Annotated in this window: 65 protein-coding genes (1 of these 65 running past the window's edge); 12 read left to right on the top strand and 53 right to left on the bottom strand. The window is 28.4% G+C overall.

The window, feature by feature from the left end:
• The 3 genes from AVBRAN12637_RS01195 to AVBRAN12637_RS01205 all read left to right on the top strand — a co-directional run.
• Positions 1–232: hypothetical protein (locus AVBRAN12637_RS01195; protein WP_336615189.1), on the top strand; the 232-nt coding region annotated here is incomplete at its 5' end.
• Positions 233–284: 52 nt separating this feature from the next.
• Positions 285–485 (top strand): hypothetical protein, encoded by a 201-nt coding sequence (locus AVBRAN12637_RS01200; RefSeq protein WP_336608277.1) that lies wholly within the window; start codon positions 285–287, stop codon positions 483–485.
• Complete coding sequence (locus tag AVBRAN12637_RS01205; protein WP_336615190.1) at positions 482–1,507, top strand: BspA family leucine-rich repeat surface protein; 1,026 nt, start codon at positions 482–484, stop codon at positions 1,505–1,507. Before AVBRAN12637_RS01200 ends, AVBRAN12637_RS01205 begins: the two co-directional genes overlap by 4 nt.
• 94 nt (positions 1,508–1,601) lie before the next feature.
• Here AVBRAN12637_RS01205 and AVBRAN12637_RS01210 read toward each other — a convergent pair whose 3' ends face one another.
• The 11 genes from AVBRAN12637_RS01210 to pyrF all read right to left on the bottom strand — a co-directional run bounded on the left by AVBRAN12637_RS01210 (position 1,602) and on the right by pyrF (position 9,493).
• Entirely contained in the window at positions 1,602–2,084 is a 483-nt protein-coding gene (locus AVBRAN12637_RS01210) for a hypothetical protein (RefSeq protein ID WP_336615191.1), read from the bottom strand.
• Positions 2,085–2,198: 114 nt separating this feature from the next.
• On the bottom strand, positions 2,199–3,110 hold the full coding sequence (gene glsA / locus AVBRAN12637_RS01215) for a glutaminase A (protein WP_336615192.1): 912 nt from the start codon (positions 3,108–3,110) through the stop codon (positions 2,199–2,201).
• Between the two features lie 2 nt (positions 3,111–3,112).
• Positions 3,113–4,333, bottom strand: coding sequence for an Nramp family divalent metal transporter (locus AVBRAN12637_RS01220; protein ID WP_336606681.1), 1,221 nt, complete (start codon positions 4,331–4,333; stop codon positions 3,113–3,115).
• Between the two features lie 24 nt (positions 4,334–4,357).
• Positions 4,358–5,338, bottom strand: a complete 981-nt coding sequence (locus AVBRAN12637_RS01225) for an agmatinase family protein (RefSeq protein ID WP_239803038.1) — start codon at positions 5,336–5,338, stop codon at positions 4,358–4,360.
• A gap of 172 nt (positions 5,339–5,510) precedes the next feature.
• The gene (locus AVBRAN12637_RS01230) at positions 5,511–6,254 is read right to left on the bottom strand and encodes a hypothetical protein (protein WP_336615193.1); all 744 of its coding nucleotides are present in this window, start codon (positions 6,252–6,254) and stop codon (positions 5,511–5,513) included.
• Positions 6,255–6,734, bottom strand: coding sequence for a hypothetical protein (locus AVBRAN12637_RS01235; RefSeq protein WP_336615194.1), 480 nt, complete (start codon positions 6,732–6,734; stop codon positions 6,255–6,257).
• 26 nt (positions 6,735–6,760) lie between these two features.
• Positions 6,761–7,024, bottom strand: coding sequence for a hypothetical protein (locus AVBRAN12637_RS01240; protein ID WP_336615195.1), 264 nt, complete (start codon positions 7,022–7,024; stop codon positions 6,761–6,763).
• A 15-nt stretch (positions 7,025–7,039) separates the two neighbouring features.
• On the bottom strand, positions 7,040–7,510 hold the full coding sequence (locus AVBRAN12637_RS01245) for a hypothetical protein (RefSeq protein WP_336615196.1): 471 nt from the start codon (positions 7,508–7,510) through the stop codon (positions 7,040–7,042).
• Positions 7,511–7,587: 77 nt separating this feature from the next.
• Positions 7,588–8,055 carry a hypothetical protein gene (locus tag AVBRAN12637_RS01250; RefSeq protein WP_239803042.1) on the bottom strand — a complete coding sequence of 156 codons (468 nt, stop codon included), beginning with the start codon at positions 8,053–8,055 and terminating at the stop codon, positions 7,588–7,590.
• A 114-nt stretch (positions 8,056–8,169) separates the two neighbouring features.
• The gene (gene pyrE, locus AVBRAN12637_RS01255; RefSeq protein WP_214116805.1) at positions 8,170–8,775 is read right to left on the bottom strand and encodes an orotate phosphoribosyltransferase; all 606 of its coding nucleotides are present in this window, start codon (positions 8,773–8,775) and stop codon (positions 8,170–8,172) included.
• On the bottom strand, positions 8,768–9,493 hold the full coding sequence (gene pyrF / locus AVBRAN12637_RS01260) for an orotidine-5'-phosphate decarboxylase (protein ID WP_214116806.1): 726 nt from the start codon (positions 9,491–9,493) through the stop codon (positions 8,768–8,770). Before pyrF ends, pyrE begins: the two co-directional genes overlap by 8 nt.
• Positions 9,494–9,650: 157 nt before the next feature.
• On the opposite strand from pyrF, the gene AVBRAN12637_RS01265 reads away from it, so the two are divergent.
• Positions 9,651–9,812 carry a hypothetical protein gene (locus AVBRAN12637_RS01265; RefSeq protein WP_214116808.1) on the top strand — a complete coding sequence of 54 codons (162 nt, stop codon included), beginning with the start codon at positions 9,651–9,653 and terminating at the stop codon, positions 9,810–9,812.
• 23 nt (positions 9,813–9,835) lie between these two features.
• Here the strand turns inward: AVBRAN12637_RS01265 and AVBRAN12637_RS01270 are convergent, their stop codons facing one another.
• Positions 9,836–10,762, bottom strand: coding sequence for a homoserine O-succinyltransferase (locus AVBRAN12637_RS01270; protein ID WP_214149860.1), 927 nt, complete (start codon positions 10,760–10,762; stop codon positions 9,836–9,838).
• A gap of 90 nt (positions 10,763–10,852) precedes the next feature.
• Between AVBRAN12637_RS01270 and AVBRAN12637_RS01275 the strand changes: the two genes are divergently transcribed.
• On the top strand, positions 10,853–12,133 hold the full coding sequence (locus tag AVBRAN12637_RS01275) for an O-acetylhomoserine aminocarboxypropyltransferase/cysteine synthase family protein (RefSeq protein WP_336615197.1): 1,281 nt from the start codon (positions 10,853–10,855) through the stop codon (positions 12,131–12,133).
• A 49-nt stretch (positions 12,134–12,182) separates the two neighbouring features.
• On the opposite strand, the gene flgG is transcribed toward AVBRAN12637_RS01275, so the two are convergent.
• The 8 genes from flgG to typA form a co-directional block, all read right to left on the bottom strand.
• Complete coding sequence (gene flgG / locus AVBRAN12637_RS01280) at positions 12,183–12,971, bottom strand: flagellar basal-body rod protein FlgG (RefSeq protein WP_214116814.1); 789 nt, start codon at positions 12,969–12,971, stop codon at positions 12,183–12,185.
• An 8-nt stretch (positions 12,972–12,979) separates the two neighbouring features.
• A complete protein-coding gene (locus AVBRAN12637_RS01285; protein WP_214116815.1) occupies positions 12,980–13,789 on the bottom strand; it encodes a flagellar hook-basal body protein in 810 nt (269 codons plus the stop codon).
• 100 nt (positions 13,790–13,889) lie between these two features.
• Positions 13,890–15,158 (bottom strand): MFS transporter, encoded by a 1,269-nt coding sequence (locus AVBRAN12637_RS01290; protein ID WP_336615198.1) that lies wholly within the window; start codon positions 15,156–15,158, stop codon positions 13,890–13,892.
• Positions 15,159–15,252: 94 nt separating this feature from the next.
• On the bottom strand, positions 15,253–15,669 hold the full coding sequence (locus AVBRAN12637_RS01295; protein ID WP_336615199.1) for a ribosome maturation factor: 417 nt from the start codon (positions 15,667–15,669) through the stop codon (positions 15,253–15,255).
• On the bottom strand, positions 15,670–16,029 hold the full coding sequence (gene rbfA, locus AVBRAN12637_RS01300; protein ID WP_214116821.1) for a 30S ribosome-binding factor RbfA: 360 nt from the start codon (positions 16,027–16,029) through the stop codon (positions 15,670–15,672).
• The gene (infB, locus tag AVBRAN12637_RS01305) at positions 16,029–18,704 is read right to left on the bottom strand and encodes a translation initiation factor IF-2 (protein ID WP_214119782.1); all 2,676 of its coding nucleotides are present in this window, start codon (positions 18,702–18,704) and stop codon (positions 16,029–16,031) included. The genes rbfA and infB overlap by 1 nt, the downstream gene beginning before the upstream one ends.
• Entirely contained in the window at positions 18,685–18,951 is a 267-nt protein-coding gene (locus AVBRAN12637_RS01310; RefSeq protein ID WP_214116825.1) for a DUF448 domain-containing protein, read from the bottom strand. Before AVBRAN12637_RS01310 ends, infB begins: the two co-directional genes overlap by 20 nt.
• Positions 18,952–19,065: 114 nt before the next feature.
• Positions 19,066–20,871 carry a translational GTPase TypA gene (gene typA, locus AVBRAN12637_RS01315; RefSeq protein WP_214116827.1) on the bottom strand — a complete coding sequence of 602 codons (1,806 nt, stop codon included), beginning with the start codon at positions 20,869–20,871 and terminating at the stop codon, positions 19,066–19,068.
• Positions 20,872–20,991: 120 nt separating this feature from the next.
• Here typA and fliK point away from each other — a divergent pair, with 120 nt between their 5' ends.
• Entirely contained in the window at positions 20,992–22,629 is a 1,638-nt protein-coding gene (fliK, locus tag AVBRAN12637_RS01320) for a flagellar hook-length control protein FliK (RefSeq protein WP_214119784.1), read from the top strand.
• Between the two features lie 141 nt (positions 22,630–22,770).
• Here fliK and AVBRAN12637_RS01325 read toward each other — a convergent pair whose 3' ends face one another.
• The 16 genes from AVBRAN12637_RS01325 to AVBRAN12637_RS01400 all read right to left on the bottom strand — a co-directional run bounded on the left by AVBRAN12637_RS01325 (position 22,771) and on the right by AVBRAN12637_RS01400 (position 37,118).
• A complete protein-coding gene (locus AVBRAN12637_RS01325) occupies positions 22,771–23,094 on the bottom strand; it encodes a hypothetical protein (RefSeq protein ID WP_214116831.1) in 324 nt (107 codons plus the stop codon).
• Positions 23,091–24,395, bottom strand: coding sequence for a UDP-N-acetylmuramate--L-alanine ligase (gene murC, locus AVBRAN12637_RS01330; protein ID WP_214116833.1), 1,305 nt, complete (start codon positions 24,393–24,395; stop codon positions 23,091–23,093). Before murC ends, AVBRAN12637_RS01325 begins: the two co-directional genes overlap by 4 nt.
• Before the next feature lie 9 nt (positions 24,396–24,404).
• Entirely contained in the window at positions 24,405–25,244 is an 840-nt protein-coding gene (locus AVBRAN12637_RS01335; RefSeq protein ID WP_336614211.1) for a DMT family transporter, read from the bottom strand.
• Positions 25,241–25,894 (bottom strand): HesA/MoeB/ThiF family protein, encoded by a 654-nt coding sequence (locus AVBRAN12637_RS01340; RefSeq protein ID WP_214116838.1) that lies wholly within the window; start codon positions 25,892–25,894, stop codon positions 25,241–25,243. The genes AVBRAN12637_RS01335 and AVBRAN12637_RS01340 overlap by 4 nt, the downstream gene beginning before the upstream one ends.
• The gene (locus AVBRAN12637_RS01345) at positions 25,869–26,657 is read right to left on the bottom strand and encodes a carbon-nitrogen hydrolase family protein (RefSeq protein ID WP_250325112.1); all 789 of its coding nucleotides are present in this window, start codon (positions 26,655–26,657) and stop codon (positions 25,869–25,871) included. The genes AVBRAN12637_RS01340 and AVBRAN12637_RS01345 overlap by 26 nt, the downstream gene beginning before the upstream one ends.
• The gene (locus tag AVBRAN12637_RS01350) at positions 26,654–26,881 is read right to left on the bottom strand and encodes an exodeoxyribonuclease VII small subunit (RefSeq protein ID WP_214116840.1); all 228 of its coding nucleotides are present in this window, start codon (positions 26,879–26,881) and stop codon (positions 26,654–26,656) included. The genes AVBRAN12637_RS01345 and AVBRAN12637_RS01350 overlap by 4 nt, the downstream gene beginning before the upstream one ends.
• A complete protein-coding gene (gene guaB, locus AVBRAN12637_RS01355) occupies positions 26,878–28,329 on the bottom strand; it encodes an IMP dehydrogenase (protein WP_214119788.1) in 1,452 nt (483 codons plus the stop codon). The genes AVBRAN12637_RS01350 and guaB overlap by 4 nt, the downstream gene beginning before the upstream one ends.
• A 43-nt stretch (positions 28,330–28,372) precedes the next feature.
• On the bottom strand, positions 28,373–30,037 hold the full coding sequence (locus AVBRAN12637_RS01360; RefSeq protein ID WP_214116843.1) for an AAA family ATPase: 1,665 nt from the start codon (positions 30,035–30,037) through the stop codon (positions 28,373–28,375).
• Entirely contained in the window at positions 30,024–31,541 is a 1,518-nt protein-coding gene (locus AVBRAN12637_RS01365) for a long-chain-fatty-acid--CoA ligase (protein WP_239803049.1), read from the bottom strand. Before AVBRAN12637_RS01365 ends, AVBRAN12637_RS01360 begins: the two co-directional genes overlap by 14 nt.
• Before the next feature lie 13 nt (positions 31,542–31,554).
• Entirely contained in the window at positions 31,555–33,225 is a 1,671-nt protein-coding gene (locus tag AVBRAN12637_RS01370) for an OmpP1/FadL family transporter (RefSeq protein ID WP_336608375.1), read from the bottom strand.
• Positions 33,226–33,399: 174 nt separating this feature from the next.
• Complete coding sequence (locus AVBRAN12637_RS01375) at positions 33,400–34,035, bottom strand: protein-L-isoaspartate(D-aspartate) O-methyltransferase (RefSeq protein WP_214116849.1); 636 nt, start codon at positions 34,033–34,035, stop codon at positions 33,400–33,402.
• Positions 34,025–35,047 carry a ribonucleotide-diphosphate reductase subunit beta gene (locus AVBRAN12637_RS01380; protein ID WP_214117055.1) on the bottom strand — a complete coding sequence of 341 codons (1,023 nt, stop codon included), beginning with the start codon at positions 35,045–35,047 and terminating at the stop codon, positions 34,025–34,027. The genes AVBRAN12637_RS01375 and AVBRAN12637_RS01380 overlap by 11 nt, the downstream gene beginning before the upstream one ends.
• A complete protein-coding gene (locus tag AVBRAN12637_RS01385) occupies positions 35,047–35,463 on the bottom strand; it encodes an RDD family protein (RefSeq protein WP_214116851.1) in 417 nt (138 codons plus the stop codon). The genes AVBRAN12637_RS01380 and AVBRAN12637_RS01385 overlap by 1 nt, the downstream gene beginning before the upstream one ends.
• Before the next feature lie 2 nt (positions 35,464–35,465).
• Positions 35,466–36,023, bottom strand: coding sequence for a ribosome recycling factor (gene frr / locus AVBRAN12637_RS01390; protein WP_214116854.1), 558 nt, complete (start codon positions 36,021–36,023; stop codon positions 35,466–35,468).
• An 11-nt stretch (positions 36,024–36,034) separates the two neighbouring features.
• Positions 36,035–36,352: a preprotein translocase subunit SecG gene (secG, locus tag AVBRAN12637_RS01395; RefSeq protein WP_214116856.1), complete on the bottom strand. Its 318-nt coding sequence runs from the start codon at positions 36,350–36,352 to the stop codon at positions 36,035–36,037.
• An 88-nt stretch (positions 36,353–36,440) separates the two neighbouring features.
• Complete coding sequence (locus AVBRAN12637_RS01400; protein WP_239803051.1) at positions 36,441–37,118, bottom strand: Bax inhibitor-1/YccA family protein; 678 nt, start codon at positions 37,116–37,118, stop codon at positions 36,441–36,443.
• 103 nt (positions 37,119–37,221) lie between these two features.
• Between AVBRAN12637_RS01400 and AVBRAN12637_RS01405 the strand changes: the two genes are divergently transcribed.
• From AVBRAN12637_RS01405 to nhaA, 3 genes are all read left to right on the top strand, one after another.
• The gene (locus AVBRAN12637_RS01405; RefSeq protein ID WP_214116860.1) at positions 37,222–37,860 is read left to right on the top strand and encodes a carbonic anhydrase; all 639 of its coding nucleotides are present in this window, start codon (positions 37,222–37,224) and stop codon (positions 37,858–37,860) included.
• Complete coding sequence (locus AVBRAN12637_RS01410) at positions 37,857–39,569, top strand: mechanosensitive ion channel family protein (RefSeq protein ID WP_239803052.1); 1,713 nt, start codon at positions 37,857–37,859, stop codon at positions 39,567–39,569. Before AVBRAN12637_RS01405 ends, AVBRAN12637_RS01410 begins: the two co-directional genes overlap by 4 nt.
• A 215-nt stretch (positions 39,570–39,784) precedes the next feature.
• The gene (nhaA, locus tag AVBRAN12637_RS01415; protein WP_214116864.1) at positions 39,785–40,912 is read left to right on the top strand and encodes a Na+/H+ antiporter NhaA; all 1,128 of its coding nucleotides are present in this window, start codon (positions 39,785–39,787) and stop codon (positions 40,910–40,912) included.
• A 26-nt stretch (positions 40,913–40,938) separates the two neighbouring features.
• Here the strand turns inward: nhaA and AVBRAN12637_RS01420 are convergent, their stop codons facing one another.
• Positions 40,939–42,141 (bottom strand): sugar MFS transporter, encoded by a 1,203-nt coding sequence (locus AVBRAN12637_RS01420; RefSeq protein ID WP_214149894.1) that lies wholly within the window; start codon positions 42,139–42,141, stop codon positions 40,939–40,941.
• A 209-nt stretch (positions 42,142–42,350) separates the two neighbouring features.
• Here AVBRAN12637_RS01420 and AVBRAN12637_RS01425 point away from each other — a divergent pair, with 209 nt between their 5' ends.
• Positions 42,351–43,076, top strand: a complete 726-nt coding sequence (locus AVBRAN12637_RS01425; RefSeq protein ID WP_336615200.1) for a tetratricopeptide repeat protein — start codon at positions 42,351–42,353, stop codon at positions 43,074–43,076.
• 23 nt (positions 43,077–43,099) lie between these two features.
• Here the strand turns inward: AVBRAN12637_RS01425 and AVBRAN12637_RS01430 are convergent, their stop codons facing one another.
• From AVBRAN12637_RS01430 to AVBRAN12637_RS01440, 3 genes are read right to left on the bottom strand one after another with little or no spacing between them, the layout of a single operon-like run.
• A complete protein-coding gene (locus AVBRAN12637_RS01430; protein ID WP_214116876.1) occupies positions 43,100–44,935 on the bottom strand; it encodes an aryl-sulfate sulfotransferase in 1,836 nt (611 codons plus the stop codon).
• A gap of 28 nt (positions 44,936–44,963) precedes the next feature.
• Complete coding sequence (gene dsbI / locus AVBRAN12637_RS01435) at positions 44,964–45,722, bottom strand: protein-disulfide oxidoreductase DsbI (protein ID WP_336608369.1); 759 nt, start codon at positions 45,720–45,722, stop codon at positions 44,964–44,966.
• Between the two features lie 11 nt (positions 45,723–45,733).
• The gene (locus tag AVBRAN12637_RS01440; RefSeq protein ID WP_214116882.1) at positions 45,734–46,396 is read right to left on the bottom strand and encodes a thiol:disulfide interchange protein DsbA/DsbL; all 663 of its coding nucleotides are present in this window, start codon (positions 46,394–46,396) and stop codon (positions 45,734–45,736) included.
• A 215-nt stretch (positions 46,397–46,611) separates the two neighbouring features.
• On the opposite strand from AVBRAN12637_RS01440, the gene AVBRAN12637_RS01445 reads away from it, so the two are divergent.
• Both AVBRAN12637_RS01445 and AVBRAN12637_RS01450 read left to right on the top strand, forming a co-directional pair.
• Positions 46,612–47,502: a DMT family transporter gene (locus AVBRAN12637_RS01445; RefSeq protein ID WP_336614621.1), complete on the top strand. Its 891-nt coding sequence runs from the start codon at positions 46,612–46,614 to the stop codon at positions 47,500–47,502.
• On the top strand, positions 47,499–48,002 hold the full coding sequence (locus tag AVBRAN12637_RS01450; RefSeq protein WP_214116887.1) for a magnesium transporter MgtE N-terminal domain-containing protein: 504 nt from the start codon (positions 47,499–47,501) through the stop codon (positions 48,000–48,002). Before AVBRAN12637_RS01445 ends, AVBRAN12637_RS01450 begins: the two co-directional genes overlap by 4 nt.
• A 463-nt stretch (positions 48,003–48,465) precedes the next feature.
• Here AVBRAN12637_RS01450 and AVBRAN12637_RS01455 read toward each other — a convergent pair whose 3' ends face one another.
• From AVBRAN12637_RS01455 to AVBRAN12637_RS01515, 13 genes are all read right to left on the bottom strand, one after another.
• Entirely contained in the window at positions 48,466–49,434 is a 969-nt protein-coding gene (locus AVBRAN12637_RS01455; protein ID WP_214116889.1) for an iron-sulfur cluster assembly scaffold protein, read from the bottom strand.
• A complete protein-coding gene (locus tag AVBRAN12637_RS01460) occupies positions 49,434–50,630 on the bottom strand; it encodes a NifS family cysteine desulfurase (RefSeq protein WP_214116891.1) in 1,197 nt (398 codons plus the stop codon). The genes AVBRAN12637_RS01455 and AVBRAN12637_RS01460 overlap by 1 nt, the downstream gene beginning before the upstream one ends.
• Positions 50,631–50,724: 94 nt before the next feature.
• Positions 50,725–51,969, bottom strand: a complete 1,245-nt coding sequence (locus AVBRAN12637_RS01465) for a homoserine dehydrogenase (protein ID WP_214116893.1) — start codon at positions 51,967–51,969, stop codon at positions 50,725–50,727.
• Positions 51,969–52,763: a hypothetical protein gene (locus AVBRAN12637_RS01470; RefSeq protein ID WP_214116895.1), complete on the bottom strand. Its 795-nt coding sequence runs from the start codon at positions 52,761–52,763 to the stop codon at positions 51,969–51,971. Before AVBRAN12637_RS01470 ends, AVBRAN12637_RS01465 begins: the two co-directional genes overlap by 1 nt.
• Complete coding sequence (locus AVBRAN12637_RS01475) at positions 52,763–53,788, bottom strand: hypothetical protein (RefSeq protein ID WP_214119802.1); 1,026 nt, start codon at positions 53,786–53,788, stop codon at positions 52,763–52,765. The genes AVBRAN12637_RS01470 and AVBRAN12637_RS01475 overlap by 1 nt, the downstream gene beginning before the upstream one ends.
• Complete coding sequence (locus AVBRAN12637_RS01480; RefSeq protein ID WP_336615201.1) at positions 53,781–54,467, bottom strand: TrmH family RNA methyltransferase; 687 nt, start codon at positions 54,465–54,467, stop codon at positions 53,781–53,783. Before AVBRAN12637_RS01480 ends, AVBRAN12637_RS01475 begins: the two co-directional genes overlap by 8 nt.
• Positions 54,464–55,276, bottom strand: a complete 813-nt coding sequence (gene rsmI / locus AVBRAN12637_RS01485; RefSeq protein WP_336615202.1) for a 16S rRNA (cytidine(1402)-2'-O)-methyltransferase — start codon at positions 55,274–55,276, stop codon at positions 54,464–54,466. Before rsmI ends, AVBRAN12637_RS01480 begins: the two co-directional genes overlap by 4 nt.
• Positions 55,276–55,476: a 50S ribosomal protein L31 gene (gene rpmE, locus AVBRAN12637_RS01490; RefSeq protein ID WP_214116903.1), complete on the bottom strand. Its 201-nt coding sequence runs from the start codon at positions 55,474–55,476 to the stop codon at positions 55,276–55,278. Before rpmE ends, rsmI begins: the two co-directional genes overlap by 1 nt.
• A gap of 57 nt (positions 55,477–55,533) precedes the next feature.
• A complete protein-coding gene (locus AVBRAN12637_RS01495; RefSeq protein ID WP_214116905.1) occupies positions 55,534–56,193 on the bottom strand; it encodes a 16S rRNA (uracil(1498)-N(3))-methyltransferase in 660 nt (219 codons plus the stop codon).
• Positions 56,177–56,566 carry a hypothetical protein gene (locus AVBRAN12637_RS01500; RefSeq protein ID WP_214116907.1) on the bottom strand — a complete coding sequence of 130 codons (390 nt, stop codon included), beginning with the start codon at positions 56,564–56,566 and terminating at the stop codon, positions 56,177–56,179. The genes AVBRAN12637_RS01495 and AVBRAN12637_RS01500 overlap by 17 nt, the downstream gene beginning before the upstream one ends.
• Positions 56,567–56,578: 12 nt before the next feature.
• Positions 56,579–56,965 carry a hypothetical protein gene (locus AVBRAN12637_RS01505; protein WP_336606707.1) on the bottom strand — a complete coding sequence of 129 codons (387 nt, stop codon included), beginning with the start codon at positions 56,963–56,965 and terminating at the stop codon, positions 56,579–56,581.
• On the bottom strand, positions 56,965–57,543 hold the full coding sequence (locus AVBRAN12637_RS01510) for a 6-pyruvoyl trahydropterin synthase family protein (protein ID WP_214116911.1): 579 nt from the start codon (positions 57,541–57,543) through the stop codon (positions 56,965–56,967). Before AVBRAN12637_RS01510 ends, AVBRAN12637_RS01505 begins: the two co-directional genes overlap by 1 nt.
• Positions 57,540–57,671, bottom strand: the 3' end of a protein-coding gene (locus AVBRAN12637_RS01515; RefSeq protein WP_336615203.1) for a 7-carboxy-7-deazaguanine synthase QueE. It continues 600 nt past the right edge of the window; 132 of the gene's 732 nt are visible here — the last part of the coding sequence; its start codon lies off the right edge, out of view — the gene reads right to left on this strand; the stop codon is at positions 57,540–57,542. Before AVBRAN12637_RS01515 ends, AVBRAN12637_RS01510 begins: the two co-directional genes overlap by 4 nt.

Raw genomic sequence — 57,671 nt, forward strand, 5'->3', positions numbered from 1 at the left:
CAACGAAAAAGTAAAGCCTAATACAAATAATTTTAATTCATCAAACAATCAATCAACAAGCACCACAAAAGATTACAAAGCTTTAGCTGATGAAAAGATAGAAAAAAGCTTATGGGATAACTTATGCGATAATGTTGAAAAAGCAGTTGATTTTGTTGTTGAAAACAAAGAGAAGATTATGGCAGTAGGTGGATTTTTATTAAGTGCTGTAAATAAAATTTTTAAAAAATAAAAAAACAAAAAGAATTTGAAATATGACTTTCAAATTCTTTAAAGGAGTATAAATGCCAATAGCACCAAAGCCAAGCAAGTTTATTTGTCAAGATTGTGGGTATTCAGTGGTGATAATTCATAAAAGCGATTGCCTAAGTGCAAATGATTTACCACCATCTAAATGCCCTAAATGTAAAAATAGTGTTTGTTATGATAGAAAAAGAGCTAATACATTTGATATAGCTTTAGCAAAATTAAAGGAGATTTTATGAAAAAATATAAGCCTACCACAAAAGAAGAATTACAAGAGTTAGTAAGAGATACGAGAATTTATCTAGGTGATATTGATACAAGTTTAATTACTGATATGAGTAAATTGTTTTATAAAAGTTATAGAGGGGATTTTAGTGGGATAAACGAATGGGATACAAGTAATGTAACTAATATGAGTGGTATGTTTGCAGGTCGTATTGGTCTCGATCAACCATTAAACTTTGATACTTCAAATGTAACTGATATGAGTTATATGTTTTCACATTGTCTTTTCTTCAATCAACCATTAAACTTTGATACTTCAAATGTTACAAATATGAGTGGTATGTTTTTTGAGTGTGGTCGGTTTAATCAACCTTTAAATTTTAATACTTCCAATGTAGCTAATATGAGCAAGATGTTTTCAGGTTGTTATCACTTCAATCAACCATTAAACTTTGATACTTCAAAGGTTAATACTATGAGTCATATGTTTAATGGTTGTAGAAATTTTAAACAACCATTAAACTTTAATACTTCAAAGGTTAAATATATGAGCCATATGTTTGAAAATTGTGAGCGATTGAATCAATCTTTAAACTTTGACACTTCAAAGGTTATAAATATGAGTTATATGTTTTCAGGTTGTTATTACTTCAATCAACCATTAAACTTTGATACTTCAAAGGTTACAAATATGAGCTATATGTTTAATGGTTGTAGAAATTTTAAACAACCATTAAACTTTAATACTTCAAGAGTTACAAATATGTTTGGTATGTTTCTTTGGTGTAGTCTGTTTAATCAACCATTAAACTTTAATACTTCAAGAGTTACAAATATGAACAGTATGTTTATGGGATGTTATAACTTTAATCAATTACTAAACTTTGACACTTCAAAAGTAATTGATATGAGCTATATGTTTGCTAATTGTAAAAACTTCAATCAACCATTAAACTTTGATACTTCAAAAGTTAATTACATAGATAATATGTTTCAAGATTGCGATAGTTTAGAGCAATTGCCTAATTGGTATTGATATGTTAAAAAACATAAAAAGATTTAAGAATTTGAAATAAGAATTTCAAATTCTTATTTTTTAATTATCCTTGTAATATCATTACTATTATTATTTAATATGATTTTCTTTTCTTAATCGTATAATTTATATAAAAATAAATTAAAATCGTAGATATTAAAGCAATAGCAAGAGTTAAAGTGCTATTGTGAATATCTCCTAATTTTAAAAAGCAAAATTTAAAAAACGCATTTAGAATACTAAATAAGGTAAAATAAAATAAAAAGCCTAAATCTTTCTTACCTTTATAAAAATTAATAATATTTTTACAATAGATTTTAGTCGCAGATATACTAAAATAACTCCATATCATAAGCAACAACAAGCCTAACAAAAAACCTCGAGCATAAGCATCATCGTCATCTATAAAAAACCATGGCAATAAGTATCTTAATGGTATTAAAGTAAGTATAAAAGTATCAATATATAACATTAAAAAAGACCAAGAAATTACATATAATAAAACAATAAATATTAAAACTTTAAAACAAGTTGCAACAAAAACTTTTATTAATTTATTATATATCCATTCTATCACATTAGCCCTTATAAAATATGCAAATTAATATAGTGAAATTATAAGAATTTTAATCTTAAAACTCAAAATATAAAGCACAAAATTACTAGATACTTTTAATTATTTTAGATTAATTTAAAAAATTGATAAATCTAAAGCTTTAGATAAACCCTCTAATATCCTAACACCACCTATTGAATTACCCTTGCTATCAAGTGCTGGTCCATAAACCCCTATCCCAAATTCTCTAGGGACAAGCGATACCATACCACCGCCCACACCACTTTTACATGGAAGTCCTACCCTTACAGCTATTTCTCCCGATAAATCGTAAGTTCCGCAAGTTAGCATTAAACTCTTAATCGTTCTAGCTATTTTTTTACTAACTATTTGCTTACCATCTTTAAGCCCATCATTAGCTAAAAATAATCCTAATTTAGCTAGGCTTTTTGTGTTAGCTAGTATTGAACATTGTTTAAAATAAACTTCTAAAGCCACCTCAACATCACCACTAATAATCCCATCATTTTTCATAAAATACGCTAAGGCTCTATTTTTATTGCCTGTTTTATTTTCGCTTTCGTATATTTTGGTACTTAATGACGCTTCATTATCATCAGTAATCAAACGAAAAAACTCAAGCGCTCTATTAAATCTCTCTTCAGCATTTTTGCCTTTAATCATAGAAGCAACAGCAATAGCACCTGCGTTTATCATTGGATTAAATGGCTTTTTATTGTTTGATGTTTCAAGTTTCATAATTGAATTAAAGGCATCTCCTGTAGGCTCAACACCTACTTTTGAAAATACATACTCATAGTCATTATCTAATAAAGCTAACATTAAAGTAACTATTTTAGAAACACTTTGAATACTAAACCTTAGCTCACTATCACCCGAGCAAAAAACATTATAATCCTTATCAATCACGCAAACTCCCAAAGCGTCTAATTTAGCCTTGCTAAGCTCTGGGATATAATTTGCCAATCTTCCTAATTTTGTATATTTAATATTATCTTTTACTAATCTATCTAACAACTCTTGCATATTTAAATTATATTTCCTATCGCACTAATTAAACTACTTCCGCCTAAAATCACAGAAATTAAAGCGATGATAATACCTAAAAATATTTTAATATTGTTATTTTTATGATTTTTTAAAACTTTACTGCTTGATGTAATATACACCAAATAAACAACAATTACAGGTAGTATTATACCATTTAGAATTTGAGCTGTAAATATTAAAGTTATAGGATTAAATCCAGTTGAAGAAACGATTACTCCAATTAATAATATTGCAGAACAGGTTAATTTAAAACGAATATCGTTATGCTTATAATCCCAACCTAAAAAAGCACTCATAACATAAGCAGCTCCCATAGGAGAACTGATAGAACAAGCAAGTCCAGCAGCAAATATACCAACACCCAAAACTATTTCAGCATAATTACCTAATAATGGTCTAAGTTGTATAGCCATATCAGAAGCATTTTTTACTTCCATTCCTATCATTGCAACACCAGCTGTAATCACAACAGCTGCTGTAATAATTCCACCTGTGGTTATAGAAAAATATATATCCCATTTTGATAATTCCAACTCATTAGCATCTTTCCAAGTTCGTTTAGCAGTTGCTGAATGTATAAAAAAATTATAAGGCACAATAGTTGTCCCTATAATTGCAATGATAGTAAATAAACTACCATCAGGAAAAGTAGGTAATAATCCTTGAAAAACTAAAGAAAAATCTGGCTTAACAACAAACATTGTTAAGATAAAAATCAAAGCCATTATAATAACCAATAGCATAAAAATTTTTTTGATAATATCAAAACTACCCATCCATAATAATACAAATACAAACAAGCCCATATAAGGAGTAAGCGAACTTATATTTATTCCTGTTATTGTTGATAGACCTAGTGCAGCACCAGTTAAATCTCCTGCATTATAAGCAGCACAACCCAAAACTACAGAACCGCCCACTAAAATTCCACTTAATATTTTTCCAATCTTACTTTTAAAAGTGTTTAATATAGCTTCGCCTAATCCCTTTTGAGTAATTATTCCAAGCCTTGCTGACATTTCTTGCAATACAATGGTAGCTATTATTGAAAATAAAACAGCCCAAAGTAAAGCAAAGCCAAATCCAGCTCCAGCCTTAGTGCAAGTTGTAATTGTTCCAGGGCCAACAAAAGAGCCAGTAACTACAGCTCCTGGCCCTATTGCTTTAATTTTATCCTTCCAAGTATATTTATTTTGCATAATTCCCCTTTATGTTTTTATATGTTATTTAATATTAAATCTATACTTAGTAAGACCTGTTAAAAAATATATACTCATCCACACCGCTACATGCCCTGAAGTATTTTGCGGGTCTTTTCCTGGATATAATTCAACAAAATCAAACGCACTAGCACCTGCTTTTCCACATTCGTGCAACATCATAGCAAGTTCATATGTGCTAAGACCACAAGGATCAGGTGGGCCTGCTGGATTAAATGCTATATCTAAAACATCAGAGCATATAGTTACATAAATAGCTTCTGTGCCATTACTTGCAATTTTAATTGCTTCGCTTATAGCAGCTTTCCAACCCATTTCTTTTACTTGCATTCCAGTAATTACATGAGCTCCAAATTTTTTTGCTTCTTTTAAACCATTTGGATTGTTTCTAGGTCCTCTTATACCAAAATGCACCATTTTTGTAGGGTCTATATAAGGGTCTTCGTATAATCTATGAAAAGGAGAACATCTAGCTAATTTTTCTTCGCCAAATTTATCCATATTATCCATATGTGCGTCAAAATGAATAATGCCTATATTTCCATTATGTGCCTTAGCAAACTCACTAATTAACGGAAATGATATTGAGTGATCGCCACCAAATACTACAGAGATTTTTTTGGCTTTCATTATTTTAGAATACTTATCTTTTATGCTATTAAAAGAAAAATCATAATTACCATTTTCTATAGCACAATCACCAAAATCTCCACCAGTAAAATAATCAAATACATCTAAATCAAATTCTGGTAAATATCCACCATATCTAACAGAAGCAGCTCTAATATTTTTTGTAGATAACTCACAACCTGAATAATTACCATAAGTGCAAACCCCTTCCCAAGGTACACCCATTACTACAATATCATAATTGTTTAGTTCTTCATCATTATGAATCTTAGGCAACCCTAGAAATGATGGAACACCACTAAAAACTTCGCCAATTCTTCTACTAGGAACATAACAAATTGGTTTATCGTTCATAATCACTCCTTTTTTTAATATAGACTTTTATTATGGAATGAAATTATGTTTTTTATAATTTTTTTGATTAAATTTGATAAAAATCAATATTTTGTGTTACTTTTTGTAATTTTATTGCATAAGCTAAGATATTTTATAGAATAAAAAGTATTTAAAATCAGCTCTAATGCTTTTAACCCCATAATGATTTTCTTTGTTTATTTTCATTTTTATTGATTAATTTTTCTAATTTTTCTAAATCGCTTTTATTAAATTTATTAAAGGAAAGCTCATAAGAAATATAAAAAATCTTAAATCTTTTTTGCTTTAAAAAAATTCTTATAGTATTTTTAAAATTTGTTTTAAAAAAATAATATTCCTTAATATCATCATATTTTATTTTGCTAACTCCTAAGCCTTTTACAAACACCAAGCAATCTTCATAGCAAATCACTCTTTTAACACCACAAAATATAATTAAAGTGCATAATATAATTACTACGCCGATTATTTTATAAATAATTAATTCATCTTTTAAAAAGCTTACAATACTAATAAATGAAAGCAGCATTAAAAATCCAAAAGTTATATGAACTAAATCAAATCTTTTTGGATTAATCACATAAATCGCATTACTTGTATCAACTTCTCTTAATATATAAATTACAAGGATATAAATAGCGATAAAAATCATAAAATATAGCCAATTTTCTACTACAAAAATAAGTGAAATTAAACTAAATAAAACAATGGCAAAAAGTTTTGATTTATCATAAAAATACTTCATTGATAAAACAAAATAATGAACAAACATATAAACAAACATTAAAAACAAATAATTTTCAACAAAACAAGATTTAATTGCAAGATATATAAAAACAGCATTTATAGGAGTTAAAGTAAATATAATTATAAATTTTAAAATTTCTTTAATCATTTAATATTTTTTATCTAATAATGTGTATTTTACTTGTTTATCTTGATTATAAATATCTAAGATTTCTTTTAATAAATAAACCACTTCTTCTTCGCTAAGTAAATTATTACCCGCAATATCTATGATTACAAATATAGCAGTATCAGTTGATAAACGCTTTTTATGCACAAGAAGTATTTTAATAATATCTGTTTTATATTTTAAAATCCAAAATATTCTATTTGAATTTAAATCACAATCAATAAAAAAGCAATCAAGCTCTTTATTAAGTAGTATTGTTTTTGTGTTGAATATGGTATCTTGTATATTATATTTAGCAAGTGCTTCATTTATTTTATATTTTTCATAAATTTCGTTATCAATTTGTATAGTTTTAAAATCTAATTTAAACTGCGTATTGCCTATAAAACTTGATTTACTTTTAAAGAATTTCTTATATAACATTACTAATAAATAATAATACATAAATGGCAAAATCAAAGCTATTATTCCGCCTATTGATAAGGTCAAATAGGAATATAAGAAAAACAAAACATAATAGATAAAAATATTAAACATAACTCTTTTGATATCTTGCTATATATTATATGAGTTAAAAAACATAAAGGTATAATAAATATTGAGCCTAATAAACTTCCATAAGGTGCTTGTGTAATTGATAAAAACATATAAAAAGTATCATATACAAAAAAAATTATCGTAAATAAAAAACAACAAATAGACAATATTACAATTGACATCACAATTTTTACAATACTTTTTTCTATCATAAAATCTCCTTTTGTTTATATGTATTCTCCTAGCACTTCATCTATTATATATGCTTTAAATTCTTTATCATTATTTAAGCTTCCGTCCCATTTATAAACAACTAATATTTCTTTCAATAAAGCTATTATTTCTTTTTCATTTAATGTTTTATTATCTCTTATAGAAAGGATTTTATAAACTCTATTATAAACTACATTATCAATCTCTTGTTTGATATCATAATCTAAAATTATCCTTATATGTTCGCCTTTATAATATAAAATCCACAAAGATTTATTAAGTTTTGCATGGTCTAGTTCTGGGTCATCAAAATACATACAATTCATAAACCAGCAGTCTAATTCTTCATCTATTACAATGCGTTCTTCAAAAGGAAATTTATGATGTTGTTTGAGATACCAATCATTAGTATGCTTAATACAAATATCTACAAAAGAATATTTCTTCTCTAATCTATCATCAATAATTGCGTTTTTAAAAGCCATTTGCTTACCTTTTTTAAACCAAATTCCTACTTAAAATTCCACAATTTTTAAAGAATTTGAATTAGGATTTAAAATATTTATTCTTTTATTATTTCATCTCTTAAATAAACTTTATAATCTTCTTCAATTTCGCCCCAGGCACCAGCCACATTATAAACATCTAATATTTCTTTAAGAAGATTTATAACTTCTTTTTCGCTTAATAATTCATTGTTTTTAATATCAAAAATACTCCAAACTTTATCGTATAAAACACCATCTATTGTTATATCAAAATCATAATCAAGTATAACTTCAATCAAATTACCTTTATAATATAAAACCCACAAGCCTTTACTAAGTCTTGCACGCTCTAATTCAGGGTCTAAAAAATTATAAGCTTGTATTATAAAACAATCTAATTCTTCATCTATTACTATTCTTTTCTCATCAGGCAACATACGATTTTGTTTATAGTATAAGCTATCTGTATAATTGCAAAAAATATCTGTCATTTTGTATTTTTCATCAAGTTCTTTTGTAACTACTGCGTTCTTAAAAGCCATTATTTCTCCTTAATTTTAATTATTAAGTAAATATTATAAAAATTATTTTTTGTAAAGTAAAGAAGGTCTGAAGATATTCAAATTCCAAAATCGGAATTTGAAATTAAAATTATTTTATTCTTGAGCGTCACGCCATTCGTTTAGAACTTTTACTTCTTCATCGCTTAAAAATCCACTAAATGCAGAAAATCCACTAAGCGAATAAGCAGGACAATCAATACTCTCATAATTTTTCTTAGCTTGATTTAATTCATAGCTAAATATTGAAAACACACCTTTTACATCTAATCCGTGAGACCTAGCAGCACCAACAGCAGCAATACTTGAACCGCCACTTGAGATTAAATCTTCTAGCACAACGCAAGTGCTTCCATGCTTAAAGCTTCCTTCAATCATCTTTGCTCTTCCGTGGGTTTTGTTTTTTGATAATATATATACTAATGGTTTGTTTAATATATCAGCCACCCAAGCTCCGTGAGCAATAGCTCCAGTAGCAGTTGCTGCTATGTAATCAACATCTCCTGCTTTTTCTTTAATCAAATTCGCTAAATGATTTGCTATGATTTTACGCTCTTTTGGATAGCTAATTAACACACGATTATCACAATATATAGGGCTTTTAATACCACTTGAATATGTGAAAAATTCTTTAGTATTAATAAATATTGCTTCACAATCTTTTAATATTTTTACAACTTCACTTGCAACTTCTTTATTCATTTTCTTCTCCTTTTATACATTGAAAATAAGCTCTAATAGGATTAGAACTCTTTGTAATCATTCTACCAGCTACAATATAATCAATATTGTTTTCTATAGCAAATTTTGGCGTAGCAACCCTTGCTTGGTCATTTGCATCATTGCCTAAAAATCTAATGCCAGGCGTAAGAGCCTTAAGTCCTAAATCTTTAGCAAATTTTGCTTCATAAGCACTACTTACTATGCCATCAAGACCTGCTTTTTTGCTGATTAAACAGCGTTGTTTTACGCAATCATTAATACTTCCATTAAAGCCTAAATCATTTTTAAATTCTTCTTCTTCAAACGAAGTTAATACAGAAATTCCAAATAATTCACACTTGCTACCTAATTCATTTTTAGCATTAACAGCAGCCTTTAAAGCTTGCTCGCCTGCAAAAGAATGAAGGCTTAAAATATCAATATCATTTTTTAAAAGTGTCTTAGTAGCATTATAAATAGTATTTGGAATATCAATTAATTTTAAATCTAAAAATATATTAAAACCTAAGTCTTTTAGCTCTTTTAAAAAGTCATTTCCAGCTGTGTAGTATTGCCACATACCGACTTTTAAATAAGGCATAATTAATTTTAAATTATGCTCTTTTGCATAGTTTTCAAGATTTTTTGCTGATAGTTTTGATACAAATTCACGGCTTTGCTCTAAGGTGTCAAAATCTAATGCGATTATGGTTTTCAAATTATCTCCTTTGATTTAATAAAATTATCTCTTTTTAACTCTTTACGACTTAGCATTATGCAAAAATTTATTAAATAAAACATATTGAATTTATATTTTTAAAAGTTATTTATTACATTATTTAAATAATATAATACAAAAATCAAAAGGAGAAAAAATGGACTTTTTAGACTCATTAAAACAAATCAAAACAGATATAAAAGAAAATGAAAAGAAAAAAGAGCAAGAATTAGAACTAGCGAAAATAAAACAAAAAGAAGAAGAATTAAGACAAGATTTCATAAATTATATGAATGAAAGCGGAGTTAAAAAAATCTAATTAAGATTTAGAAAATCTAAATCTTAATTAATTGAATTAAGTTTGTCTAATTCAAAAGGTGTAGTTTGATATACATAATAATTTAGCCAGTTGATATAAACGCAATTTGCGTGAGCTCTCCAAGTAAGTTTTGGGGGATTGTTTGGATTATCATCTTTATAATAGTTATAAGGAATATCAACATCTAAGCCGTTTTTAATATCTCTTTTATACTCATTATCTAAAGTAGTGCGAGAGTATTCAGGATGACCTAGGACAAAAACTTGTCTTCTATCAGAACTTCTTATCAAATAGCTTCCTGCTAAATCGCTTTTAGCTAAAATCACTAAAGATTTATGATTTGCTAAGGCTAATTCATCAATTCCTGAATGCCTTGAATGTGGAGCTAAAAACACATCATCAATTCCCCTTAAAATCTCATCTTTACTATCAATTACATCGTGATAAAACACTCCGCTTAATTTCTTTTTTAAAGGAATTTTTGCAATATTGTAATGATAATTTAGCCCAAACATCGCACCATAGCATATATGAAGAGTGCTAAAAACATTGCTTTTGCTCCATTCTAAAATACTAACTAATTCATCATAATAAGTTATTTCGCTAAATTCATATTGTTCTAACGGAGCTCCTGTTATTATCATTCCATCAAATTTTTTATGCTTTATCTCATCAAATACCAAATAATGCTCGTTTAAGTGGCTTTGACAAGTGTTTTTGCTCTCGTGACTTGCTATTCTTAAAAGCGTGATTTTTACTTGTAAAGGCGTATTAGAAAGCATTCTAAGTAATTCTAATTCAGTTTCTTCTTTGATTGGCATAAGGTTTAAAATCACAAGCTCTAATGGACGAATATCTTGAGAATTTGCTCTTGCTTCATCCATTACGAAAATATTTTCATTTTCTAGTAAAACTTTTGCTGGAAGGTTAGTTTTTATATTAACGGGCATTTTTTCTCCTTTTTTAACTAATTTTGCCATTTTTTACTTGCTAAATACTTAAAATAAAGTTAAACTAATATTTTTTTTAAAGGAGAGAAAATGTTAAAACAAGATACTTTATGTATTCACGCAGGTTATGAGCCAAAAAATGGCGAAAGTAGGCAAGTGCCAATCATTCAATCAACTACTTACAAATACGATTCTTGTGAATTTATGGGAAAATTATTTGACTTAGAAGAAAGTGGATATTTTTACTCAAGAGTAGCAAATCCTACAAATGATTATGTAGCTAGTAAAATTGCTAAATTAGAAGGAGCAATTGCTGGGGTGCTAACTTCTAGCGGACAAGCAGCTATATTTTTTGCAATTACAAATATTTGTAAAGCAGGAGATCATTTAGTTTGCGTAAATGAGATTTATGGTGGAAGTATAAATCTAATAGGCGTAACGCTTAAAAAATTTGGAATTGATTGCACCTTTATTAGTGCAAATAGCACAAATGATGAAATAAGAGCAGCTATTAAAGAAAACACAAAATTAATTTACGCTGAAAGCGTATCAAATCCTGCTTTAGTAGTGCTTGATATTAAAAGATTTGCAAATATTGCTCACGAAAATGAAATTCCATTAGTAATTGATAATACTTTTGCAACTCCTATTAATTGTCAGCCTATAAAACACGGAGCTGATATTGTTATTCATTCAGCTACTAAATATCTTGATGGGCATTCAAGTGTGATTGCTGGGGTTGTGCTTGATAGCGGTAATTTTGATTGGAGTAAGTATCCTAAAAAATTTGCAGATTTTAACACCCCTGATGAGTCATATCACGGATTAATCTATACGCAAAAATTTGGCAAATTAGCGTATATTGTAAAAATGATTGTTCAATTAATGAGAGATATAGGTGCTTGCTTACCTGCAACTAGTGCATATATGCTATCAACTCATATTGAAAGCCTACCTTTAAGAATGGCAAAACACTGCGAAAATGCGAAAAAAATTGCAGAATTTTTAGAAAATAATGAATATATTGAAAGCGTAAATTGCCCTATGCTAAAAAGCAGTCCTTATTATAATCTAGCTTTAGAATATATGCCTAATGGGGTTTGTGGGGTTATTAGCTTTACATTAAAAGCAAATAAAGCTAAGGCAGTTAAGTTTTTAGATAGCTTAAAATTAATAATGATAGCAACTCATGTAGCTGATGCAAGAAGCTGTATTTTACACCCTGCAAGTCATACTCATAGACAATTAAATGAAGCTGAATTAATAAAAGCTGGAGTTAGCGAAGGTCTTGTAAGGCTTTCTGTTGGTATTGAAAATGCTGATGATTTAATAGCCGATATTAAACAAGCATTAGAAGTTACTTTTAAGTAATTCGTATTTGAAATTCTTATAAAATTATAAGAATTTCAATCTATATTATTTATCTTTTAAGTCCATTTACGATTGATAGCATTTCATCACTTGTAGTGATTGCTTTAGAGTTTGCTTCATAAGCTCTTTGACCTGTGATTAAATCAGTCATTTCTTCTACTAATTGCACGTTACTCATCTCTACGAAGTTTTGCTTAATTTGACCAAAACCATTAGTCCCGCCAGTGCCAACTACAACTGCTCCACTAGCACTAGTTTCAAGGAAATTGTTATCTCCTAATGCGTGTAAGCCACTAGGATTTATGAAGTTTGCTAATTCAATTTGACCTAGTTGCACTGCTTCAGGATTACCCGCTTGAATTACACTTACAACCCCATCAGTTCCTATCCCAATAGCAACTGCATCTTCAGGAATTGTAATTTCAGGGATTAATCTATATCCATCACTATTTACGATAGTTCCTTCGCTATCTAGCTTAAAAGCACCATTTCTTGTATATGCCGTAGTGCCATCAGGTAGCTGAACTTGAAAAAAACCATTACCTGCTATTACCATATCTAATTGATTGCCTGTTTCTTTAAAATAACCTTGTGTAAATTGTTTTGTAATTGCTGTTGGGCGAACTCCAAGACCTACTTCAATACCTGTTGGACTTTGCGTTGTTGTGCTTGTGCTAGTGCCTGCGTATTCCATTACTTGATACATTAAATCAGCAAATTCTGCTCTATTTTTTTTGTATCCCATAGTATTTACATTGGCAATATTATGAGATGTTGTATCAATTTGTGTTTGCTGTGCTATCATTCCTGTTGCTGCTGTATATAAAGACCTAAGCATTTTTACTCCTATTTAACATTTGCTAATTTATTTATTGCATCGCTATTTAGCTCATCCATATGGCTAGTCATTACTTTTTGATACATTTCAACTAAACGATGAGTTTCTATAAGACCTACCATTTCATTAACGGCATTTACATTACTCATTTCTAAAAACCCACTCGCAAGTGCATTTGAACCCTCAAAATCTTGCATTTTAGTTAAATCATCTAATTTATAAAGATTATCTCCTATCTTTTCTAAATCCCTTGTATCATCCATCCTAGCTACAAAAATCCTATTTGCTACTTCACCATCTAAATAGACATTTCCATCTGAATCAATAGTTAATCTTTGATTATCTCCTACTTGAATGCCATCATTTGCAGGGTCTTCAAAATAATTCGAGCTTAATAATCTATCTCCATTTTTTGTAACTATAAAGCCATCTTCATCTAGACTAAATGCTCCATTTTTGCTAAATTTCACACTACCATCTGATGAGCGAACCATAAAAAAACAATCACTTCTTTTGATTGCAATATCTAAAGGATTGTTGGTCGGACGGATTGCACCTACGCTAAAATCTGTGTATTCTATATCAATATTAGGAACTCTATTTATGGTTTGATTTATGTATTTTGCAGCTTGTTTTGTATGATTATCAATTGGCATATTTTGCATTTCTTCATCATAAAGCCTTTTAAAATCAGCGATTACTACATTATCTCTTTTATAACCTGCAGTATTTACATTAGCTAAATTATTAGAGATAACATTTAAGCGATTTAGTTGAGTAACCATTGCTCCTGTAGCTTGATAAAATCCGTTTTGCATAACTTTCCTTAAATATTTTATATTTTGATAAAAGCAAAACTTATTCCAAAATAAGATAAACTTCTAAAAATTTTTAGAGTTTATCTTAAAATCAAATTCTTTATTTTTTATTTTTCATAATTTTGTCAAAAAATACAGAATTTAAAAAAGCCATTAAGCATATGAAAATAATGTAATATCCACTACCAATATCAAATTTTCCGTGTGATTGAACTACGATAATTGGAGTTAAAAATCCTGCTATCGCATAAGCTAAATTATAAGAAAATCCTATGCCTGTATATCTAATACTAGCCTTATAAAGCCTACACATAAATAATGATGTAAAATTAACAATACCACCAAAAAACGCCGAAGCAAAATAAAATATACAAGTTGAAGCAAAATCCTTTAAAACATATAAAGAATAAAAATACATAGTGCTAGTAAAAACTAATAAAATAGCAAAAATTTTGCAAATTAAACTAGCTTTAAATCTATCAGCCAATGCCCCGCAAACAACAAGTCCAATCATCATACTAACACTAGCAATAATTTGCAAGCTAGTATTTAAAGCAGGATTAATATTTAAAATACCTTTCATAAAATTAGGCATCATTATTAAAAATACTAAAACACAAGCAGTAAGAACAATAGTTAAAAACATTGATAAAATTATTTCCATTTTATAATCTTTAATAACTGATTTTATAGGAAAATCGCTTAATTGCTTTTCAGCTTGAAGTTGCTTAAAAATAGGAGTTTCTTGCAAAAATCTTCTAAGATAAATGCTAATTAGACCAAAAATACCGCCGATTAAGAAAGGAATTCTATACGCATAATCTTTTATTTCATCTTCTGTGAAATTTAGTTGAAGCAATAACGCACTTAAAGCTCCTAAAGTAATACCACCACAAACCCCACTAGTTAAAACTCCTAAAAATAATGCCTTTTTATTATCAGGACTATGCTCATATATAAAAGCCCAAGCACCAGGTAACTCTCCTCCAATAGCAACGCCTTGAACTAATCTAATAGCTAATAAAATAGCAATAGCAAAATAGCCAATTTGCTCATAAGTAGGCATAATCGCAAAAATCAATGTAGGAATTACCATTAAAATAATGCTTAATAAAAACATATTTTTCCTACCAAACTTATCGCCAAAATGTGCCATTATAACTCCACCTAATGGACGAGCTAAATACCCTGCAGCAAAAGCTCCATAAGTATTTAATAATTTTATACTCTCATCAAGCTCTTTTGGAAAAAAATGATGTGTAAAATACGGAGTAAATAATGCAAATATAATAAAATCATAAAATTCTAATGTCCCACCTAATGCACTTAATGCTAAGGTTTTTGTATCTTTTTTTGTAATAGTTTTCATTAAATTCCTTTAAATTTCTTTGTTTTTTTATTTCTAATTTTGATTTTGTTAATGATTATTAATTTGAGTAAGAGTATATAGGTAAGGCTTTGCCTTACCAATAGATATAAGTTTTTGTAGATTTAATATCTGCGTAGTTTAAAATTGTGCCATCTTCTAAAGTAATTTTTTCATCATCAGCACTAAGTAATTTTGAGATAATTTCTTCTTTTTCTTTAGTTTTGATTTTTAATATCTCACCTATACTAAGTTTGAAATGCTCTATTTTAGTAAGCTTTCTTTCAAGTCCAGGAGAGCTTACTTCTAAAAAGTATTTTTCATCTGTAAGTGGATTTAAATCAAGTATAGGAGAAATCAATCTACTAAATTGCTCGCAATCATCAAGACTAACTGATTTATTTTCTCCATCTTTTAAGATGAAAATTCTATAAATAAAGTTATTGCCTTCTTTTGCTAATTCAGTATCATAAATCACTAAATTAAGCTGTTTAGCTAAATTCTCTAGCTCCATTTATTTCTTTTCCTTATTAATTTGCTTAAATAATTCTTCTATTCTATTAATTTTATCTAAACTATCGTCAAACCTAAAATGAAAATTTGGACATCTATACATACCAAGCGCTCCTAAACAATGAGCTTGCAATACTTTACTAACTCTTTTTAGCTTAGAAAGAACTAAATTTTGTTCATCTTTTGTAAGCGACATTTTATCTAAATATATAAAAGCGTCATAACGACCCTTTTTGCAATCTACATCATTTACCAATAGACCGCTTAATAAAGGATCATCTAAGTTTGCTAAAGCTTCTCCTACTAATTCCTTTAGCAAACTTTGTGTTCTTAGGCGTTTTATTTGTGCTTTATCATTCATTATAAACTAGCCTTACTTTGAACTTCTTTATAACTTTCTATAAAATCGCCTTCTCTCATATCGTTAAATCCAACGATACCAACACCACATTCATAACCTTTGCTAACTTCTCTAGCGTCGTCTTTAAAGCGTTTAAGTGAACTAATCTCTCCTTCAAACACTACAACACCTTCACGAATAACACGGATTTTAGCCCCTCTTACTATACTTCCATCAGTTACCATACATCCTGCTATTTGTCCTACTTTTGGCACATTGATTACTTGTCTAATTTCAGCTTGTCCTAGTTGCTCTTCGCTAATAATAGGACTCATTAAACCACCTAAAATAGCTTTAATCTCATCAATTAGATTGTAAATTACATTATATGTTTTAATCTCAACCTTAGCTTCTTTTGCTTTTTCCTTAATATCCCCTGTTGGACGAACATTAAAGCCAACTATAACACCACCGCTAGCTTGTGCTAAAGCAATATCTCCTTGAGATATTCCACCAACACCACCTAAAACAATATCAACTTTTACCTCATCATTTGAAAGCTTTTCAAGACTTCCTCTAATAGCTTCTAATGTTCCACCTACATCGGCTTTTAAAATAACAGGTAATGATTTTAAATTCCCTTCTTTAATTTTTGCACTTAATTCATCAAGGCTTACTTTTGTTGATTTGCTTAATTCTTTTTGTCTTAAATATTCGTGGCGTTTTTGTGCGTAATCTCTTGCTTCTTTATCAGTCGCAACACTAATTAATGTCTCACCTGCATCAGGAATTTCATTAAGACCCATAATTACACCACACTCGCCTGGTAAAATCTCTTTTAGTGCGTTACCTTTGCTATCTGTAATGCTTTTTACCCTACCATAAGCAATGCCTGCTACAACGGTATCTCCTACTCTTAGCGTTCCATTTTCCATAATCACAGTAGTTACTACACCACGACCTTTTTGTAAAGAACTTTCAACTATATTTGCTTTTGCAGCTGTATTTTTATTTGCTTTAAGCTCTAAAATTTCAGCTTGTAATAAGATAATTTCAAGTAAATCTTCAATTCCAGTTCCCTTTAAAGCACTAATATGAACGAATTCATGACTTCCACCCCACTCAGTTGGCATAATATCAAGCTCTGCTAATTGAGTTTTAACTCTATCAGGATTTGCTGCTTCTTTATCTATTTTATTAACAGCGATGATGATTGGAACACCCGCTGCTTTTGCATGCGAAATTGCTTCTTTTGTTTGTGGTTTTACACCATCATCAGCTGCAACAACAATAATTACTATATCAGTAACACTAGCACCCCTAGCTCTCATAGCTGAAAATGCTTCGTGACCTGGAGTATCAATAAAGGTTATATTTTTACCATTTTTATTAACCATATAAGCACCAACGTGCTGAGTAATTCCACCTGCTTCGCCACTTGCTACACGACTATTTCTAATATAATCAAGCAAACTTGTCTTACCATGATCAACATGCCCCATAATTGTTACAACAGGAACTTTAATATCTTTTAATTCTTCTTGATTTTCTTCATAATCAGCAACATAATCAAATTGTGCAGTCTCATCAAAAAAGCTTATTTCAATTCCAAACTCAAGTCCTAAAATCTCAATAGTTTCTTCATCTAAGAAATCATTTTTAGTAGTCATCATTCCTTGCATAAATAATTTTGAGATTAATTCGCTATCTTTTTTACCTAACTTCTCTGCTAATTCATAAAGTCTTATTTCTTTAGGAATTTTAATACTTGTAATTTCTTCGCTACTTTGTTCTTTTTTATATGCTTTTGATTTTTTACGGCGAGACCTTGCTATTGAAGTATTTGTAAATTGATTGATTTGGTTATTAAATGCACTTCTTAATGAAGTTTGTGCCTTTGCAGGCTTTTCAATATCTTCTTTTCTTTCATTAAATGAAAAATCAGGCATAACCACAACATCATCTTCATCATCATTAATCTCTGCAAAATTAGTATCAAAATCCATCTTAGATGAACTTTCTTTTCTTGCTGCTGGAACTATTTTTTTAGCTTTTTTCTTTTTTAAGCTTTCATCTGTGCTAAATATTGAAGCAAACGATACGGGCTCTTTTGATTGAGCTTTAGGCTTAACCTCTTCTTTAACTTCTTCTTTTGCTGCATTTTTCTTCTTAATGATTACTAAGCCACGGCGTTTTTCAAGCCCACTTCTTGCAAGACTTACAGGTTCTTCTTGCACTAATTCTTCTTTTGCTATTTCTTTGCTTTTCATTTCTTCTTTAACTTCTACCTTAGTGATTTTTTCTTCTACTATTTTTTCTTCTTTAGTTTCTTGTTTATCTTCTTTGGTTTCTTCTTTAAGAATTTCTTTTTGTTTGCTTTCAGTTTTTTTTGTTTTTTCAATCTTTTCAGTCTTTGTACTTTTTTCAGCTTTTTCAGTTTTACTTTTTGTTGTTTTAGAAGTAGTTGATTTTGTACTAGATTTTTTGGCACTTTTACTTGATTTTGCAACTTCATCTTTTAAAATTTGTTGAATTGTTCCATTTTTTAAATACTCATATATTGCTGCTGCTACATCTTCACTTACAGCTTTTTGAGGTGATTTATAATCAAATCCTAATTCATTAATTTTTTCTAAAGTTTCTTTATTTTGATAACCTAATTCCGCTGCTATTTCACTAATTTTTATATTCGCCATTTAAAAACCTTTCTTTTAATTTACTAGCAAGTTCTTTTTTATCTATATTAATTTTTATAACTTTTTGCAAAGACTTTAAAAAATCACTATCATCTTTTTTAAGGCATTCATCACATAAATACATACTTCTACCGCTATTAAATTGAAATAAAACTTCATTTAAAGACACTTGAAAACGCTTTAAATCAGTTTGATTTTTTCTAATCTTGCAAATAATACACATTCTAATAGGTTTTGCTTTTTTCATAATCTTTTAATTTTAATTGTTTTTGCTTAACAGAAGTCTTAAAAGCTTTATTTTCAAACATTTTAATTTTCTATTCTAAATTCTTTAAAAGATTTAGAATAGAAAGAATAAAAATTAAGATTTAGATTTTTCCATACGGCGTCTTAGAGTTGGATCTAAATAACGCTTTCTAATACGAATATTAATTGGAGTTACTTCTACTAATTCATCTTCTTCAATCCACTCCATAGCACGCTCTAAAGTAGGTTTTCTAGGTGGAACTAATTTAATAGCATCATCACTACCACTAGCACGAACATTGGTTAGGTTTTTACCTTTTATAGGATTTACATCAAGGTCATTCGGACGGCTATGCTCGCCTATAATCATACCAACATAAGTTTTTGCTTGAGGGTCTATAAATAAAACACCCCTATCTTGAAGATTCCATAATGAATAAGCTAATGCAACACCATTTTCCATACTCACTAATGCTCCATTTTGGCGTTTTTCAACACTACCAACAAAAGGTCTAAATTCCATAAAACTATGATTCATTATACCTTCACCTTTTGTATCTGTTAAAAACTGACTTCTAAATCCAATTAGCCCACGAGCAGGAATTTCAAACTCAAGTCTAGTTTGTCCATCTCCTGTTGGAACCATACTTTTCATCTCAGCTCTTCTTCTTCCAAGCTTTTCAATAACCGTTCCACTAAACTCATCAGGAACATCAATAACTAGATTTTCAAAAGGCTCTGTTTTAACTCCATTTTCAATTTTTACGATAACTTCAGGGCGTCCAAGACAAAACTCAAAACCTTCTCTTCTCATATTTTCAGCTAAAATCGTAATTTGTAATTCACCACGACCACTTACTTTAAACTTACCTTCGCCAATATTTTCATATTTCATAGCGATATTTGTCTTCATTTCGCTTTCTAATCTTTCAGCGATTTTATTACTTGTAACATGCTTTCCTTCAGTTCCTGCTAAAGGTCCATCATTTACGCTAAATACAACGCTTAAAGTAGGTTCTTCTATATGCAGTGGGTCAAGTGGCATAGGATTGCTAGGATCAACTACGCTATCTCCAACATCTAAAGCATCAAAACCTGCAATTGCTACGATATCTCCTGTGCTAGCACTATCAATATCCATTTTTTCTAAACCTAAAAATCCAATTAGTTTTGAAATTCTTCCTGTATGTTTTGTCCCATCAGCCTTAGCTAACATTACATTTTGATTTTTTGAAATTGTTCCATTGAAAATTCTAGCAATTCCAATTTTACCAACGAAGTTATCATAACCTAATGTAAATACTTGTAATTGTAAAGGATTTTCATTACTACCACTTGGTGCTGGAACATGCTCAATTATCTTGTCAAATAAAGGTTGCATATCCTTACTATCATCATCTAATTCATTTTTTGCAATACCTTCTTTTCCAATTGCATAAATTACAGGGAAATCTAATTGCTCATCAGTTGCATCAAGTGCAGCAAAAAGGTCAAATACTTCATTAATTACTCTATCAGGTTCAGCTGCAGCTTTGTCTATTTTATTTACCACAACTATTGGTCTAAGACCTAATGCTAATGCTTTTTTAACAACGAATTTAGTTTGTGGCATAACACCTTCTTGAGCATCAACGATTAATAAAACCCCATCAATCATCTTTAAAACACGCTCAACTTCTCCACCAAAATCTGCGTGGCCTGGAGTATCAATTATGTTAATTTTTGTGCCTTTATAATTAATTGCTGTGTTTTTTGAAAGAATTGTAATTCCACGCTCTTTTTCAATATCATTACTATCCATAACGCGTTCATCAACTTGGTCTCTTTCGCTAAATGTTCCTGATTGTTTTAATAACTGATCAACCATTGTAGTCTTACCATGATCAACGTGTGCGATTACTGCTATATTTCTAATACTCAATGTTTTCTCCTTGATTTTAAAGTAAAAGTTTAATTAATTTAGGTTAATTTTTAAATATGAAATCACAAAAACTTGGAACGAATTTTGCTAAATCTCATCAAGTTTTAAACAAGGATTATTATGAAAGATTTATTAATTTTACAAGATGTAAAAAATCTAAATTCTAAAAAAGGTAAAGGCTCTAAAAAATCTGGTGGAGAAGGTTTTGCTGATTTATTATTTAATCAAACCGATGTAAAAGATACTAAAAATTTATTGGTAATGCAAAATGTATTTAAAGCAAAAAATGAAATAAAAAATAAAGATGTAAAACAATTTAGTAATATAAATCTAGCTTCAACTTTATTAAATGAAAAAACAAGCAAACAAGAGCCAAATTTATTAGCAAGTCTTTTACAAAATCCAAAAACTCTACAAGATAAAGTATCAAAAATAGTGCAAAATGCAAAAGAAATGAATGAATTTTTACCTAAAAGATTGCAAATAAGTGATGCTGAAATTATGCAAGATATTAAGACTTCTATGGAAGATGTTGAATATGGAAAAGAACTTTTAGATGATTTGAATTTCGTTCAGATTTTAGATTTTTTAGACATATTAAAGCAAGATAAAAAAAATGTAAAATTAAATGATTTTTTTAACTTAAAAAATATTGTTAATAATAAAGCTAGTTTAGAAAGTTTTGCAAATACAAATAGCGTTCATTCATTAGTAGAACTTGCAAAAGAGCATAAATTAGGGCTTAGCAATATAACTTATGAAAAAATTAAAAATAATGAATATAACGAGCAAATTTTTGCTAAACCATATCCTAAATTATATGAGCAAAATTTCTTCTCACACGCATTAAACAAAAATACAAAAATTGAAGAGAATTTAAAAAATACTGAAATTAAAAAACCAAATTTAGAAAGTTTATTATCAGTAAAAAGTGAAAAAATTGTATCTAATAATACAAACGAACCTATTATAAACGCTGAAAAAACTCTAAAAACTGGGGCTTTAAATGAGTTATTAAGCAAAATTACAAATGATGATAAAAAACAAACTAAAGATATAAAAGAAGAAGCATTTAAAATCGTTTCAAAAGATATAGAAACACAAAGTCCAAAAATTACTCCGAACATAATTAAAAATGATATAAAAGATATACAAATTCAAGCAAATAAAACTCAAATTCAAACCCAAGAAACAAAAGAAAATGAAAATAAAATTCTACCTGAAGTAAATATAGTAGAAGAAAATTTACAAGATAATTTAGATGAAAACTCAAGCCAAACTCAAGATAATAAAGAAAAGCTAAATCTACCACAAAATCTTAAAGTTGATTTTTTAAATCCTAATAAAGAACTTAGTAAAGAACAAACTAAATTAGTAATTGATAATTTTACAAGAGATTTTAAAGAAGAAATAGAAAAATTCAAAGCTCCAAGCCATAAAGTTAGCATTAATTTAAATCCTAAAGAATTAGGAGAAGTTAATGTTACTATGATTGCAAGGGGTAATAACTTACATATAAATCTTAATTCAAACAATGCAAATACTTTAAATCTTTTCATAGCAAATCAGCAAGAATTTAAAAATAGCCTTGTAAATATGGGCTTTACGGGTCTTGCTATGAATTTTGGAGATAAAAAAGAAGGTTCAAATCATCAAGAGCAGCAAAAAGCTCGTAAAAAATATGAAGAAATTGAAGAATTAGAAAGCACAAGCGATATGCCAAGTGGAATTAATGCTGTGCTTTATAGATATTTTTAAAGGGGTAAAAAATGTTGGTTTCAATTTTATTAATAAGTTCAATGATAATTTTAGCAGTAAGCTTTGCTGCTAAAATATATTTTAAAGATAGTTAAAATAATTAAAGCCTTTATTATTTAGGCTTTAATTAAATTCTTAAAATTATTTACAAATAAACATATCTATTTTTTGATTGTTAGTATTATCTATAAATACTGAAGTTCCGTTGTTAAATCCGTGAGTTTTGATATTGATTTTTATACCTTGACAATCTAAATCCTTACCTGAATTATAAATATTTAAAATCTCTTGCTTTAAAGCTCCACTTGAATTATCTAGGCTAGTGTATATAAAACCAACTATAAAAGTAACAACTATTAATGAAATAACAGCCACATAAAGCTTAGAATTAAAATGATTTTTATAATAAATGCAAACACCAATTAATGCAAAAAACAATATTAAAAATATTGCAAATCTAATCATTTTAAGCCCCTTAATTTATAGGTCAAATCACCTGCGTTAAATCCAACCACTACGCCTTTATCTAAAGTAATTTCTCCTAAATTACTAAATAATTTTAAAGAATTATCAACTCTTTTTATATCGTCTATGAAACAAGCATTAGGAAAATGCTTAGCTAAATCAATTTTAATTTCATCTTCATTAGCACTATAAACAGGCAAAATAAATAACTTTGAAAAACCTTCAAAACAAGTTTTAAAACCTTCTAAATTATCAAGCAATCTTGTGTATTTATGCGGTTGCCAAATCGCTATAGTATCATCTAAATTTAGTGCTTTTGCATAAGAAAATATGCCTTTTTTAGTCTCTCTTACTTCGGTTGGATGATGAGCGTAATCATCAATTATTACAAAATCCTTACTAGCATATAAAACATCAAAACGCTTTTTAATACCACAAAAATCTTTTAAATTTTGCTTAATCTCACTTAGGCTTAGCCCAACACACCTAGCAGCAAGTATTGCTAAAGCAGTATCAATAGCTATACATTCGCTATGACCTTGCACGCTAAAACGACCAAAATCTCTTAAATCAAAAGATATAAAAGGCAAATAATCCTTAACTTCAAATTCTAAGTTTTTAATATCTTCGCTAGGCACTAGTCTTTCACAATCTAAATCAATTGTAGCTAAAAACTCATCTTCAGCATTAATTACTCTAATTTTGCTTTGTTTTAAAAAGTCTGTATAAGCTTTATAAAAAGCGTTTAAATCGTGGTTATAATGCTCTAAATGTTCAGGTTCAGCATTAGTTACTATACTTAAAGCAGGATTTAAATTCAAAAACGAACTATCACTCTCATCAGCTTCAAAAACTAATTTTTCACTAGTTTTATACACCATATTTTTACCAGCTCTTTTATCCACTGCACCGATTATAAAAGAGCTTTGCAAAATATTTGCTAGGATACTACTTGTAGTGCTTTTGCCGTGTGCACCTGCAACTGCAAAAAGCATTTTGTTTTCTAAAATAAGTGGCAAGGCTTCTTTTCTTGATAGAACTTTTATGCCTAGTTCTTTTGCTTTTTTTATTTCAGGATTGTTTTCACGAATTACTGCTGAATGCACTACTAAATCAATATCGTTGCTTAAATTTGATGCACTATGACCTATAAAAACCGCAATTCCTTCTGCTCTTAATTCTTTTACTAATTCACTCTCATAAACATCGCTTCCTAAAACACTAATTCCACGCTCATTTAAAAATCTAGCCAACGCACTAAGACCAATGCCACCAATACCAATAAAAAATATTTTTTTCATAAAAATCCTTTAAGAAAATGCTAGAGCAATCAAAATTAACCCTGCTCCTAATAATTGTAAAATTGTAAATACTTCTCCATAAAAACTTCCTAAAATTCCAGCCGAAATTGGCTCAAGTAGTAAAATCAATGCGACTTTACTTGGATGAAGGTGCTTTTGAGCGTAATTTTGAGCAAAAAAACAAAATATTGTAAATACCAATGCTGATACTAAAATAAGTATAAAAACCTTAGAATTTAAAATAGGAGTTAAACTTAAATCAGCAAAAATTAAAGCCGATAATAAATACATTATCGTGCTGCCTACAAATTGAAAAAATATAAAAGTATTTAAATCATTTGATTTTAAAAATTTATCATTTAAAGCCACTAAAAGTGCAAAAAACACAGCACAAATTATCGCTAAATATTCGCCTTTTCCAAAATTATCAAAATTCGCATCACTAAATAAAAACATACCAAAACAAGCAAGTAAAGCTAGGAAAAATATCTTAAAACTAAGCTTTGCTTTGCTTATAAAAAAGCATAAAAATGGAGCAATAATTCCTTCTAAACCAGTTAGAAAAGCCACATTAGAGCTTTGAGTAAAGCTTAGTGCTTGGGTTTGAAAAATAAAGGCAAACGCCATACAAAAACCAGTGATTAATCCATATAAATAAGTATTTTTGTAATGTTTTAAAATATCATTTTTAACCAAGAAAAAAAACACAATAGAAGCTAATAAAAATCTATAAAATAATAATTCATAGCTATTTATATAGTTTAATACCCACTTAGTAGGCAAAAACGATGCTCCCCAGATAACTACAGCAAATATTAATAAAAAAAATGATTTTTCTTGATGGTTCATAAATTAAACTTATTAAGATTTAAAATATCTTTTGAAAAATCAAAATAATATAAATAATCAAGTTTTACTTCATAACCTGCTAGATATTTTAATGCCAAAATACTTGCAAAAGTAGCACTAAACATAACAAATGGAGTTGCTTGGGGTTTTATCCTTTTTATTTCATTTTTGAATGCTATTTTTTTATTTTTTACAATACTAGCACTTATGAAAAACTCTTCAACACTAGCAAAAATCCAAGGAATATTATTGGCTTTAGCGTAATTATCAATTTCAGCTCTAACTGATAAATTATCGGTCGCATCCATAATCAAATCAGCACTAGGTTTAGTAGCAAAAAATTCTGCCGCACTCATTTTATAAGTTTTTATATCACAAAATGAACGCTCTTTTAATTTATTAAAACAATCAACCTTAGCTTTACCTTCATCGTTAAAATTAAACATAATTTGCCTTTGAATATTGCTAAAGCTAACTATATCAAAATCAACTACACTAATACTCTTTATACCACTACTAGCAAGTGCGTATGCTATACTTGAGCCAAGACCGCCTGCACCTATTATTATGATTTCTTTGTTTTCTAAATTCTTTTGCTTATCTTTTAATAATAAAGTTTGTCTTTCATAAAAGTCGCTTGTTGATTTCATTTCTTACTTCCTTAAATTGCCAAAATTTAGCAGCTTCACTAGGTTTGCTAATTTCAGAAATTAATACTTCTTCAGCGTCGCTTAATTCTTGAACTATATCTCCATAAGCATTGCATAAAAAACTATTACCATAAAAATTCCACTCTAATTCATCTACTTCGCTAACACCAATACGATTTATTCTTAAAATATTAGTATTATTTAAAAATGCTCTCATTTTAATAAGTTCGCACCATCTAGAATTTGAATTATAAGTATTTGCCGTAGGAATTATCAATAAATCTAATTCATTTGCCTTTTTAAAAAACTCATCAAAATGTATTTCATAGCCAAATAAAACGCCTATTTTAAAATTATCACATTTAAAAGTATGTAATTTAATAGCTTTTGTTGAATTTATAAAAAAATCCTTTTCATTCCAATGTGAATACGGCATAAAAACTTGCTGATTTATATATTTGATTTTACCTTTATTTGCTACTAAGCAAGTTTTATTAAAACCTTTATTAGTGCTAAGAATTATAGGAGCAACTATACATAAATTATATTTAGCACTATATTCTTTTAAGGCTTCTAGTTTTACCTTGCTTTGCTCTTTTACTAAATCAACTGGCATTTGCTTTAATTCAGTAAAAAAATTATTTAAAACATACTCGCCTAACGCTACTAACCTAACATCTTTTTGCTCGCAAATTCTTAAATAATAATCAAGCCTTGCATTGCTTAAAGCCTGAGTGCTTAGTTGAAGTGCTGCTATTTTCAAAATGGCAATCTTTCTGTATCAATACTTAAAGAATTATTTTGTTTAGTTTGTTCAAATTCTTCAATATCTTTACTAGCCTTATCTAATAATTCTCTAGCTTCGTTTATTAGTTTCATACCATCTTTATACGCATCTACTAAATCAAATAAAGGCGTTTGCTCATCTTCAATTATTTTTAATTTTTCATCTAAAATTTCACAGATTTGTTCGTAAGTTTTTTTCATTGATTTACCTTATAATTTGGTGCTTCTGCAGTGATTGTTACATCATGAACATGGCTTTCTTTAAGCCCTGCACTAGTAATTTCTACAAACTCGGCTTTTTCTTGAAAATCTTTTATATTTATAGCTCCGTTATAACCCATTGAGCTTCTAAGACCACCAAGTAATTGAAACACTACATTTTTAATACTTCCAGTATGTGGAACTCTTCCTTCAATTCCTTCTGGCACTAGCTTTTCTTTTGCTGTTCCTTCTTGAAAATATCTATCAGAACTACCCTTTGCCATAGCCCCTAAGCTACCCATACCACGATACGATTTATATTGTCTTCCTTGATATGTGATAAATTCTCCTGGACTTTCATCAGTCCCTGCTAAAAGCGAGCCTATCATTACACTACTTGCACCTGCTGCAAGAGCCTTTGCGATATCTCCTGAATACTTTATCCCACCATCAGCAATTATAGGCACATTAAACTCTTTAGCAACTTCAGCACAATCACTAATAGCAGTAATTTGTGGAACTCCAACTCCACTTACTATACGAGTAGTGCAAATACTACCTGGTCCAATACCAACCTTTATAGCATCTGCTCCTGCTAATGCTAAATCCCTAACCGCCTTAGGATTAGCGATATTGCCTACTATTACATCTATATTTAATTCTTTTTTGATTTCTTTTAAAGTATCAATTATGCCTTTACTATGTCCGTGAGCACTATCCATAACCAAGACATCAACACCTGCATTTACTAAAGCTCTAGCCCTATCAAGTTGCCCTACTCCAATAGCAGCACCTACTACTAATCTTCCTAATTTATCCTTATTTGCATTTGGATATTCTTTACGCTTTTTTAAATCCTTTATAGTAATAAGACCACAAAGAGTATTACTCTCATCTACTAAAGGCAATTTTTCTATTTTATTTTTACTAAAAATTACTTCAGCTTCATCTAAGGTGCAGCCTTTTTTAGCAGTAATTAAAGGCATTTTTGTCATTACTTCATCAACTATTTTTGAAAAATCAGTCTCAAATCTCAAATCACGATTAGTTAAAATTCCTAATAATTTTTTATCATTATCTACAACAGGAACACCTGAAATACTATATTCATTCATAATAGCTAAAGCATCACTTACCTTTGCTTTAGTATTAACATAAACAGGGTCATATATAATACCACTTTCACTTTTTTTAACCCTGATTATTTCTCTTACTTGGCTTTCAATATCCATATTTTTATGAATTATTCCAATTCCACCAAGCCTTGCCATCATTATTGCAGCCTTATGCTCTGTAACCGTATCCATAGCAGCCGAAATTAAAGGCATATTTAAATTAATATTTTTAGTAAGCTTTGTACTAATATCAACTTCTTTTGGTAAAACTTCTGAATATTGCGGAACCAATAATACATCTTCAAATGTTAGAGCTTTTTTAATAATATTCACTGGATTTTCCTTTCGTAGTTTATTTTATTATAAGGGCTATTGATTAATTAAAGCCCATTTTAATTTCTTTAGAAAAATCGCTATTTAGTTCTTTTTGAATACTTTCTTTAAAATCATCTAATCTAAAAATTCCATCGCCTTGAGCAACTTTTATAGCAGTATTTTTAACAACCATTTTAATCTGTGCTCCACTTAATTCATAACTTTTTAAATCTTCTACTTTAAATCCTGATTCAAATTCCGCATTTTTTGGTAAGTGTAATTTCCAAATCTTCTCACGCTCTATTTCTGTTGGATTTGAGAATTTGATTTTATACTCAAATCTCCTTGAAAATGCTGGGTCTAAACTATCTAAAAAGTTAGTTGTAGCTATTACAATGCCATCAAATTTTTCTAGTTGTTCTAAGAAAATATTTTGCATTTGATTATGCATTAATTCACTTCCGTGACTTGCTACACTTCTAGTGCTTAAAAATTGATCGGCCTCGTTTAATAATAAAATAGGTGGAGTTTTAACGCTTTTGCTAATTATTTTATAATTATCAAAAATAGCACGAACATTTTTCTCACTCTCTCCTACATACTTATCTAATACTTTAGAGCAATCTAGTGTGATAATTTCTCTTTTTAAAGTTTTTGCTAAATAACTAGCACTCATAGTCTTACCCGTGCCTGGAGGTCCATAAAAAATTATATTAGCTCTTAAAATATCATCTTTTACTATGCCCCAATCTTTCAATCTTTTTGCCACACTTTTGGTTGAGCGTTTTTTAAGACTTGTTGCTAAATCGCTAATATCTTTACTAACTATTAAATCTATTTCATTTATTTCTAAATATTCAAAGAAATTTAATTCTTCTACAATAGCTTTAATATTTTCGCCTTTATTTGGGAAAAAATATTTTAAAGCATTATCACTTATAATAAATCTATTATCATTACCAACATATTCAATTAATTCATTGCTAAGCAACTTAGAATCATCACTTAATAATTCATAATTTCTAATCTTTTCTAATTGATAAGGATTAATTATGCTTAATAATTCTTCATAATGAAGTGGTTTTTTAGAGCCTGTTAATTCTTCTTTTAATAAAGCCATTAATATAAGAGTTTCTTCGGCACTCAAATCATAATCTTTCATAATTTCATTAAAAGGATTATGAAATTTTGGGCTATTTTTAAGCCTTGTATTAATCAAATCAAGTCTTAAATCCGATGTTAAAAACTCTAATTTAATCCTAGCATCAATCATATCAAAGCAATCATTTAAATAAACGCTTAAATCAGTATAAGGCTTATGTTTATATTCTTCTAATTCATTATCACTAATTAATCTTGCTCCATCAAATTCATTAGCAAGGTTAAAAAATACATGAGCATATCTTGTAAGCGCTATTGATTGAAATAAAATAAGCCCTGCATTATCTTTATAATTAAACTGCTTTCCGCTTGCTTCTTGAATAAATTTTTTCTCATATAGCTCAACGAAATTTGGTAAATATGAAACCATTTGAGCAGTAGTATTAGCATTAAAAGCATCTTCTACAATGCTATGAAACTTTATCCCAAAACGAGATTTTATAGTTTTGTTTAGCATTGTTCTTAATATAATGCACGCTTCTTTAGATAGACCTTGATTTAATAACTTTAAATATAAAAAACTCTCTTCGTAATTATTACTTAAAAACTCTTTAATTTTTTCCAATTTCTAACTCTTTTTTTAATTCTTTTTTCAATACTTTTCCAGCAGCATTTTTTGGTAATTCGCATTTAAACACAATTGTTTTAGGAACTTTATAATTTGCTAAATACTTTTTAAGATACTTTTGAATTTCTTGAGCACTTAGTTTAGCACCTTCTTTTAAACAAACATAAGCAACAACGCTTTCATCTAAATCACTATCCTTAACACCTATAACAGCACAAGAATCAATTTCATCTAATTGCATAATAATATCTTCAATTTCTCTTGGATATATATTAATACCCTTTGCAATTATTATGTCTTTTTTCCTATCTACTATATAAATAAATCCATCTTCATCAAGTCTTGCAATATCACCTGTTTTAAGCCACTCGCCTTCTATTACTTCATTGGTTAATTCAGGTTTATTGTAATAGCCTTGCATTACACAATCACCCTTTACGATTAACTCCCCTACTTCTCCGATAGGTAATTCTTTTAAATCATCATCTACTACTTTTACTTGATACCCGTGTAATGGCAAACCTACTGAATTAACCTTTTGCTTATCTAGGCGATTTACCGCAACTACTGGAGAACATTCGCTTAATCCATAGCCTTCTAAAACTGCGGTTCTTTTAAATTTTTCCTTATAGGCTTTAAGAGTTCCTTCACTTAAGGCACTAGAGCCTGATACTATAATTCTAATTTTATGAAACCACATAAAATACCAAGGTAACTTTGCCTTTAATAAAGCATTTAGTATCACAGGAACTGAAAATAATATCGTAACTCTTTTTAATAGAATTTGTTTTATAACATTTGAAAAAGGTAAAACAGAACGCTCAATTACAAGCGAACAACCCGAAAGTAAAGGTAATAAACAAACTGCTGTTAAAGTAAAACTATGAAACATAGGCAAATACGCTATGGCTCTATCTGATGATTTTATTTTAAAATCGTGTTGAGCTGATTTGATATTTGATAAAATATTTTTATAGCTTAATAAAACTCCTTTAGGAAGACCTGTTGTTCCTGAAGTATAAATTATATGAACGCTATCATCAATACTAGCTTCACACTTAAAATTATAAACAGGTGCATAATCTAAATAACTCGCTAAATATCCATCTTTTAAATTATCATCAAAAGAATGGTATATTAAAATATCTTTAAATTCATTAGCTAATTCAGCAGCTTCTTTAATATCTTTTGAAACTATTAATAATTTTGCATCGCAGTCTTTAATAATATACTCATATTCTTCACATTTTAGCATAGTATTAATAGGAACTGCGACTGCTTTTAAAGATGCTATTGCAAAATATAAAATCATAAATTCTTTACAATTACTCATAATAAAAGCTACATTATCACCACTTTTAACGCCTTGATTTTGCAAAAAAGCTATCATTTTATCTACATGAGTTTTTAACTCTTTAAAGCTTATTTTTCCATTTGCATCAAAAATAGCAACTCTACTTAAATTAGAATAATGTTCTAAGTATTCATAATAATTTTGCATTAATATCCTTTAATTAAAACTCATAATTGATACCAACATTTACAATCTGATTTGATTGATTTGAAAACTTACCTTTAGTCTGTATCAAAATATTATCAGTAACATTATTTACTTTAACATCAGCATAGTGTTGATATGCTCCCGCTCCTGTTACTTTTAAGTTTTTGTTTAATCTATATTCAAGTCCTAAAGAATACATATACATTCTACTATCTTTTGCTAAAAAGCTTATTTTCTCGCGTCTTACTGGACTATCTTCTGTAGAAAAACCTAGCATAAGCGATAATTCTTTATCATAGTTATATCTATAACCAAAGCTAAGTAATGTTGTATCTCTCCAACCTTGTTCTAAACTACTTTGTAAAAATGATGATAAAAAATACTCTTCAATAGCTTGCTTATCTTTAGGGTCTAAAGTAGCACCTATACTCATAGCAACTTTTTGAAAACCTTCAATAGTATTACAATCATTACCAGATGCTGCACACTTTTGCATAAATTGCATTGTTGCGAGCTTTAATGATTGTGGAATTTCTGGTGAATTTATTTTTAAATCCAATGTTTTTGCTTTACTCCAAAATGTTCTTCCCATATTAAACATAAACTCGTGTTTACCATATTCATAGGCAATACCAAAATTAGCATTAGCAGGATATAAGAAATTAGCACTCACATAACCATTATAACCAACTTTACTATCTTGAGTAGGTAAAGTTCCAACTATAGAACCATTGGTAGGGTCTATTTTATATACTTCACTCATAAGACCAGCCAATCCAATACTCATAGCTGCTAACTCTTGAATAGACATTTGCATAGAATTAAATTGTTCTTGATTTTTTGGAGATAAATTATTTGCAAAATCAAACATTCCAAACTTTGACATTTTAAAATCAATATTACCTTCAAACTTATTTTTATAAGAAGAATTGTAAAGTAATGAAAATCTTAATTTATCATCAAAATATTTAGGAACATAAGTTAAAGATAATTTGTATCCAAATTTATAACCATTATCTACCCTAGCATCTCCTTCATATACCCAAGAATAAGGATGTGCATTACCTTTTTCATCAACCCAAACTCTATTTACACTACTAATATCTGCTGGAATATATCTAGGATTTTTTGCATTATCTTTTAAAATATTAAATTTGATTCTAGTATGATTTAATGTTAAACTTGCACCCAAACTTAATTCATCAATAGGCTTATAAGCATAGGAAATAGCTGCAGTTCCACCACGAATATCCATATTATTAGCAAGTGCTTTTGCATAATCACTATTCCATCCATAAACAGCAGCAAAATCAGTATAACCTGCAAATCCAACAAAATGTTGCTCGTTAATAGGATAAACAAATGCAAGTGTTGGTATAAAGAACGAAAACTCTTTTCCGTGTGCATCAGTGGCGTTATAATATGGTTCGCCATCTAAACCATTTACCAATTCATTTGTAAATCTTGAGCCAGCAGCATTGTAAAAATTTGAACTAAAATGCAATTGTGGATTTTGTCCTAAAAATCCCATATTTGCTGGATTTATAAAAGCCGCATCGGCACTAAAACTCTTTGCTAAATTTGAGCTAGATAAAGCTACTCCATCAGCACTCAATGGAACTAGCTTATAATTTGATGCTAGTAAGCTACCACTAACAACAAATGATAAGAAAACCTTATTCATTGACTCAATTTGTCCTTAATTTTTAAATAAAACTTTGATTATATATTTTTAAAATTAATTTTTCTTTACAAAGGATAATTTTTACCTTATTAAGTAATTTTTTATAATTTAAATAGAATTTAAAATATTATTTTAATAAAAACCAATATCAATTAAAAAAGTGGTGTTAAATTATTATTCAACACCACTTAACATAGGAACAAAAGTGCAAGAATCAAGAATGATTTCTTCTATTCTATCTTTATGCTTAATATACTTAGTAATATATTGTTTATTTTCATTTCCAACAGGAGCTACTAAAATTCCACCAACTTCAAGTTGAGTAAATAATACATCAGGAACTTTATTTGTATATGCAGATAGTAAAATTCTCTCATAAGGTGCATAATTTTTAAGCCCATTATTTCCATCGGCGTGGCGAACATATACATTTGCCTTGATTGTATCAAGATTTTTTATTGCTTTATTTGATAATTCCTTTATTCTCTCAAGAGAAAAAACTCTTCTAATAAGATTACTCAAAAGTGCGGCTTGATACCCACTACCACAACCAATCTCAAGCACACTATCAGCACCAACAGGCTCTAGCGCTGCTGTCATCTTTGCAACGGTAATTGGTGAGCTAATCCATTGATTTGAGCTAAGCGGCATTGCGTGAAGCTCATAAGCAAAATTACTCATAGGCATAAAAATTTCTCTTGGTGTATTAGCAAATGCTTGTTTAATCTCATTGCTAATATTAACTTCATTTGCAATATTTTCAGCAAGTCTAGCACATTTTTGCTGTTCGTAAATATCCTTAAAAATCATCAAAACTCAAGCTTCCTTTACTATAATTTGTAACTTTACTTTCAAAAAAGTTACTCTTTTGGTCGTTAAATTTAGAAAAATCATCAACCCATTTAATAGGATGTTTTGCATTATATTTTTTATCAAGTCCGATTGAGCTAAGTCTTAAATCTACTAAATAATGAATATATTCAGTAATTATATCGTCAGTAAAGCCCATAATTTGATTTTGAGTAATGTATTTACCCCATTCAATTTCAAGTTCTGCAGCTCTTTCAAACATTTCATAAATTTTAGCAATTGTTTTTTCATTAAATAAATCAGGTCTTTCTTTTCTAACTGAATTAATCATATTTTGAAACAACAATAAGTGAGTGATTTCATCTCTTTGAATAAATCTAACCATTTGAGCAGAACCTAGCATTTTACCTGCACGAGCTAGTGCATAAATTGCAGTAAAGCCACTATAAAAATAAATTCCTTCTAGAATTTGATTCGCAACCATTGCATATAGTAACTTTTCATCAGTTACATCTCCCGCAAGTTCTTCATATAAACTTGAAATAAAATCATTTTTCTTTCTTAAAGTAGCGTCGTGCTTTTCCATTTCATATATTAAATCAGTGTCATCACAAATAGCTTCAACCATTACTGCATAACTTTTTGAATGATTTGCTTCTTCGTAAGCTTGTCTTGCTAATACTGCATTAATCTCTGGAGCTGTTATATAAGGGTTGATATTATCGGCAAGGTTATTGGTTTGAAAACTATCCATAGAAATTAGTTGGCTCCATACTAAATCATACATTCTTTTTTCACTTGAAGTTAAATTACATTTATAATCAAGTGCATCTTTTGTAGTATCAACTTCTCTAGGAAACCAAGTATTAGCTTCCATTAAATCCCATAATTTTAAAGCCCACTCATATTTTGCTTTTGTAAAATTTAATATACCTTGTGGATTTCCACCAAATACTCTTCTTGATGTTAAATCTTCATTACTTTGTGGATTATAAATTCTTTTTCTATCCATCATTTGTTCTCCTTAAGGACTATTGTGTTTGAAAATAAATCGTGTATATATTGCCTATCTTTTCTAAAAAATGGAAATAAAATACCAAATAATAAAGAAAATGTAAGCACAAACAATACCAATCTAATAAAAACTTGAAATAAACTTGCTTTTTTACCATTTTTATTTCTTAAATGCAAACCTAAATATTTATACCCTAAACTCTGACCTTTAAAAAATAAAAGTAAAAATAAAACTAAAAGATAAGTAATGGTTGCAAATAATATAAAAGATTGATTTTGTCTATACTCACTAGCACTACCTACTAAGATATAGGTAGTGAAGTATTGTATTGGCATCATTATCATAAACATATCAACAATGCCAGCTTTTAATTTATCATAAAGGCTAGCTAAACTTACCTTAGCCTTTGCCATTTTTAAACTTTAAGTAATTGTGTTTCTTTTTCTTTAACTAATTCATCAGTCTTAGCTATTGCCGCATCTGTTAATTTTTGAACTTCATCGTAAGCTTTTTTGGCTTCATCTTCGCTTACTGCTTTATCTTTTTCTAATTTTTTTACAGCGTCATTAGCGTCTTTTCTAATATTTCTAATAGCTACTTTGCATTTTTCTCCCATTGCTTTTGCAGCTTTAGCATTTTCTTCTCTTTGCTCTTTAGTCATTGGTGGGAAAAATAATTTAACTCCATCAGCATCAGCATTAGGATTTACACCGATATTTGCTGCTTTTATAGCAGTATCTATAGCCTTAATCATAGATTTTTCCCAAGGACTAATAGTAATTGTCGTTGCATCAGTTGCTAACACGGTTGCAACTTGATTTAATGGAGTTGGGGTTCCATAATAATCTACAAAAACATTATCTAATATAGAAATATTTACTTTACCTGTTCTTAAAGTCATAAAATCTTTTTTTAAAGAATTGTGAGCTTTTTCGTTTTGTTCTTTTTGTTTTGAATAAATATCATTTAACATTAGTATTCCTTTTATTTAATTGATTCTGGTAATGCTTTAGGCTGATTAGTGTCATTAAGTTGTTTGCTAGCATTTTCTAGTTTATTTACTAGACTTTCACCAGTTTTAGTGTTATAACTATAGCTTAAATAAATAGTATTAGCTACTAGCAAAACTCCTATAATAAAAGTAAATTTTGCTAAAAAACCAGCAGGACCTTTAGCTCCAAATAAGCTCTCATTAGAACCACTATAAGCACCTAAGCCTATACTTGAGCTTTTTTGCATAAGAACGCAAGCACAAATAATAACTACTAAAATAAATTGAATTGCGATAAAAATTGTGTTCATATTACTTCTTTCGTTTAAAAATAAAGTTTGTATTATATGTTATAAAATTTAAAATAAGTTAAAGCCTTCAAAATTGAAGGCTTAAAAATTAGTCTCTAATGCTTCTTAAGATATTTAATAAAGATATAAATAAATTAATAAAGTCAAGGTATAAAGCAATTGCACCTTGAATTGGTGTTTGATAAGCTCCACGAATTATCATTTGAGTATCATAAATGATAAAGAAGCTAAATACTATTGCTCCAACACAAGAAACTATTAAATGTAAAAGGTGGCTTTGGAAAAATAGGTTTAATAAAGACGCACCTATCATAATTAATAAAACTATAAAAAATCCTTTAGCAAAAACGCTAAAATCCCTTTTAGTTGTAAATGCAAAAACACTAAGACCTGCAAAAGCTAAAGTTGTTAAGAATAAAGCTTGAGCAATAATTGTAGCACCTGCTTGACTTTGTAAAGTAATATAAATAATTCCAGTAAGGCTTAATCCACTAATAAATGCAAATGCAAATAACATAGCAATAGCACCATTAGTTACCTCACTTTTTCTATTTAATATCATAATTAAGGCAATTTCTACTATAAGCGTTCCTATACTAGCCCAAATATTGCCAACTAAAAAACTAGCTAAATAAGTAGCACCTAAATAAGCTCCTAAAGTAGCTGCAACTAGTGAAAGTGCAAAATACATATATGTATCTCTTACAAAAATAGCAGCATCTGAGCGAATTGCTGAACTAGTGCGAGTTCTTTCGTATAAACTCATAATTGTCTCCTTGTTATTATTAAATGCACTTGATTATAACTAAGTTAGTTAATATCTCATTGAAATTTTTTTATATAATTTCGCTTTTTAACAAGGATAAAAAATGGATAAATTAATAAAAGGCGCATTGCAATTTATGCAAGAAGGGTTTTTAGAACATAAAGACTTATTTAAAGACTTAAAAGAAGAGCAAAATCCACATACATTATTTATAGGTTGTGCTGATTCAAGAGTAATTCCTAATCTAATAACTTCAACAGTTCCAGGAGAATTATTTGTTGTAAGAAATATAGCAAATATTATCCCACCATATCGTGTAAAAGATGAATATTTAGCAACAACTTCAGCTATTGAATATGCTTTATATGCGTTAAATGTTGAAAATGTAATAATATGTGGGCATAGCAACTGCGGTGGATGTAAAGATATTCCTAGTAAAAAAGCAGAACTTTTACCTAACGTAAAAAAATGGGTTTCTTTAATTGATGATATTAAACAACAAGTTGATTTTACATTAGAACTAAACCACTACGAAGGTCAATACGCATTAAGGTCTTGGATGATAGAAAAAGCAAATATTTTAAATAGCTATGAAAATTTATTAGGCTATCCTGAAGTTCAAAAAAGAATTGATGAGAATAAATTAAAAATTAGAGCTTGGTATTTTTTAATAGAAACAGGAGAAATCTATGAATACTGCCCTAATGACGGACACTTTAAGCCATTAAAGGATATTAAATGAGAATTTTATTTATACTATTATTTGGGGTTTTTTTATATTCTAATGAGCTATTAAATAATATTGATAATTTTTCTACTAAAAACATAAAAATAGAAGAATTAAATAAATTTTTAGCTGATGAAAAAGACGAAAACAGCCAAAATAAACTCAAAATAAATTCTGAAATCAAAGAATTAAAAAATGAAAAAAATCAAATACTAGCAGTATTTCCAACCCTAATTACACCAGAGAATTTAGACAAAAACATATTAAAAGATATTAAAAAAACTAATAATGATAAAATTTTACAAGCAGTAGAACAAAATTTTTATGAATGTTTATTAGAAATTATTTCTTATCTAAATTCTAAAGAAGAGCATAAAACAGATTTAAAAAATCTAATAGATGAACGCATAAAAACGATTAGTAATTATACAAGTGATAACCAAGAGGTAAAAATTAAAATTAATTCTTATACAGAACTTTTAACATATCTTAGACTAAATACAGATATATTTACCACTAATGATATTTTTAAGCAACTAGATACTAATAAATTTTTAAGTAAATTTAATTCATATTTTCCAGAAGAAGTAAATAAATATATAAACCCTGGCAAAGTGATAATATGCACTCTTATAATGCTATTTATATTTTTATTAAAAAAATTAGTTCTTAAAATAATTTTTGCAATAATTTTAAGAGTATTTAAGAAAAACCATGATGATCATTCATTGCAATTATTACAAAAATCAACAAAACCATTAATTGCTTTATTTTATATATATGGTTTATGGTTATGTTTTCTAATAGCATTCTATCCTGCTCCAATTATGACACTTATACTAACGCTATTTGGCATTATTAATACTATGGCATTTACTTGGTTATTAATAACTATTTTAGATGGATACGGAGTAATAATTATTTCAAAAATTGCTAAAAGAAGCGGTAAAAAAGAAATAATAAATCTTATGCTAAAAATACTATATTTTATAATAGTATTCATCTCTATATTAATCATACTTGCTAAATTAGGTTTTGATATTTCAGCAATTATTGCTTCATTAGGTATTGGTGGTTTAGCAGTTGCACTTGCTGCAAAAGATATTATCGCTAACTTTTTTGCTTCTGTTTTAATGTTATTTGATAATTCATTTTCTCAAAGTGATTGGGTAGAAATTAACGGAATAGAAGGAACAATAGTTGAAACAGGTCTTAGAAAAACAACCATAAGAACTTTTGATAACTGCTTAGTATTTATCCCAAATTCTACGATATTAAATGGAAACATAAAAAATTATTCAAAAAGAAAATATGGTAGAAGAGTAAGAATGAGCGTTGGCTTGACATACGACGCAAGCACAGAGCAAATACAAAATTTTATAAACGATATAAAAGAATTGCTGACAAGCAATAATATAATTGCTAACGAAAACGATGATGTATTTCAACACAAAAACAAAAATTATTACAAACAAAATTTAATTTCTGTCAATGATTTAGAAGGCTTTAAATCATCAATTTATGTTTGGCTAGATGATTTTGCTGCAAGTAGTATCAATGTAGAGCTATACTTTTATATAAAAAGCGTTAGTGCTAAACAATATTATGATGAAAAAAGCAAAATATTAATGGAAATTATGAAAATAGTTGAGAAAAATGGTCTAAGTTTTGCTTTCCCTTCAACTAGCCTTTATATTGAAAAACTTCCAGATACAACAAAATAATTCAAATATCCTATTTTAAATTCAAGAATTTAAAATAGGAATTTTAATTTTATTTTTAAATTATTAAATAATAAAAATTATTATTTTTTATAAACTTTTATTTATTTTTTTTAATTATTATCAGAGTAAATATCGCTTTTAAAACCTTTACAATTCTTTAAATCAAGCATTTTTTACTAAAGAATGTTTTATTTAATTTATTTAAAAGGAGAGAAATGTTATCAAAAATCAAAAACAACGAACTTTTACCTGCATTTTTATTATTATTTATGACATTTTTAGCAATATTTTTAAAAAATTCTTCATTTAGTGAATTTTACAATGCTTGTTTAGAAGCTAGAGCATCTATTAGCTTTTTAGATTATTCTTTAAGCAAACCATTGTTTTTATGGGTAAATGATGGATTGGTTGCTATATTTTTCTTTTGGATTGGACTTGAAGTAAAAAAAGAAATTCTATGCGGAGAACTAAATACAAATAGCAAAAGATTATTACCACTTGCTGGTGCTTTAGGTGGAATTATGGTTCCTGCTTTAATATATTCTATATTTAATTTTTTTGATACTTATAGATTAAGTGGATTTGCAATTCCAACAGGAACTGATACAGCATTTGCTATTGCTATTTTATTAATGCTAAAAAACTATGTTCCAAATAGTGTAAGAGTATTTTTATTAAGCCTTGCAATATTTGATGATATTGCTGCAATTATTATAATTGCGATATTTTATACAAATGACCTTTTATATATTTCTCTTGTTTTAGGCTCTATTGGTGTTGGGTTATTATTTATATTAAATATTTTCCATTGCACTTACAAAATGTTTTATTTAATAGTAGGTGCTTTTATTTGGGTTTGTGTTTTAGAAAGTGGGGTTCATACTACTTTAGCTGGAATGCTTTGTGCATTTTTTATCCCTTTACATACTAAAGACAATAAAGAATTTTTAGAGCAAATTATGCACGATTTAACCCCTTATGTAAATTATGCAATATTGCCTATATTTGCTTTATTTAATGCTGGGGTATTGCTTGAGTTTAATTTAGACAATTTAAATAGTGTATTTTTTGGAATATTTTTTGGTTTATTTATTGGAAAGCAATTAGGAGTATTTAGTTTTTGCTTACTTGCTAATAAACTAGGTGCAACCTTACCATCTAGCAAAAAGATTTTATACGGAGCTAGTATATTAACAGGAATTGGCTTTACAATGAGCTTTTTTATAAATACATTAGTTTTTGAAGGAAATGAAGCAATTTTTAATAGTGCAAAATTAGCAGTTTTAAGTGCTAGTTGTTGTTCTGCTGTGCTTGGATTTTTATGGTTAAGATTTAAGATTTGAATTCAGAAAAATCTGAATTCAAATTCTTATTTGCATTTATAGCCTTTAACTGCAAAGAATAAAATATATAAATAGCAAATCGCAGGAATAATGAAAGATATATGTAAATTAACAATATCAGCAAGTATTCCTTGAATAGGAGGGATAATAGCTCCACCAACGATTGCTATACAAATAATTCCTGAAGCTTGAGAAGTGCAGCGACCAAGTCCATTTGTAGCAAGTGAAAAAATAGTTGGAAACATAATAGAGTTAAAAAATCCAACACCTAAAACTGCATAAGCACCCAATTCTCCACCAATTAAAATAGCACACAATAAAAGCGTCATAGCAATAACCGCATTGAATGCTAAACAATAAGCAGGTTTAATATAATTCATTATATAACTTCCAATAAAGCGACCTACCATAGCTCCACCCCAATAATAAGCTATCATACTAGCACCTTCTACTTGAGTGATATTTAAAATAGGCATTAAATAAAGAATTAAAAATGAGCCGATAGCAACTTCAGCACCAACATAGCAAAAAATCCCAATAGCACCTAAAACCAAGTGTTTATATTGCCAAGCACTTGTTCTTGTATCGTGTGCGTTTTCGCTAATTTCTTCTGCTGTAATTCTTACATCAGGTAATTTTATGAAAAACTTCACAAAAATTCCTAAAACAATTAGTGCAACTGCAATTCCTAAATAAGGTAATTGAACCGAGCTTATTTTTTCTTCTAAGCTTAAATTTGTAGTTGAACTTAAGATAAATAAGCTACCAAAAAATGGTCCAACGGTTGTTCCAAGTGAATTAAATGCTTGAACTAAAGCTAAATTTCTTGCTTCTTTACCACTAGGTGATAATAAAGTAACGAAAGGATTTCCTGTAACTTGAAGTAACACTACCCCACTAGCTAAAACAAATAAAGCACCTAAAAATATAGCATAACTATGAGTTCCTGCTGCAGGATAGAATAAAATAGCACCTAATGCGGCTAATAAAAATCCACCTACAACACCATTTTGATAGCCAATTTTTTGAATTAGCTTACCAAAAAATGCAGAAGTTATAAAATACGCTCCAAAAAAGCAAAATTGAACTAAAGATGATTGAAAATAAGTTAATTCAAAAAGTTCTTTAAGATGTGGGATTAAAATATCGTTTAAAACGGTTAAAAAGCCCATCATAAAAAATAACGCTGTTAAAATAACAAGCGAAAATGAGTTGTTTTGCGTTCTCATAATAATCCTTTGATTAATTTTAAAAAGCTCATTTTAAAATAATTTTTAACATTTTTAATAACTTTTTGTAAAAAAATTCAAAAAGTGTGTAGTTTATACACATTTTTAATTACAAAAGCAATTAAATACAAAAAAGTGATTTTAAAATAATATATTTGCTATTTTAATTATTTAAATCAATAATAACTCAAAACATAAAAGGAGAAAAAATGAAAAAAATATTATTAATCGCATTAATTAGCGTGATTGCTTTTTCGCAAGATTATTATAAAGAAGCTTTAAAATATCACAAATGTTTAGGCGTTGAATGTGATTTAGAAAAAGCAAAAGAACTATACATAATCTCTTGTAATGAAAAATCATATAAAGCTTGTAATAATTTAGCAACTATTTATAATGAAGAAAACAATCCAGATAGCTTACAAAAGGCTGAATATTATTATAAATTATCTTGTGAGTATAATAATAATGATGGAATTTCTTGTGGGAATTTAGGTATATTTTATTCTAATACTTTAAAAGATGATATTAAAGCAGAACCATATTTATTTAAAGGTTGTAAAGCAAATATAAAAGATGCCTGTATGCAATTAGCCTTCGTATATATAAATACAAATACTAACTTAGATAGAACCGCTAAAATATTTGAACATTATTGCAAGTTAAATGACCAAAATTCTTGCTTTAATTTAGGGCAATTATATTTATATAATGATAAGATGAAAAACGAAAAATTAGGTTTTGAAAATCATTTAAAAGCTTGTAATATGGATAATGCGATTTCTTGTAAAAATATAGCTATTTTGTATGTAAAACATAATAATTTATTTAAAGCGTTTAAATATTTTAAAAAATCTTGCGGCTTAGGAGAGCAAGAAGATTGCAAAAAAGCCTTAAGTATTATTATATATTTTATTAAGAATTTAAAGAACTAGAAATAATTCTAGTTCTTTTTTACTTATTTACTAAGTGCTTTGCCTAAATCAAACGGCCACGCTTGATAGCCTGTTGTATCTTTTAATTGGATTTCAACGCTAGGAGTGGTTGAGCCATATTTAAATTCCATAATGTATGGATTTGGCGCTGAAGTGAATGCTCCATTTGCTAAATCAAAATTAGCTCCAGCAGTAGCTGAATATGCAAAAATTGAGTTCTTATCTGCATTATATTGAGCTAAAGAAGTTACAGGGCTATACCATTCATGACCTCTTTGTTTGCCGTATTCCCAAACTTGTTCAACGCTCATTTTTTTCTCATCTATTTTATAAACAACTGCACGAGAGTATTTATCAGTTGGAAACGCAGGTTGTTCCATACCACGACTATCTCCGTTATCAAATACGGTTATATAAGTAACACCTTTTTTACTTAATTCATGAATTCTATAAGCTGTGTGTTGAGTCCAAGTAAAGTCAAATCCACCTTCAGGATTTTCATATCCTGGGCATTTACTATATTCATCATCACACTCAATTTTTTTACCTTTATTATCTACAGGTTGTAATAAGTATTTTTTAAACTCATCTTTCCAACCTTTGTGAGCACCTAAAATCCACTTGATTTTTTTATCACGACCAATTTTTACAACTGCATTTTGATGGCGAGATGAAATGATAATACTATCATCACTTGGGTCATAACTAACGCTATTTACATGAGCCCAGTTGCGACCTGCTCCAGTTCCAACAATATCTCCAAACTTATCACTACTATCAAGTTTTGCTAATTCTTCAGCACTTAAAGTTTGACCTGCTTTATTTGCATCAATATTTAAACATACTGCACCTTGGTCAAGAACTTTTAATGCTATATCTCTATATGGGTCAAGTATTTCGTATAATCTCCAATCATCAACCACATTACCATCTCTATCAATTTCTACGATAACATCTCTTACCGTTCTTACATTTTTACCATCAGGGCGAAGTGTATTTGCACTAGCAACTCTTAAAAAATAATTTCCATTAGCTGCAACATCAAGTTGGTGTGAATAATCAATATAGTTTGCAGGTAAGCGACGATTGAAAATCTCTCTTCCCATTATGTCATATTTTGCATATCTTTGACCATATCCCCAAACTAAAGCACCATCAGTATCTTGTTTAAAGCCCATCATAACACCAGCCATAGTTGAGCTATCAAGGTCATAAATTGGAGTAGCTAACATATACCATCTAACTTCTCCTGTTGTATCAATGATAAAGTTTTGCGGATAGTAATTCCATTCTAATGCCCCGCCTGTTGGGTTATTCCATACTACTTTAGTTCCTGCTCCACTTTTTTCTTCAATATTATTTACAAAATAAAGTCTATCTTTAAATTCTGGGTCAATTTTATTTACTTTAGCTTCACTAAATAATGCAGCTTTTTGGAATTTAATTCCACTAGCTTCTACATAAATAGCACTAGCATACATTTCATAAACTTCGTTTTCTACTCTTTCTTTTTTGCCATTTGCTTCTTTTGTATAGCTAACCTTAACCGTATTGTAATAATTAGGATATAGTCCAAAAACTGGAATTCCCCCGTGAGTTAATAAAAATTTATTAGCAACATTATATTTTAAAGGAACTCCGTTTTCCTTAGGAACAATTTCAACGCTAACATCGCTTAATTTATAACCACCATTTTTAATAACTGCAGTAAGGGGAGCGATTTTATAAGGGTTCATTACTAATTCACCGATTTTGCCTTGTTTGTGATAATCAGTCTTAGCACCACTAGCACCACCTATAGCATAAGCACTTGTTGAAAGAATTGCAGCTGCTGCAAATAAACTCAATACCTTTTTCATTTTAATCTCCTTTAAAAAATTAATATATTCAAATTCCAGCTGCCATTGAAGCAATTTTTGCTGCTTTAATAGCATTTCCACTAAAAAATAAAATCAAAGTAACAGCTATTACAATAATAGCACCAATTTTTGCGCATTTGCAAGGTTTTGATATAAAGCCTATAAACATTGCTAAAAGTGCAACAAAACAACATACAAAGCATAATAAACATGCAATTGCCATATTCATAAAATGCAAACTAGGTATTAAATACCAACCTTGTGAATAAAATCCATCTTCAAAATCACCCGCTTCAGTTCCTACAAAAAATTGTTGAAAAGAACTTAAAGTAGCATAAGCATCTTCAGGCACGATAGGATTATCAAGACCACATTCTCCAGTAGGTAAAAACCAGCCTGGTGCTAATTCGTGTAAAGGCAATGCAAAAGGATATATTGGAATTTCTCTACAACCTTGCACTCCACCAAAAGCATTTGCATTATGCACTGCTTCGTGAATTTCATTTAAAGTTATACAAAATCCAAAACCTATTAAACAACCATAAAAACCTAAAGTATATCCAATAATTCTAGTTAGTTGATGTGGATAAATAGCTGCTATTATGCCACCTATTGCCATTACTATCATTGCATATCTAATATATACGCATTGTTCGCAAGGCTGCATATATAAATAATCTTGAAAGAAATAATGTGCTACACAAGTAAGACCTAATGTAACAATAACCATTAATATCCATAAAAGCCTACCTTCTTGTAGGCTTGTTAATTTATTAAGAAGCTTCATAGCAAAACTCCTTACATACTAAGTAATTCTTTAATAACCTCAACTAAAGCTTCAGGCGAGCCAATTTTTGAAATATTTACTTCATATTTTCCATTAACTACAAAACCTGGAGTTCCGAAATTCTTTGAAATAGGGTCAGCGATTTCATAAGAAGCAATGATTTCTTGAGCCTTAGGAGTAGCTAAAAACTCATCTAATTTTGCTTTATCAATTCCTAAAGCTTTTAGACCTGTTTCATAAAATTTATCTGGCTCAGCACCATTTCCCCATCTTTGATTTTTCTTAAAATAAGCTGAAAAATAAGCATCACTTACTTTATGGTGTAAGCTATGTGCGTCAGCAACTTTTCTTCCTGCTTTTTCATCTTCATTTTGTGCATAAGCTAAAACTTCAGCAGCTTGCTTGCCATAATCTCCCATAGTTTTTACTAATAAATATCCAACTTTTACATCAGGGAATGCAGCTTGGATTTTTTCCATAGTTTTTGCTTTATGATGTGAATAGCAATGTGTACATCTATAAGACCATACTTCATAAACTGAATTTTGAGCATTTGGGATAGGAGTGCTTAATGTAATGTATTCATTACCTTCGCTTAAAGCAAATAAATTACCCCCCCCCATTAGCATAGTAGCTAAAACCAATGAACTTGAAACTTTTTTTAAGACTTTCATCTTAATCTCCTTAAATTAAAATTATATTTTTATTTTAATTATTTAATTTTAAAATAAACTGAAAAATTATTTTAAATTCTAATAATTATTATTATAAAATCCATACTATTTATTTAATTTATAATCACTTTAAGTATTTAATAAAATAAATTAACTAATCTAAAAAATTAAGCAAATAAAATAGCATTTAAACTATAATTGCCTAAAGGATTAATATGAGTAAAAATTATGGGGTAATTTTAGTTTTTTTAGGTGGAATTTGCTGGGGATTTAGTGGTGTTTGTGGAGAATTTATATTCTTAAAAAAAGGCTTAAATGCTGATTTTTTAGTGCCATTAAGATTATTATTTGCTGGAATATTAATGCTTTTATTTTGTTTAATAAGAAAAATCAAAATTAATTTTTTAATTTTTAAAAACACAAAACACCTATTTACATTATTAATATTTTCATTTTTCGGCATTTTTATGTGTCAATATACATACTTTTACGGAATTGAATTAAGCAATGCTGCAATTGCTACCGTAATTCAATATACAGCCCCTGTTTTTATAGTGCTAATCGTATGTTTTGAACAAAAAAGATTTCCTAACATATATGAAATTCTAGCTTTAATTTGTGTATTATGTGGAGCTTTTTTGCTATCAACTAATGGTGATTTTAATAAATTTGTAATCTCTACTAAGGCTTTAATTATATGCTTTTTATCATCAATTGGAGCAGTTTGTTATGCAATTATTCCTAGAAAAATTAATATGATTTATTCTCCTTTGCCTAATTTAGGTTTTGCTATGCTTATTGCAGGAATTGCTTTTTGTCTATATCAAAAGATTTGGGAATTTGAAGTGCAAATTGATTTAGAATTAATACTTGCTATGTTAGGAGTAATTGTAGTTGGAACTACTATGGCTTTTGGTTTTTTTATGGTTGGTTTACAAGAAATAGGAGCAAGTAAAGCTAGTCTAATATCATCAAACGAGCCATTAGCTGCTGCAATTATTGGATATTTATGGTTAGGGACAAGCTTATTAATCGTTCAAATAATTGGATTTGCTTTAATTATGATTGGTATTTTAATAACAATGTTAAAAAAGGAAAAATCTTGAAAAAATTATTAATTCTTATGAGTTTAATCTCTTTTACTTACGCACAAGATTGTAGCGCTTATTTTGCTAGCCAACAAATACAAATGGATAGAAAGATAGAAGAATTAGACGAAGCAAAACAAGCATTAGAAAGCTATAAAGCTGCCTTTTTAGCTATTCAAAAAGAAAAAGAAGAAAAAAACTTAGCAATGTTAGAAGAGATAAAAAAAGAACAAGATAAATTAGATGAAATTAGAAACAATAATGCAAAAATTTTAGCCGAAATTAGACAATTAAAAAATGAAATTACAGAAAATAAAATAAATAAAGTATCAAATGCCTATGCTAAGATGAAAGATGCAGCGGCAGCAGCTATTTTAGAAACAATGGATGAAAAAGAAGTTATAAAAATATTTTTAAGTCTTGAAGCTAAAAAAATATCATCAATACTAGCAAAAATGACTCCAGCAAAAGCAGGAGAATTAACAAGATTATTAAGTGAAAATAAATTACAAAATTAATTTATTTTCTTATAAATTTGGTTTATCTAATATTTTTTGTTTAATAATTAAATATGATATTAGATTTAGCCTATAGGTTTTAATTAGGATTATTTTTAAAAATTAATTTAAAACTTCGTTGTATTAGAGTTATAAAAAGTTTTTATAAAATAGTTTTTTAAGTTTATTTAGTTAAAACCTTAAATTACTTTCAACGCTAATTTAATTTCGTGCGTTTTATGAAGTTTTGTAAAAATTATATGTGTTATTTATATATTAGTTTTTATACTTTTAAAAATTATTTAAAGTCCCATACATAAAGCTTTAATCTATTTTATAATCAAGTAAATTTTTAAAAAATTGCTACTTATATGCAATATATCTACTTCTTAAAATATTTGATTTTAAATTCTTTAGCAATATTATGAATGATATGTAATAAGAAAAATTAAAATAGGAAATAAAAATATTTCCTATTTTGTAATCACACTGGAATTACTCTAATGTTTGGACTAAGATTTTCTTGAAGAATATTTTCAATAGCATATAATGTCCCAGTGCTTCCACTAGAACAGCCACTACATGCGCCTAGATATCTAATATATAAATCACACATTCCATCGCTACTTTTTTGAATATCAATTACTTCTAAATCTCCACCATCCATATGTAGCATTGGGCGAATTTCAGTATCTAATAATTCTTCAACTGCTTTAATTTGTTTTACAACGGTTAAATCATCAAAATTATCACTTAAATTAGCTTTTTTCAAGCGTTCTTTATCCATTTCAGCTCTAGTTTCAGCCAATATATCAACCAAATAATACTCTCTTTTTTCATGGCCACCAGGTCTTACACAAGATTTGCAAAAGCCACCTGCTTTAGTATATTGAGTAATTTGCTCAACTGATTTTAAATCATTTAATTTTATTACTTCTTTAATAGTTTTTAGGCTTACTCTAGCACATTCACAAACTATAATCTCATCTTCAAAATCTTCAGGGTTAATACCTTTATATTGAGCTGCCGCAGCTTTTATAACATCATAAGCCATTACACTGCAGTGCATTTTTTGAGGTGGAACTGCAGGAGTATCAGGATTATCACGCATTGCAAATTCCACATCTATATTTGTAATTTTTACAGCTTCATCAACACTTTTACCTATGCAAAGTCCCGCCATTGTATCACTACTAGCAATTGCAGTCCCACAGCCAAAGCTTTTAAATTTTGCGTCCTTAATAATATTAGTAGCTTCATCTACTAACCAATAAAGCCTAACAGCATCGCCACAACTTTCAGCTCCAAAATCTGCAACTATTAATCTTGTATTAGTAGCTTTTGCGTCTTCTTCTGTAAGCTCACCCATATGAATTGGATTATTCATTAAATCTTGAACTTTTTGTGAATATTCATCCCAAATTGAACCACTTATTAAATTATTTTTTGCCATTATTTATCCTTTTTAAGCCAGCTTGGAGAATAAGCGTAAGTGCTAGAAATTGCTCTTAAACGCTTAGCTGCTGCTTTAATTTGTTCTGCTGCGTAATCAATTTCACTTTCTGTATTAAAACGACTAAGGCTTAATCTTAAAGCCGTATGAGCTAAATCAGCTTCAGCTCCTATTGCTTCCATAATAGGATTACTCTCAAGAGTTTCAGAAGCACAAGCACTTCCTGTACTTGCTGCAATTCCAGCCTTATTTAAATCCCATAGCATCGCTTCACCTTCAACACCCTTAATACTTGCTAAAATAGTATTAGGAACTCTATTTGCCCTACTTCCTACTACACTAACATCAGGAATTGTTAAAATCTCATCTTCTAATTTATCTCTTAATCTTCTTATATGAGAGTTTTCGTAGTCAAGCATTAAATTAGCAAGTCTTAACGCTTCTGCCATTCCAACTATTCCAGCTACATTTAATGTCCCACTTCTACGACCACCCATATGCTCTCCGCCGTGAAGTAATGAAGTAAGTTTTAAACCTTGTTTTATATAAAGACCACCAACGCCTTTTGGCCCGTGGAATTTGTGTGCTGAAAATGACGCAAAATCAACTCCTGCACTTCTAAAATCAACTTTTATTTTACCAACTGCTTGGGTTGCGTCAGTGTGAAATAAAGCTCCGTGCTCGTGTGCAACTTGAGCTAATTCTTTAATAGGGAAAATCATTCCTGTTTCATTATTCGCCCACATAACATTCACAAGTGCTGTTTTATCGCTTATCATTGCTTTTAAATCATCAACATTGCAAGTGCCTTCGCTATTTACAGGTAAAGTTTTAACCTTAACACCTAATCTAGCTTCTAAAAAAGCACAGGCTGCACCAACTGCTGGGTGTTCAACTCCACTTATAATGATTTCGTTTTTATCTTTATTTAAAATCTCATCAAAATAAATTCCTTTTAAAACCCAGTTTATGCTTTCAGTAGCACAAGATGTAATAATCACATCATCTAAATCACTCGCTCCTAATCCGCTATATAGTTTATTTAAAGCATCATTTAATGCTTTATGAGTAGCTTGACCATAGCGATGAAGTGAATTTGGATTACCATATATATTTTCTAAATACGGCTTCATTAATTCAAAAACGCTTGGGTCTATCATAGTAGTAGCGTTATTGTCTAAATAAATTTCTTTCATAACCTTTCCTTTTCCTAAAGCTTTTTTATCCGTTTTTTAAAATGGGATAAAAATTATCTTTTATAAATAATATTCCAAATTATTAAATGAATTACTATTCTTCTATTCTTATTAAATTAATTTCATCTTTTACAAATTCTTGAACTTGTAATTCTTGCAATAATTTATTGATTTTTGCTTCATTTGCAAGATGAGTTGTGATAAAAATCGTCCTTGATTGATTTTTTGATGGGCGTTGCATTAGACTATCTATGCTAATTTCATTATTGCTCATTAAACTTGTAATTTTGTTTAAAACACCTATCTTATCATCTACACTTAATCTTAAATAATATTTAGAAGTTATATCGCAAGTTGATACTAAAGATACCACTGGTAATTCATTATATCCTAGCATTTTACGAGTTTTATTATCAGCTATTTGCATTAAATCGCTTAAAACAGCACTAGCAGTCTCAAGACTTCCTGCACCTGCTCCATAATACAAACTCTCTCCTAAAGCATTATCGTTAAGTAAAATAGCATTCATAGAATTATTTACACTAGCTAAGATATGATTTTTATCTATTAATGTTGGATGAACTCTAATTTCTACCTTATCATTATTTTGTTTTGCAATTGCTAAAAGTTTAATTCCAAATTCAAATTCTTTAGCAAAATAAAAATCATCATTGCTAATCTTATCAATTCCTTGAACCAAAATATCTTCAGGTTTTATATTAACTCCATAAGCAAGACTTGCTAAAATGGTTAGTTTATGTGCTGCGTCCATTCCGTTAATATCTAATGTAGGATCAGCTTCTGCATAGCCTAATTCTTGAGCTTGTTTTAAAGCTATTTCATAACTTAAGCCTTCATTTTGCATTTTTGTAAGAATATAATTTGAAGTGCCGTTTAATATACCTTTAATACAATTAAATTTATTCGCACTTAAACCTTCTTTGATAATTTTAATAATAGGCACACCACCAGCAACACTTGCTTCATAGCCAAAATATTGATTAGGCTTTAGCATATTTTCAATATCATAACGATAATAAGCAAGTAAAGCTTTATTAGCTGTTATTACATGTTTTCCTTTTTCAAGAGCTTTTTTAATGCACTCATAAGCAAATGTAGTCCCGCCCATTAATTCACAAACTACATCACAATCGCTATTTAAAATATCTTCAAAATTACTCGTTTGAGTATAAGGACAATTTGCCTTATGCTCTCTTGTATAAACTAAAGAAATTTCTAATTTTTTACCTAGTCTTTTTTGAATTAATTCAGAATTTGTTTTGATTAATTTTGCTACACCACTAGCAACCGTTCCATACCCTAATAAAGCTATTTTCATTACATTCCCTTTATATTTAATCCTAATCTAATATTTTCTAGCGTAAAAGCATCTCCTACTATCATATAAGCACACATTTTAGGAACTGCTACATTTAATTCTTTAAAATTATTTTCACTTTTATAAGTTGAAATAAGATTTAAATTCTTATCCAAAAATTCAATCTTTGGATACCAAATATTATTTAAATTTCTATCAATTACGAGCTTAGAAATATTATTAACTTTTATAAAATACGCATCAAGTGGTTTAGTAAGCTCTAATAAATCGCCTTTATTTAATTCAAAATCAGCTTGTATATTTGCTCTGCTAAAATCAAGTTCATAACTAAATTCATTCTGATTTCTTCTAGCATCTATTATATATACCCCTGTCTTTTTTAAAGCTTCGTATAAAGCACCTGGGTCTATACTAAATTTTGAATTAATCGTAAAAGCAACACTAATTTCATCATTATTTTTTACATATTCACTAACTAAATAATAATTAATTCCTATTTGCTCATAAGCTTTTGTAATAGCCTTTAAAAATATCCCTGCTTTTGCCTTTGCGCTAAATTTAATTTGCATATTTGTAGCGTTTGAATAAGCATAAGTTAATAAAGAATTCATTTTTAAAACTTGAGTAATTGCTTTAATATTTGGCATATTTCCTTGCATATAAGACCCACTAGGAAATAATAATCTAAGCTTTGCATCTTTGCTATCATCATTTACTAATTTTGAAGCTATTTCATAAGAAGAAGTAGCATAAGAAAAACTAGCTAATACAAATAAACATATTAATTTTTTCATTATTTTGCCTTATCTAATTTTGTATATTCTTTTTGACTTAAAAAAGTAACTTTTCCATCTTTAAATAAAATATATCTAGCATCATTTGTGGTAGGTAATTCTATCTTAGAACCATCTAATTCAAGGGTGAATAAGTTATTACCAACAAAAATTAAAGAGTCTTGAGTAAAACTAGCACTTTTTACTATCATATAATTTTTAGTTTCTTTTGTTTTTAAATTCTTAACACTAACCCAAACCTTAGAATTTGGACTTAATAATAATTTATTATCTTTTTTAATCTCTACTTTAGGCTCTATAATCTCTGCTTTTTCTTCTTTAATTTCATTAGATTTTACTTCTTGAACTTTAACTTCTTGAGTTTTAATCTCTTGTGGTTTTATTTCAGGAATAAGCTCTACTTGTGCTGGAATTTGAATTGTTTCTTCTTTTGTATTTATCTTACTTTCTTCTAAATTTTCAGGCTTTTTATCTTCTTTTACCTCTTCAAGCTTTTTCTCTACTAAAGGAGTAGCTGGTTTTATTTCTTCTTTTACTTCTTTAATAGGTTCTATTTGAGTTTTGGTTTGTGTAGAATTTTCTTGCTGATTTACTTGCAATTCTTCTATTGGTTTTTCTTGAGTTGTGGTATTTTCTACTACTTCTTGAGAATTTTCATCATAATAATTAAAATAATAAAAAACCCCAGCTATTACAATAATAGTAGCTAAACTAAGATATATAAAATAAGCTAAATTACTATTTGATTCCTTATCAGAGTTATAACCCATTACTTTAGGTTTTACTTTTAAAGAATTTTTTTTGTCCTTAAAATGATTGTTTTTATATTCATTATATTCATTTAACCATTCGCTAAAATCAATATTATATTCACGCTCTAAAATCTTTATATTCATTGCAATATTAACACTACTTAAATTCTCATAATCTTTATTAATTATTGCTTTAATTCTAGCTTCATCTAAGTGAGTTTTTAAAGCTATTTCTTTAACAGAAAAACTTTTTAAATAATCTACTTCATTCATTTATCATCCTATCGCCTAAAATAGCAAAAGCATTACTAACATTTAGGCTATCAAAATTATTTTTCATAGTAATTTTTACTTCTTCATTACAAGATTTAATAATCTTAGAACTAAGTCCATTACCTTCGCTACCCATAACTAAAACCGATTTTGTAGCATATTTTATTTTATTATGCTCTTTAGCGTTTTCTGAATTATTTGCAGCATAAAAGCTAAAACCAACTTGCTTAAATTCATTAACCAAGCTTAAAATATCCTTAGTAAATGCTAATTTTAATTCAAGTAAAGCACCAGCACTAGAACGCATAACTGCTTCTATATTAATATTATTTCCTGAATGAATAATCCCATCAAACCCTAAAGCATAAGCACTTCTAGCAATTGAACCTATATTTCCAACATCGCTTAATTCGTGCAATAAAACAATTTTTTCAAATTTTTTAAACTCATTTATATTTGCTAATTCGTATTCGCTAACTTTTGCTAAATAGCCTTGATGATTTCCACCCTTTGCCATTGCTTGAGCTTTAATAAAATCTAACTTATGGATTTTTTTGCCTAATTTTGTAATTTGTCTAAAGCTATCTTTATCTAAATCTTTTGCTAAATATATTTCTTCTATTTTTTCAGGATGTTTTATAATATAGTGCATTAGCACTTGTTTGCCGTAAATTATCATTTTTCACTCTTTAATAAATTTTCATAATTTTGTTTTGGGCTAAGCCCATTTAATTTACTCAATAATTTCGCTTTATCTTTTAAACTTATATTAAGATTTAAAATATCTTGAGAATTTATATTAGAATTTGAAATAGAATTTTCATTATTTATAACCACTACCCATTCGCCTTTTAAATTCTCATTTTTTAAAATATTTGCTAGATTTTTAGCAGAATCTTTATAAGTTTTTTCATACATTTTTGATATTTCTTTAATTAAAAATAATTCTTTATCTTCATCAATTTTTGCAATATCTAATACTAAATCCAAAATCCTTGTAGGAGCTTCATATATAATAGTAGGATAGCTTTGATTTAGAGCATTTTCTATTTGAGCTTGACGATTTTTTTTGATATTTAAAAATCCTAAAAATATAAATTCCTTATCAGAAAACCCACTTGCAACAAGTGCAGTAATAGCAGCATTTGCACCAGGCAAAACACTATATTTTATATCATTTTCTTGAGCATATTTTACTAGTGAAATTCCAGGATCGCTTATGCAAGGCATACCTGCATCACTCAAATAAGCTATATTTTTAGAAAAATCAATTTTAGAAAAATCAAAATCTTTTTCATTGTGTGAATGTAGTGATATGAAATTATTTATATTAAATTCTATATTATATTTACTACTTAATAAATTAAGTAAAGCCTTACAAACTCGCACATCTTCACAAAAAATTAACTCGCAAACTTGTAAGACTTCTAAAGCACGATATGAAATATCGCCTAGATTTCCTATTGGTGTAGGAACGAAATAAAGCATTATTGCATTGAATATTTTTTCTTAAACTTCTCAACTCTACCTGCAGCATCTACGATTTTTTCACTTCCTGTGAAAAATGGATGACAACTTGAGCATATATCTACTCTTAATTCTTCTTTATTTGATTTAGTTACAAAAGTATTTCCACAAGCACAAGTTACAGTGCATTTTTTATAATCTGGATGAATGTCTTTTTTCATAATATTTTCCTTTTTGGCATAAATAAAGCTGTGATTGTATCTTAAATTACATTAAATCTACATTAAAATTTTTGAACTTATGCTTATAATAGCCGTTTTTGCTTTTAAAATATTTGTAATTTTTAGACCTTGAGTTTTAAATAAATTCCTTTCTTTTTCACTAAAACCACCTTCAGGGCCAATTACATATAAACAATCTTTATTAAACTCGCATAAATCATTTTTATTAAAATCAATTAAAACAAAATCATTATAAAGTTTTTTAAGTTCGGCTAAATTATTTAAAATTGTGATTTTTAAAATATCAGCCCTAGCACATTGTGAGCTTGAATTATGCAAAATCTTTTCAAGTTTAGCTAGTTTTTTATCATCAAATTTATAAGATTTTTGAGAAAAATCTGTATAAACTAAAAATAATTCTTCTAATCCTAATTCATTTAAATAAGGTGCAATTTCAAAAATACTATCAATTTCTATCATAGCAAGTGCAATTTTTACACCACTTTTATTTGCTTTAAATTCACATTGTTCTAGCATTTTTAAAATGATTTTATTTCTTTGCATAAATATTATTTCATATTTGTATAAAAACCCATCTAATCTACTTATATTTACTATATTTCCTATTTGTTCTCGCCTAGCTTTAAAATGAGATACTAATTCACTATCTAAAACAATTTCTTCACTACCTGCTAAATCATTAAAATAATAAAACATTGTTAAATCCTGCAATTAAAATAGCAAATAATTTTATAAGCTCTAAAAATAAACTTAATTTTTTAAATTTTAAATATTCTTTACTTTTTCTATATTTTTTAAATTTAATAAATTGAAATATAGAAATTCCTAAAATTAAAATAACAGCAAATAGCATTAAAAATCTAAAATCATTAAAGCCTTTCATAGCTTCAATAATAATGCCTGTAAAAAACACACAAACAATTATCGTATAATAAGCAGGCAAAAGCACTCTAATTCTAAAAATATATTTATGAATATCCTTTAAATATTGTGAAAAAACAAAATATAAAAGTTCTAAAATTATTAAAATATATACAAAAAACAAATGCACACTTATAAAATCACTCATTAAAAACTCCGATTAAAATAATAAAGAATTTGTAACACCAGCAAATATGATTAAAAATATTTTTAATATCTCAAAAACAATACTGAATAATTTAAAATTAAAGCTTTTTTTTGCTTTTTTTATCTTATTAAAAATTACAAGCTGTCTAATGCTAAGATAAAAAATCAAAATCCAACTTAAAAATAAAAAAATCTTAAAATTAAAAAATGCCTTAGTAGCTTCAATAAACATACCACTTAATAACACCAAAACTAAGGCTATAATTTGTATTGGACTAATAATTGAAATTCTTGAAATAAATTTATTAATATCCTTACAACATTGAGAAATAAACAAATAAGAAAATTCTAAAGCTACCAAGCAATACACAAAAAACATATGAATGCCAATAATACTCATTAAACTTCCTTTGGATTTATAAAAATCTCATTATTTTTAATTTTTTCAAATAAATTTATATCACTAAAATCTTCTAAAATTGCCTTAGAAAAAGTTATTTCATTTAAATTAATTCTAGGCTCATCATTATAAAAAGCATCATCATACTCGCATTCAGCCCAGCCTGTTCTAGTCTCATTTAGTCTGATTTTATCTACTCTTACATTCTCATCATTGTGCATTTTTGAATTTTGTAAAATCTTAGAAATTAATATAAAAAACACTATGCTAAGATTTTCTGCACTGATATTACAAGGTAGCTCAACCCACCTAGCTGAATGCTTTTTAATATCATTTACATACTCTAAATCATCGTATTTATAAACACAAGTGCTATGGTCAAACGCATCTATTATTTGCTTAATATTTCCTTTTAAAAGCCCGAAATCATAAACCATTCCCGCTTTATCAAGAGTATTTGCATATAAAATTAATTCTAATTTATAAGAATGTCCGTGTATGCTAGTTTTACATCTTTTTGAACTACAAAACCTAACTATATGAGCATTTTCAAACTCAAATAATTTACCTATTCTCATACACCCTCCAAATCATCATAAATTCTAATATGTATCCTATCTGTATAATTAAAACCATTTTTAATAGCAAATTCTAAAACGCTCTTAGCATTTGCTCTTAATTCATCATTCGTAGCACCCTTTGGCAT

The organism is Campylobacter sp. RM12637 (genome assembly GCF_020137645.1).
Classification (GTDB): domain Bacteria; phylum Campylobacterota; class Campylobacteria; order Campylobacterales; family Campylobacteraceae; genus Campylobacter_E.

Excerpts from the sequence above, each read along its gene's own strand:
- rbfA (WP_214116821.1), bottom strand. The coding sequence starts at position 16,029 with ATGAATGATAAAGCACAAATAAAACGCCTAAGAACACAAAGTTTGCTA.
- AVBRAN12637_RS01340 (WP_214116838.1), bottom strand. The coding sequence starts at position 25,894 with ATGAAATCAACAAGCGACTTTTATGAAAGACAAACTTTATTATTAAAA.
- AVBRAN12637_RS01285 (WP_214116815.1), bottom strand. The coding sequence starts at position 13,789 with ATGCAAAACGGATTTTATCAAGCTACAGGAGCAATGGTTACTCAACTA.
- AVBRAN12637_RS01290 (WP_336615198.1), bottom strand. The coding sequence starts at position 15,158 with ATGAAAACTATTACAAAAAAAGATACAAAAACCTTAGCATTAAGTGCA.
- dsbI (WP_336608369.1), bottom strand. The coding sequence starts at position 45,722 with ATGAAGCTTCTTAATAAATTAACAAGCCTACAAGAAGGTAGGCTTTTA.
- glsA (WP_336615192.1), bottom strand. The coding sequence starts at position 3,110 with ATGCAAGAGTTGTTAGATAGATTAGTAAAAGATAATATTAAATATACA.
- AVBRAN12637_RS01410 (WP_239803052.1), top strand. The coding sequence starts at position 37,857 with ATGAGAATTTTATTTATACTATTATTTGGGGTTTTTTTATATTCTAAT.
- AVBRAN12637_RS01505 (WP_336606707.1), bottom strand. The coding sequence starts at position 56,965 with ATGAGTATTATTGGCATTCATATGTTTTTTGTGTATTGCTTGGTAGCT.
- secG (WP_214116856.1), bottom strand. The coding sequence starts at position 36,352 with ATGAACACAATTTTTATCGCAATTCAATTTATTTTAGTAGTTATTATT.
- AVBRAN12637_RS01275 (WP_336615197.1), top strand. The coding sequence starts at position 10,853 with ATGTTAAAACAAGATACTTTATGTATTCACGCAGGTTATGAGCCAAAA.
- frr (WP_214116854.1), bottom strand. The coding sequence starts at position 36,023 with ATGTTAAATGATATTTATTCAAAACAAAAAGAACAAAACGAAAAAGCT.
- AVBRAN12637_RS01245 (WP_336615196.1), bottom strand. The coding sequence starts at position 7,510 with ATGGCTTTTAAAAACGCAATTATTGATGATAGATTAGAGAAGAAATAT.
- infB (WP_214119782.1), bottom strand. The coding sequence starts at position 18,704 with ATGGCGAATATAAAAATTAGTGAAATAGCAGCGGAATTAGGTTATCAA.
- AVBRAN12637_RS01230 (WP_336615193.1), bottom strand. The coding sequence starts at position 6,254 with ATGATTAAAGAAATTTTAAAATTTATAATTATATTTACTTTAACTCCT.
- rsmI (WP_336615202.1), bottom strand. The coding sequence starts at position 55,276 with ATGCTTTATTTCGTTCCTACACCAATAGGAAATCTAGGCGATATTTCA.
- AVBRAN12637_RS01500 (WP_214116907.1), bottom strand. The coding sequence starts at position 56,566 with ATGAGTGATTTTATAAGTGTGCATTTGTTTTTTGTATATATTTTAATA.
- AVBRAN12637_RS01430 (WP_214116876.1), bottom strand. The coding sequence starts at position 44,935 with ATGAAAAAGGTATTGAGTTTATTTGCAGCAGCTGCAATTCTTTCAACA.
- AVBRAN12637_RS01205 (WP_336615190.1), top strand. The coding sequence starts at position 482 with ATGAAAAAATATAAGCCTACCACAAAAGAAGAATTACAAGAGTTAGTA.
- rpmE (WP_214116903.1), bottom strand. The coding sequence starts at position 55,476 with ATGAAAAAAGACATTCATCCAGATTATAAAAAATGCACTGTAACTTGT.
- AVBRAN12637_RS01250 (WP_239803042.1), bottom strand. The coding sequence starts at position 8,055 with ATGGCTTTTAAGAACGCAGTAGTTACAAAAGAACTTGATGAAAAATAC.
- pyrE (WP_214116805.1), bottom strand. The coding sequence starts at position 8,775 with ATGAATAAAGAAGTTGCAAGTGAAGTTGTAAAAATATTAAAAGATTGT.
- AVBRAN12637_RS01475 (WP_214119802.1), bottom strand. The coding sequence starts at position 53,788 with ATGAATGAAGTAGATTATTTAAAAAGTTTTTCTGTTAAAGAAATAGCT.
- AVBRAN12637_RS01420 (WP_214149894.1), bottom strand. The coding sequence starts at position 42,141 with ATGAGAACGCAAAACAACTCATTTTCGCTTGTTATTTTAACAGCGTTA.
- AVBRAN12637_RS01445 (WP_336614621.1), top strand. The coding sequence starts at position 46,612 with ATGAGTAAAAATTATGGGGTAATTTTAGTTTTTTTAGGTGGAATTTGC.
- AVBRAN12637_RS01425 (WP_336615200.1), top strand. The coding sequence starts at position 42,351 with ATGAAAAAAATATTATTAATCGCATTAATTAGCGTGATTGCTTTTTCG.
- flgG (WP_214116814.1), bottom strand. The coding sequence starts at position 12,971 with ATGCTTAGGTCTTTATATACAGCAGCAACAGGAATGATAGCACAGCAA.
- AVBRAN12637_RS01200 (WP_336608277.1), top strand. The coding sequence starts at position 285 with ATGCCAATAGCACCAAAGCCAAGCAAGTTTATTTGTCAAGATTGTGGG.
- AVBRAN12637_RS01365 (WP_239803049.1), bottom strand. The coding sequence starts at position 31,541 with ATGCAAAATTATTATGAATACTTAGAACATTATTCTAATTTAAGTAGA.
- AVBRAN12637_RS01270 (WP_214149860.1), bottom strand. The coding sequence starts at position 10,762 with ATGCCCGTTAATATAAAAACTAACCTTCCAGCAAAAGTTTTACTAGAA.
- AVBRAN12637_RS01225 (WP_239803038.1), bottom strand. The coding sequence starts at position 5,338 with ATGAACGATAAACCAATTTGTTATGTTCCTAGTAGAAGAATTGGCGAA.
- AVBRAN12637_RS01335 (WP_336614211.1), bottom strand. The coding sequence starts at position 25,244 with ATGAACCATCAAGAAAAATCATTTTTTTTATTAATATTTGCTGTAGTT.
- AVBRAN12637_RS01400 (WP_239803051.1), bottom strand. The coding sequence starts at position 37,118 with ATGAGTTTATACGAAAGAACTCGCACTAGTTCAGCAATTCGCTCAGAT.
- nhaA (WP_214116864.1), top strand. The coding sequence starts at position 39,785 with ATGTTATCAAAAATCAAAAACAACGAACTTTTACCTGCATTTTTATTA.
- AVBRAN12637_RS01310 (WP_214116825.1), bottom strand. The coding sequence starts at position 18,951 with ATGAAAAAAGCAAAACCTATTAGAATGTGTATTATTTGCAAGATTAGA.
- AVBRAN12637_RS01465 (WP_214116893.1), bottom strand. The coding sequence starts at position 51,969 with ATGAAAATAGCTTTATTAGGGTATGGAACGGTTGCTAGTGGTGTAGCA.
- AVBRAN12637_RS01375 (WP_214116849.1), bottom strand. The coding sequence starts at position 34,035 with ATGATTTTTAAGGATATTTACGAACAGCAAAAATGTGCTAGACTTGCT.
- AVBRAN12637_RS01460 (WP_214116891.1), bottom strand. The coding sequence starts at position 50,630 with ATGAAAGAAATTTATTTAGACAATAACGCTACTACTATGATAGACCCA.
- AVBRAN12637_RS01385 (WP_214116851.1), bottom strand. The coding sequence starts at position 35,463 with ATGGCAAAGGCTAAGGTAAGTTTAGCTAGCCTTTATGATAAATTAAAA.
- AVBRAN12637_RS01350 (WP_214116840.1), bottom strand. The coding sequence starts at position 26,881 with ATGAAAAAAACTTACGAACAAATCTGTGAAATTTTAGATGAAAAATTA.
- AVBRAN12637_RS01325 (WP_214116831.1), bottom strand. The coding sequence starts at position 23,094 with ATGATTAGATTTGCAATATTTTTAATATTGTTTTTTGCATTAATTGGT.
- AVBRAN12637_RS01405 (WP_214116860.1), top strand. The coding sequence starts at position 37,222 with ATGGATAAATTAATAAAAGGCGCATTGCAATTTATGCAAGAAGGGTTT.
- AVBRAN12637_RS01240 (WP_336615195.1), bottom strand. The coding sequence starts at position 7,024 with ATGATAGAAAAAAGTATTGTAAAAATTGTGATGTCAATTGTAATATTG.
- murC (WP_214116833.1), bottom strand. The coding sequence starts at position 24,395 with ATGAAAAAAATATTTTTTATTGGTATTGGTGGCATTGGTCTTAGTGCG.
- AVBRAN12637_RS01380 (WP_214117055.1), bottom strand. The coding sequence starts at position 35,047 with ATGGATAGAAAAAGAATTTATAATCCACAAAGTAATGAAGATTTAACA.
- AVBRAN12637_RS01480 (WP_336615201.1), bottom strand. The coding sequence starts at position 54,467 with ATGATAATTTACGGCAAACAAGTGCTAATGCACTATATTATAAAACAT.
- AVBRAN12637_RS01220 (WP_336606681.1), bottom strand. The coding sequence starts at position 4,333 with ATGCAAAATAAATATACTTGGAAGGATAAAATTAAAGCAATAGGGCCA.
- AVBRAN12637_RS01495 (WP_214116905.1), bottom strand. The coding sequence starts at position 56,193 with ATGTTTTATTATTTTAATGATTTAGCAGGTAGTGAAGAAATTGTTTTA.
- AVBRAN12637_RS01295 (WP_336615199.1), bottom strand. The coding sequence starts at position 15,669 with ATGGAGCTAGAGAATTTAGCTAAACAGCTTAATTTAGTGATTTATGAT.
- AVBRAN12637_RS01370 (WP_336608375.1), bottom strand. The coding sequence starts at position 33,225 with ATGAATAAGGTTTTCTTATCATTTGTTGTTAGTGGTAGCTTACTAGCA.
- AVBRAN12637_RS01265 (WP_214116808.1), top strand. The coding sequence starts at position 9,651 with ATGGACTTTTTAGACTCATTAAAACAAATCAAAACAGATATAAAAGAA.
- fliK (WP_214119784.1), top strand. The coding sequence starts at position 20,992 with ATGAAAGATTTATTAATTTTACAAGATGTAAAAAATCTAAATTCTAAA.
- AVBRAN12637_RS01455 (WP_214116889.1), bottom strand. The coding sequence starts at position 49,434 with ATGGCAAAAAATAATTTAATAAGTGGTTCAATTTGGGATGAATATTCA.
- AVBRAN12637_RS01470 (WP_214116895.1), bottom strand. The coding sequence starts at position 52,763 with ATGAAAAAATTAATATGTTTATTTGTATTAGCTAGTTTTTCTTATGCT.
- AVBRAN12637_RS01510 (WP_214116911.1), bottom strand. The coding sequence starts at position 57,543 with ATGAGAATAGGTAAATTATTTGAGTTTGAAAATGCTCATATAGTTAGG.
- AVBRAN12637_RS01440 (WP_214116882.1), bottom strand. The coding sequence starts at position 46,396 with ATGAAAGTCTTAAAAAAAGTTTCAAGTTCATTGGTTTTAGCTACTATG.